This is a genomic window from Cytobacillus sp. QJM3NY_8 (genome assembly GCF_056173585.1).
Genome location: NZ_CM149681.1, coordinates 1,538,346 through 1,596,016 on the forward strand (window position 1 = coordinate 1,538,346; position 57,671 = coordinate 1,596,016).

Sequence of the window (57,671 nt, forward strand, 5' to 3'; positions counted from 1 at the left end):
ATTAGCTTAATAATCTCTTTGTTCATTCAAATTCATCCTTTGAAAATTCTCCCTATTTTTTATCAGGGCAAGATTTTTTTAGTCTTATAGCTATTAAATTAGCATTGTGCTATAGGTTTGTCAAAGTAATTTAATTACAATGGAAAAGCAGTTTAATAGATTAGCTGCATGTATAATTACTAAAATAAGGGGAGAAAAGGATTTAGAAGGGAGCTTTGCCTGTTGAATTTACTTTGGGATTTTGACGGCACTTTGTTTGATACATACCCAGCCTATACAGCGATTGTCAGGGAAGTAATGGGAGATGAAAAGATCTCGGGAGAAGAGATTTTTTGGCAGTTAAAGGTATCATTCAGTGATGCATTTGAACATTTCGGTTTAAATGATGAACAAATTAAAGCAATCAGGAACATGGCGAGACAGTTGCGGCCCAAAGATTTAACGCCTTTTCCTGAGGTTGAGCATGTATTAAAGCAGGCTGATAAGAATGTTATTATGACTCACAAGGAAAGAGATGATGTTCTATCTATATTGCAGTTCCATAATTTGGATGGATACTTTACCGATATGGTAGCAGGTGACGACGGCTATCCCCGCAAGCCTCACACCGCTTCATATGAATTTCTGCATGAGAAGCATAAAGTGGATATAGCAATTGGAGATAGGGAAATAGACATTTTGCCGGCAAAGGAGCTTGGCATAAAAACTTGCCTCTTTCAGAATAATACTCCAGGAGCAGATTACTATTTGAGTCACTATAGAGATTTTAATAAGATAATAAAATAAAGCATTCATAGAAAATACGCTCCTGGCTAAAATTATGGTAGATACAATACAAGACGCCTGGCACGTCATTAGATGCCAGGCGTCTTGGTTTATAAATCAAGTGTTTTTGGTGAATTTTCTTTTGTGTTCATCAGCGTTATTTTAACCGGTTTAATTTCAAGAACAATTAAATTGGAATCGTTCGGACCATCGAACCAGGGTTCCATATTTTCATTCCATAGTTTTTCTTTTAAATCATCCGAATCATTAATAGAGGCTGTTCCTTCAATTTCTACATAGGAATCACCAAACCCTTCACCTTCATATCCTGCTAAGATATGAACGTTTGAGTTGGCTTTAATTTCATCTGCTTTATCTGTCTGAATGCTGGTGGGTGTAAACAAGGTAAGATTATCGTTAAAAAATGTCATGTAGCGGGAATAGGGTTTGTTGTTCTTCACGGTAGAAAGGATGCCTATTTTGCTGTTTTCCAGTATATTTATGATTTTTTCCTTTAGGTTATTCTGACTCATAGTATCCAGCCTTTCTTATGTCCTTGTTCCATCGTCATATTTATCGCCAAACAGCTTTTTCTTTTTGATTGTTTCAAAGTCAGCTTTGTACTTTTCCTCTGTAGAAGAACTGCTCTTTATGTTTGAGCCGTTTTTTTCTTCTTCTTTTTCTTGTTTTAAGTCTTCCACTGGAATAGGATCTACATTCTTCTCACTTTCATACTTGTCAAATAAACTTTCTTTTTCGGTTTTATATTGCTCGGGGTTATCCATCTTTCCATCCTGAATGTTTTTGTCAGCCATTTTAGACATCCTCCTTAATTCGGCTTCTCTTCCTGAGGTTTTTCCGGCTCTCTTTGGGGCTCGATATCTTTGTTGTTTTCTTTCTTTTTTTCTTGTTCTATAGAATTATTTTTTTCTGAGTTGTATTTATCTGACATTGTAAAACCTCCTTTAACTGTTAGTATTCATTACCCGCTTCATGAAGAGTAAAACGCAACGGGCCAGATATCCAGAGTGCAGGACTAACAGAATAGAAAGACAGACAGCAACTAAATTTGAAAAAAGGGTATTGGTCTGAAGGATATCAGCAAATAAAAAAATGCACCTTCATTCTTGTGAATGAGGTGCATTTACAGTTAGGCTGCTGTTAAGCTGGTACTATTTTTGCCAAGCTGTCTATGTTTTATTATCTGGTAAACATACCATACTGCAATAGCAAGCGTAATGACTGAACCGATGATCATCGACAATTGATAATCCATCTGAAAGCCTTCAGGTGCATAGAAGATATACGTCGATACTACACCTGTCATAAACAAGGCAGGCACACCGCAAATCCAGTGGAATTTCTTATTTTTCAAGAGATACATCGTGGCGGTCCAAAGCATGACTGCAGCTGTAACCTGATTTGTCCATCCAACATATCTCCATAAGAAAGAGTAATCGATTGTTGCAAGGTATAAAGTTGGAAGAGCCACTGGTAAGGTGGTGATGACAACCTTCCATCTGCCATCCGTTTTCATAAAAGAGGACAGCGATTCAGCCAGCATCATTCTTGAAGAGCGGAGAGCTGTATCACCGGTTGTAATCGGGAGGATAATAACGCCTAAGATAGCAAGTATCCCTCCGAATGTACCTAGGAGGCTGCTCGAAATTTCATTAACGACTCCAGCTGGGCCTCCTGCTGCTAAAGCTTCCTGAAGACCTCCTGTTCCCCCGAAAAAGGTCATGCCCGCTGCAGCCCATATTAAAGCGATTATTCCTTCTCCAATCATTGCTCCATAGAAAACCTTTCTACCGTCGCTTTCCTTTTTCAGCGTGCGTGAGACAATCGGACTTTGTGTTGAATGAAATCCAGAAATGGCACCGCAGGAAATGGTGACCATCAGTAAAGGCCAGATAGGAAGCTCTCCGGGATGAAAGTTAGAAAGCGTTACATTCGGTATGGGTTTTTCGCTGAATAGCAATGCGACTGCAATGGATACAGCCATAAAAATTAAAATAGCTCCGAGAAAAGGATAAATTTTTCCGATAATCCGGTTTACAGGCAACACAGCTGCCAGGATGAAGTAAGCAAAAATAATGAACAATGAAGCCATAAAACTTAATGGTGTTATGCTGGAAATAAGCTGTGCCGGTCCAGCAGTAAATGCAGCGGCAACCAGTACCATTAAGAGAATAGAAAATATATTAATGGCTGTTTTGGCCGGTTTTCCTAAATATCTGCCAACAATAGAGGGAAATTGCTCGCCTTTATGCCTCAAAGAGAGCATCCCTGAAAAATAATCGTGAACGGCGCCGGCAAAAATGGAACCGGCCACTATCCAGATAAAAGCAACTGGTCCATATAAAGCCCCCATGATAGCACCGAAAATCGGACCCAGTCCTGCAATATTCAATAATTGGATCAGGCTGCCTTTCCACCAGCTCATTGGAACATAGTCCATTCCGTCATTTTCTGTGTAAGCCGGTGTAGGAATGTTATCATTTATACCAAAGATTTTCTCTACTACTTTCGAATGAGTGGCGTATCCTGCCACCAGCAAAACAATCGATCCTAAAAAAGTCACCATGAAACAAGCCTCCTGTTGAAAATGAATTATCGTTAAAGTCTGAAACTTATGAATATGTGGAATATTGTACAAGTAAAATGGAAGGAAAAGCAAGTCTATTTCAGAAAAAAGATATTTTCCGATAATAAATAACGCTTCCATTTTCGGAAGAGTAGAAAAAGAGAAGAAAAATATTGAAGGAACCCTCCTGCAAAAGAAACCATAAGCTACTATAAGTCCATTTGAAGGGGGGAAGACAATGATTATCCTTTCGAATAATCAAAATAAACCGGGGGTTTCCAGCTTTTTTGGTGTTCAGCGTGAAATTTATCTTGCCCTGGAGAGCAGTCCGGAGACTCATCAATATGATTCAATGCATGAACTGCTGTTTGATATCCTTCTAAGGGAGAACATCATCAAAGCAGCCAGGCAGCTTTATGCCAGCCGAGTTGAATTTGCACCCTTTAACACATCGCGTTTCAATCCGCGCATATGGAGAGGGACAAAATATGGATACCTGCTCGATCCATCCGTTTTACCGTCAGATGCGATTATGGATGTGTTTACGAACAGCTGGGAATATGCTTTTGAATGTACAACAGCCATTGTGCTGATTTTTTATAAAGCTGTCTTGGACTCTATCTCTGTCAGCCGCTTCAATACACTATTTCAGGGGCTTCTTGTTTGGGACTGGAATTATGACCATGATCTATCGATTGTTACAAAAAGAGGCAGGAATTTCATACCTGGTGATGTGGTTTATTTTTATAATCCTGATTATGGTCATCCAGTTTGGACAGGTGAGAATTCCGTATATTTGGGCGGAGGGATGTTCTTTGGGCATGGGGTTGGCATGGAAAGTGAAGCAGGGATGATAAGAGCCCTTAATACGTTAAGGAAACCAGGTGCTACAAGGGATGCTTATCTTATTTCACAGCACAGCCGGTTGAATGTGAAGTATTTATCCCAGTTTGCAAAGCGGCCATTGTCTATAGTCTAAAACGCAAGTAAGCTGGTATTTCAATAGGGTGAATCGCTTATTTTCCAGAAGCCATTCACCCAAATTTATCCTCAATTCTAGTATATTAAGACGATTTTCCGATCCCCCCGTTATTTGTGTCCTTTAGAGGCATATTTCCTGTAAATATGGGAAAACAAAAGATAATGAATATAGACTTATACACCAAATTACTTGATGTTTAAACATTAAAGGAGACAGAAATATGAAATTATCCCAGGTTATTAAGTGCCTAAAGGATAGTGGGGAGATGGATGTTTTTACAAACGATCCTGAAATTAGAGGGATTGAAATGGATTCACGCAAAGTGAGGAAAGGAAGCCTTTTTGTTGCGATTAAAGGCTTTCAGACAGATGGACATCATTTTATTGGACAAGCTGTTGAAAATGGGGCGGCTGCCGTGGTGGGTGAAGAAGCCCTTGAATTGAATGTGCCCTATATAAAAGTAACGGATAGCAGAACCAGTTTGGGGAAGCTGGCAAGCTGTTTTTATGATCGTCCATCAAGGAAACATAAAATAATTGGCATAACAGGAACAAATGGGAAAACGACCACTGCCTATATTTTAAAGCATATCTTGGAGACTGCAGGCAGGACATGTTCCCTCTTGGGAACTGTATCCAATATTATTAATAACAGGGAATATAAGACCAGCAATACTACACCAGATGCTTTACAGATCCAAAAAATGCTGAGTAAAAGCCTTGATGAGTTTGTCGTTATGGAGATTTCTTCACATGCGCTGGAACAATCGAGAACAGAAGGTCTGGAATTAGATTACGGACTATTTACTAATCTGGCTCATGACCATCTTGATTATCATGAAAATATGGATCAGTATTTTCTTGATAAAAAGAAAATCTTCACCTTACTAAAAGACGGCGGTAAAGGAGTTATAAATCTCTATAATTCATGGGGAGAAAAAATGGCAGAGGACCTGCAAAAAGAAAAGATTCCTTTGATTTTGCTTGGTGATGATCAGTGCTGTTCAATAAAAGACGTTGCTATTAATGGGAGAACAGTATTTATTTTGGAGATGAAAGGTCAGTCTTTTGAAATTGAATTTCCTCTTCCGGGACACCATAATGTCTATAATGCAGCAATGGCTTTTTTGACAGGCGTTGATCTGGGGATAGACACTGCAGATATTATTAAGGCCCTGGATGGATTCCCGGGCATCCCGGGCCGTTTTGAAACTATAATCCACCCTTCAGGAGCTAAGTTCGTTGTGGATTATGCCCATACTGTGGATGCGTTTGAATATTGCCTGGAAGCAGCGAGGCAACAGGGAGCGGAAAGAATCTTTCAAATCTATGGATTCCGCGGAGGAAGAGATCAATCTAAGCGCATGGACATGATTAAGGCATCTGCAAAATACTGCCATAAATTTTACTTAACGGCTGATGATTTAAACGATGAATCTGAGGATGAGATGATAAGCCAATTGCATCGGCTGAATAAAGAATTTGGATGCGGTAAGGGGGAAGTGATTCCCGACCGTACTTTGGCTATTCAGAAGGCATGGCGGGAAGCTGGGGAGAGTGACTGGATTTTTATTACCGGAAAGGGGCCGGAAGCTTATCAAAAGCCATTTGCTCTTCCGGCTGAAAGTGATTTGGAAACCCTGAAGCTGCTCCTGGAATCTGGGAGAAAACAGGCGGTGCTATAAGAAAAGCGGAAGCGCCTTGCCCGCGAAGGAACGCAGACTAAGAACGCCATGTCCTCGCATGTCCTGGGGCCTCACCCCGAGGGGGGAGGCTGTTTGTACAGACAGTTGTCGGCCTTCGGAATTTTATACTTCCTTATCTTTCAAAATAAAGGATGCAGACCATTATTGGTCTGCATCTTTTGTTATTCAATAAGATCTAGATAATCGGCAACAATCCCATCCAGTGGATAATGCTTCAACTTTTCTGCCTCTTTCCTGGAACGCACAGTCCAGGCGATTGCTTTCATGCGATTTGAGTGAATCAGATCGATCACGCGTTTATTAACCACAGTCCATTTTGGGTTCAGGTAACTGGCATATTCAGCAATATTTTTAATCTCAACAGTGTCAGGCGGATAGTTAATTAAGATGGCGACAGGGATTTCCGGCACCAATTCATGGAATCTTTTCATTGATTCGGTTTCGAATGACTGAACAATAATATGGTCGTCCCCTTTTGTGTGAAAATTTCTTTTCTTTAGTTCCTCTGCAATCATTTTTTCAATGCCAGGGTATAGGGACGGTTTTTTTAATTCAATTAAAAGCCCGACGCGATCTGCATATTTGTCTAAAACCTCTTCGAAAGAAGGGATGCAGGCACCGCGGAATTTTTGGGAAAACCAGCTTCCGGCATCCATCTTTCTGAGCTCGTCAAAGGTAAAATCGGACACCTTGCCTTTATGGTCAGTTGTGCGGTCGACAAGTGAATCGTGAATCACAACAATCTTTCCATCCTTGCTTAATTGGACATCAATTTCCAGATAATCTGCACCCATTTCGATCGCACGGTCATATGAAGGGAATGTATTTTCAGGACAGTAGCCGGCTGCTCCCCGATGTCCGATTTTTTTCATTTTGTGAGTGGTGCTTGTCATTTTTTTTATGCCGAAAAATGAAATAACTGTAGCCAAAGCTGTAAAAAAAACATTTTTCATTACCTTCAAAGTCATTTCTCCTCGCCATTTTTTGCTCATCTTAAAGGATTTAAAAACATTTTGTCAACTGCTAGTGGATTTCTTCAAAATAAAATGACTCTGCCCCGGGATAAGGAGCAGAGTATCTTATCTCTGTTTATTCCCATTCTTCATAAACAATAGTACCGCCAGTCAGATCCAGAGTATTTCTTTCGCCCTTATAAAAAAGCTTTCCTTCTTCTTTAACAACCAGGTTCTCATATGTAAATACACTCTTTCCGGAAGGAAGCTGGATAATAATTTTCTCACCTAGTTCTTTTTTAGGGGCTTCTATATTAATGAGGCTTTGAGAATAAAAATATAATGCTGTAAAGACAGCAGCAAAAAAGCCCAATAGGACAATTGACATCAGCATAAATTTGCTCTTTGGCTTCCCCATATGCAATTCAGATCTTGTCATGTTCCCTATCCCTCCGCTAACTAGATATATTCGTCTATTCCACCAATTTTCGGCATTTAATCCCCAGTGGCGAATTTTAGTCCCAAAATAAGGTATGCAGAAATAGAGATGAAAATGACAAAAACGGGCTGAAAGTTAGACAAGCTGAACAGATAGAAGTATGAATATGGAAAAAAACTGAGAAAAATGAAACAATTACAGGTTTTTGTCCGTATATAAATTAATCCGTTAAGGGAAAAGGGAAAGGAGGCATGGGATAGAATAGATGGACAATAAAATATGGATAGGGTGATGTAATGGAACTATTTGGTTTTCCTATTCAGACAATATATCTCTTCACACTTATTTTTTCGGGCATCTTAATTATTTTGTATGTGTTTTTTGGAGATATTGCTGACGGAATTGGGGAGGGAAGTTTTCTAAATCCTGTACTGATTCTTGCATTTATCACTTTTCTTTCCGCTGCAGGCTATATCTTTGAAACGGCAACCTCTCTTAATAGCGTGGTCATTCTCTTGATAGGAGCTGGAATTGCAGGACTGCTGGATGTACTGCTGAATATCTTTGTTCTTATTCCATTATCATCTGCTGAAGAATCTCTCGTTTACACAGATGAATCCTTAAGGGGAAGATTAGGTACGGTATTAATACCTATACCGGAGAATGGTTTCGGTGAGGTTTTGATTGAAAATATAAGCGGGAGAATTTCCAAGCCTGCCCTAAGCTATGAAAATACGTTTATAGCAGAAGGCAGCAATGTGCTGATCGTTGAAGTGGAAAATGGAGTTATTAAAGTTATCGATTATAAAGAATTATAGACAGGGGGACATATAATGCTAATGATTTGGGTTGTAATTGGAATTGCAGCATTTTTGCTAATTGCGCTTCTTGGTGTGTTCATTACAAAATATCGGACTGCAGGGCCAGATGAAGCGTTAATCGTAACAGGAAGTTATTTGGGCAGCAAAAATGTCCATGTGGACGAATCCGGAAATAAGATAAAAATAATTAGAGGCGGAGGAACATTTGTATTGCCGGTCTTTCAGCAGGCAGAGCCATTGAGTCTCCTTTCAAGCAAACTGGAGGTTACCACTCCGGAAGTATATACCGAACAGGGAGTCCCTGTCATGGCAGATGGTACTGCAATCATAAAAATCGGCGGGAGTATTGGAGAAATTGCTACTGCTGCAGAACAATTCCTTGGTAAATCAAAGGAAGATCGTGAAAATGAAGCGAAAGAAGTTCTAGAGGGTTGTATATTGCCTGTTGGGTTTTAAAGCAAGAATTAATAAAAGTTATTAATCTATATAGCTTTAAAAATCCCAGACGTAATATTATAGGGTTAAATTATTTAATTTGGGGATAACAAATATTTAAGTTATTTTATTAATATAATATTCTGTTGGGGGACCTATAAAAAAATAGGTTTTTTATTTTGCTCTTTTTTTTTACCGTAATTATGAGCTAAATCCCTTTTTATAAATATTTATTTAAAAAAATTAAAGAAAAAAATAAAAATATATAAAAATATAAAAAGGCGGAATTTTTTGACAAATATTATTTTTTAGTATAATATTTTTGTTATTAAAAGAAAAGAATAGGTGGATTTGTTTGTGACTTATAAATTTATTGTTAAAGAATACCCGCTTGTTAATGTTTTAGAGGGAGAACCATACATTGATAAATACATTGGCTTTGGCTTAATGAATTCTGAGGATGGGATAATTTATCCTTTACCTATTACAAAATTCTTAAAACAATTTAGGCTAGAGAGTCAAGGGATTAGTAGCCAGAGAAATGCAGCAGAAGCAATAAAACGTTTTCTGAATTTTTGTTTGAATTCCATTGGAAAAAGCAAAAAGGATTTAGATTTTATTGACTTTGCGAATCTTGCATATGAAGGTATACAGGGTCTAAAGTTGATCCACGGTTCACTTTATATTACTCATTTAGCATATAAATGTAGATATAAGGGATTAGATAGTGATTATGCCAGAAAGGAGATTAGATATTTAATTAAATTTTATTATTATTTACAAAATGAGGGACTAATAAAAGAACAATTTGAACCTTTTTACAAATCTATTAAAACCCGGAATAAATTTGGAAAGATGGAAAAAAAGACACTATTGGTAGAAATTGATATGTTTAAAAGTACTAGTTTAGGTACTCTCTATCCTCCAAAGTCATCTAAAAAACAAAGAAATAGATTAAAGGATTTTGGGCCTAATCGCTATTTATTAATTAAGGAATTTATTCAAACTGCTGAGAATGTTGAACCCGAAATAGTTATAGGTATATATCTGCAATTTTTCGGGGGGCTTAGGAGAGGTGAGGTGGTAAATATGATCAGAAAAGGATTGATGGAAACGGGTGATGGATTTGTTTTAGATGTTGATGACTATAGACATATTCTCTTTCCAGAGCTGACAAATACAATGAATGAGCAAGTTAAAGTTCCGAGATACCAGGGAGTCTTATCTCACCGTTCCTTTCACTATGCTTTAGAAAAACATATAAATCGGCTAAAACACTTAGAAAAAGAAGGAATAATAAGGAATCGACAGGCTCTTTTAATAGATGAGAAGACAGGTAAGCCTTTGACCGGAGCGAAATATGCAACTAAGTTTAATAATGTAAAAGATAATTTTTTAAAAACATTATTAGAAAAAGGTAGGATAAATGATTATAATTTCTTAACTTCTAAGGAGTGGTCTTCTCACATTGGCAGAGGTTGCTTTACTAACTTTTGTTTAGACATAGGAATGAAAATTGGGGAAGTTGCAGTTGCACGTGGAGACAGTAACATTAATTCTGTTTTAGATTACGTAGAAGAAAAGGTGGCAATTCACAATCTAAAAAAGGCAATGGAACATATCGATAAAGCATTTGAAAACTGCGAAATGATAGAAGATAAAATAAAGGTTCATTCAACCCTGGAAAAGCAGCATCTCATAAGTTGGGGGGGGATTTATGCAGATTAATAATGAAATCATTAAGCCCCATAAGGCAGCTGAATTAATCGGATTTAAACCTAATACAGCAAGGTATAAGAAATATGGAGAGTTAATGATCAAATTTTTTGCTAGCAGTGAAAGTGGATTAATTTATTTAGGGACAATAAATGAATTTTTAGAGAACCATATAAGATTGAGTGAGGTACGAGATGAAGTCATTTCGATTACTGGTTCGAGAGAAATATCATTTACTACAAAATATAAGATGACATTCTCAATGTTAGGTATTACCCCAATATATTTCTCGAATAAGCTTAATCGTATATTTATTACTAGTAAAGAATATGAAAAGGTAATTGAATACTATAAAAGAATCACTAACCATCCAGAAAGTAATCTAGTGTATAAGAAAGATATGTTATCTTATTTAGGAATATCCTTAAAAGCTAACGTCGATAAATTAATTGATGAGTATAATCTTCAGCCATTTATACAATCTAATAGGGCATATTTTTTTCATAAGGATCAATTAGATAGGCTTAGAGAGGTTCAAAAGGTTGAGAACGATAATTTCAATCGTAAGTTCATTGCGGTTCCTGAGTTGGCGAAGGAAGTTAATGTTTCTAAATCGTCTCTATATAAGTGGGTAAATGTAAATAAAGTACGATTAATGTCACCTCCTTACCTTATGCAACTAACTAATGAAAATGTGACCGGCAGGATTGGCTATATCTCTAGTGAATTGGGAGAAAAATATAAGTCTGAGGTGACTTTTAATCGGAAAGTTGACCAGTTTTGGAGAAATTACACTATTGGAGAAGATCCATATCATCTATTTAGTGAATTACTTAGGTTATATAACTTTAAATTTTCCTCTACAGGCCACTTAACAGAACAATATTGGTTTCAATTTATTAAGTCAAAACTTCAATCTACTGAGGTGCAGGAGATTGGAAAATACGTACAAAGATTAGTTTTAATTACTGGATATTTGATTAAAGTAGTCAATTCTTATTCAAAAGAGCTTTTTAGCTTCTCCACTTTTGAAATAAATAGTTCCTTGCTAAACGATAACATTCAATATACTTATAAAGAAAAATATTATTCTTTTATAAATGATGTTCACCAAGAATCGGTAAAAACGGGTACTATAAAGATTTTTGACATTCAAAATATTAGAAGCCCAAAACAAGAAAGAAAAAATAACCACAAACCAAAGGAAAAATCAATTTACAAACCAACAGTTTTTGTTGAACTAATTAAATATTGTTCTAAAGAAATTGAAACACATAAAATGAAGGCTATTAACGATGCTTTATTGTATGGGCAAAAAGGTTATAGCTGTTATGCGAGTATGTGGCTATATGTAATTTTACATTTGAATAATACTTGGCGTCACGCAGATATTGTGGATTTTCCTAGACTTAATGGCCTTTATGTAGGAAAAGATCTTCAATGGTTACTGCAACACGATTTAACGTTAGAAGAGGCTGATGTCATTGTAGCGTTTTTTGAAAAACACTCATACCTTCATTCTAAAAATAAAATGCCTAGATATTTTATCATCTCTAGTGAATTGAAAAAGCCATTTGCTACTGCTGTTTTGGTTTGCGAGTTTATACAAAGAGAATTTGGAAGTGAAGTAGTACAATTTCTAGAAGAAAATAGAGTGTTAGAGAATCGATTAATAGATTTTATGAATTCCGCTAATAAACCTTCAACTTCTACTCAAAAAGTATTTTTTGAAAGATTTATGTATGAAATTCATTTTGAGAATAGAAAAATGAATCGGACTGTTATTACCCTTGCTACTGATGTAATAAGGAGATTAACCAATCGGAATCCAGTTGAGATTTCAAAATTTCTTAGAAATCATTCAGATGAGGAAATTACAAATATTTACGTTTTGTTGCCTGAGGAGTACATCAATTTTATTGCAGATCAGTTATTTACCCTTGGAAGTTTCGGTTATATTTATGATGCAATGTCACAGGTACTATTCGAGACATCAGACTCGATACAAGATTATTCTGGAGCTCTTGCTGTAAAGAATGCATTTAAAAGTCCATTAGTAGTTGAAGGCATATCCAAATCTATAAAAGCTATGAACACTGAAAAAGATTTTGTCATAAATGCAATTAGAGATACCCCTAAAGATGAACTAGCTAATAGAAGGCTCTTTCTGAATGCGGGATTAATGACGTCTAAAGAGATGGAATACCAATGTTTAGTTGGGGTTTCCCGTTGTCCATATGATAGTCGATTATGCGAGAACTGTAGCTTGTCAATCCCCAATAGGCTTGCAATAGTAAAGGTTGGAATTGAAATAGTAGAAACAATCCAAGAAATAATTAATAATTTCGAAAAAACATTGTTTGAGGCTGAAAAAAGTAGATTAGCAATAAAATTTTATAGACAACACGAATATTTATCTTCAGCAATATCAAAATATGGTAGAAATATTGTTGATCAATTAGTTCCAAATGGATTAGAAAACATTAATAATCATATGAAATTAATGCCTGAAACAAAAAAATTAGTTCCTGAAATTTTTAAGGATTTTTTAATAGAAGAGGTGAATGAATGTGGGGTTAGAAATAAACATTGAGGATTTTGAAGATTTTTCTGAATATTCAAATTCTAATTTCGGCCTAGATAGTAACTTGCAAAATTCTGAGGAATTTATCCTTGATTTAATTCAAAATAACGAAAGAAATAATGGTGACTTTCATTCAGACAAGTGGATCATAGAGAATGAATCCGATGGTGTAATGAGTTTTTTTGAATTTGATAAATTAAATAATGTTATCAGGTTTTTAAAGCATATTAACAATAAGAATTTTACTACGGTAGTTAAATGTTGGTTAGCTACTAATTTAAGCAGTAACACTCCAAAAAGAGTTAGAAATTCTTATACATTGCTACTAGACTTTATTGAAGTCTCAAGGGGCTTTGATAAATCTGAAAGCAGCATTCAAGAAGTTGAAAGATATGCTAATACTCTTGACAGTCGCAAGAAATATTATTTCTGTTTATATACGTTGAATTTTATTAGTTTTTACGAGGATATCGATATAGATGGAGAATTTTCGAATTTGCTCTTTACAATTAAAGAATCAATTAGCAATAAAGAAATTTCGAATGTGCGTCTCCTTCCAAAAACGAAAGATATATTACTATTCAATTTTGTCTTAAATGATTTTTTTTCTATCCTCAATAAAAATACACCTGAGTATTACTTTTATTTCCCTCTTTATCTATGGTGGAATTTAACGACTATAATCCCATTGAGACCATTTGAATTTTGTGCATTAAGAAAGGATGGTGTTTTTGAACAAGAGGGAAGATATTATATCAAATTACCAAGAAGCTATTCGAAGGGGAATAAGAAAACAAATAAACATAACATTCAAGTTCCAGATACCTTACCAATTTCAAAGGATTTATATATATTATTTACTGACTATATAACGGAGACATCAAAATTTGGTGATTCTGAGGCTTTATTATCCTATAGGTCAGTTCAATGGGCTTGGGAGACAGATAATTCAAGGGAGTCGGGAGGTAAATTATTATTAAATAAATTCCCTTATGCAGTTTTGAGAAGGCTTCTACTTAAATTCTATAAAAATGTTGTAGAAGAGATCTATTTAATATCCATTAGACCGTGGAAGGATCAAATTAATGAAAGCAATATATCTAAGAAAAATAAACATAAGAAAAATAGAGAATTACTTGAGCTTGTAAAAGGGGATCATCATTATCAAATTGGTAGACAACTTAGATTAGGCGATACCAGACATATTGCTTTAATGAATATGCAAAGGTTAGGGTATCATCCAGTAGAAATGGCTAGGTTTGCAGGACATACCAACTTAAGAACTCAAAGTCACTACCATAACCATCAAATCAAATGGATCGATACAGAAGTTCTTAAGTTAATGACAGATCTTAAATTGGAAAAGTTAAGATATATTCACGATTCTTCATCTCAAACTGGATTTATAGCTAGGGATAAGAAAACGGATTTTGATACCGATACTGAATGGAAGGATAAATTTATCTTCCGTAGCTTGCCTTTTGAGAGATTAGGAGAAGGCAAAAAACTTGAATTAGGCATTTGTTATGATGAATATCAGTTGTGTCCAATTAATGATTGTACAAAGGGTTGCGAATATTGGAGAATAGATTTCCAAGAATATGAAGATAAGAAGGATCTTTTTTATGAAAAGGTTAATAATCAAGAAAAAAAGTTACAGGATACAATAGCAGCTCTAGTTAACCTTCACAAATTTGCGATTGATAATCAGAATGATCCTGAGGTTGATATTGAGAACTTGCAGTTTAAAAAAGAATTACTCAGAAAATCAAAAGAAATCGAAGAATATTCATCTCAATTGGCTGAATTAAAAACGATTGAAGAAAGGAAGGTACTATATGGGAAGGAATAAACTTCTATTTCCTCCGGAAATAATTAAAAATATTATACTAATGTGTGCTGAACAAGAGTCTATTAATGGGGAAATTACCTGGCAAGTTGTCTTTAAATTTGCTGATAGATTATATTTGGAAGGTAAATTGCCAAAGGAAATAAATACATCGTTAAAGGAAGATTACTGGAGGAAGGATTGGAGACAAGGGTATAAAATTCTTAAAGAAGTAAATAATCTGCGGAAAGACACTGTCACAAAAGGTAATACACAAAGCTTAGTAAATACGGAATTGGAGATTGAAAAGTATTTCCAAGGGTCGGAAAAAGAAAAAAATCTTTTAATTCAAAAACTAAGGATAAATGAAACAATGGCCAGAAGAAGTCAAGAGGAAATTAAAAGACTAAAAATAAAAATGGGAAAATTAGAAAAGGATTATGACGTACTCATAGGTAAACGAAATGACTTGCAGGAGACCATTGATAAGATACAAATTCTTTTATTTCAACTTATGGAGTATAGTGAAAAACAAGGGTTTCCAATAGAAAATATATTTAATACAGGAAAAACAAGGTCGGCTTCTGTTGATTTGATTCTTAAATCGTTGTTTAGTGAGCATCCAACTCTTGGTTTTGAGTTTAGTCAATATAGTAAAAAGAAAAAGACAAGTAGCAAAGTTTCCAATATAAAAAAGAAAAACAGAGAATCTTCAAACTCAGCACTTGAAGAATACGGTGCTTTTTAAAGTATGACTAAAGCATTAGTGAAAATGGAATAGCAGAAAAATATTGCTCCTTATTCATTAAATGTGACCAAAACTCTAGAAGTTCGATGGACAGAAGTGCATCACTTTTAAATCACATTAGTGTTTTTAAATGGACATTTTATATTAACTATGGATTATAGGAATTGCCTTTTCACATATTCTAGGCTATATATCTTAGCAAAACACCAACTTTTAAAAATAAAAGATGCTAAGAAAACCATTTTTTGTTCATTTTTAAACTTTATAAGAGGAAAATTTCTAAACCCCTACTACTAGCTCTAGTAGAGGTTTTTTTTGTTCTAAAGCTTAATTTAGGGATGAACCTACTAAATTGGCGTTAATGTTCATATTATTTGAACTTGCAACTAATATAAAACCTAGAGATACTAGAAGCTTTTTAGGAAACGAACTTCCAGGAATGAATTTTTATGATACAGAGATTGTAGTTGCAGGAGAAGGGACTGACCTATCGACACTCCCCTATGAATCTCCACCTCCATTAGAAGTCCTTCTAAAAGAAAAAGAAGTAATTGAAGAGTGGCTTCAAAACAATTTTAACAACGGAGATACAAAGCCTTTATCAAATAAGGAACCTGAAGTGTTGTCCAGTAGTCCTCAGAATTCTCCGTATACCCTTGCTTATAGCAAAGAAACCCGGTTCTGAGTTTTATCTCTGAATGGGCAATGTAGGATCTCCGTAAAGTGGTGCTAATAATGCTTGTCCTATTCCTACATAGCATTTTCTTTTAATGAAGTTGAATCAAGGCTTGGAGTAAAAATGTCAAATGAAATTAATGTTGAAAGGACGTCCAGTGCTAGAGTGTCCACAATTAATATTAGTGGAAAGAAACTTACCGGAGCCGAATTTAGGAATGCTTTAGGTTTAAGATCGACGGATTTTAGCTTAAAGCTTAACGGGAATGATGTCCAAGTAACTACTAAGGGTTATGGACACGGGGTTGGAATGAGTCAATATGGGGCTAATAGTATGGCAGCAGAAGGAAAGAAATATAAGGAAATACTAGAATATTATTATAAGGGAATTAAAATTGAGGATATAAAATCCAACCAAGATTACAATAAGCTGGTCGTTAGAAATGAAAACTAATATATCAAACTAAGCTGTCGTTGTGGCAGCTTTTTTATTGAACAAACGAGGTTAGTGAAAGAAGGAGTTTCGACAATAGTTAGCGAGCAAGCAACAAAAATTTGAAACCTTCTATCAAAAGCGAACGTAGTATAAATATACTTACAATAATAGAAAGGGGATGAAAATGTGGGCAATAGTGAAAATGTGTTTTCATTAGATGATAAAAAGGAGAAAAAAGAGGGATTTAGGAAAAAGGCTTTAGATACAGCAAAAGATATTACTGACAAATCCACAGAAGCATTTAAGGAATCTGTAAAATCCGTAGGAAAAGACTTATCAAAAACCATTAGATATGGAATGAAACAAAGAACAGAAACAGTAATTCATATGTATGATACAGCAGAAGATAAAGCCGAAAGAGAAGATATTAGAAAAGGTGAGCTTAAAAAAAGTTACTGCCAGTATAGTTTGATGGGTTTAGGGATTGGTTGTGGAACAGCAATAGCAATAACCTGGATAAAGAGCAACTCAAAAATTTCTTAGATTCTTTTTCGATACGATTAATTTCAAAAGCATTTAAGTATGTGAACAAATGTACTTCAACTAACGGCTGCGTTAATCCAAGAAGGATTAATGCTTTTTTTATTGAATTTATTGAACTATCGGGGCAGGCTAGTGAAAGAAGGATAATTCTTAAAAAAGAAGAACGAATAAGTAATATTACACGATAAATCAAAAGAGATCGTCATAGGAGACGGTCTTTTTAAATGATTGTAAAATTCTTGTAACCTTTTCCATATCTCAAACGATTAATTAGCGAATACAAAATTGGGGGGATAATTTTGACTGATAACGATAACTTAGAAAACAGTATTGTTGAAATCTATCGGCATTATTATTTAGATGTCTATCGGTTTCTAATTTGTTTTACAGGAAATCAAAACGATGCTGAGGATTTGACCCAAGAAGTGTTTATTCGTGTTTTAAATAATTTAACAAAATTCCATTCTGGAAGCTGCAGCTTAAAGACTTGGATTTTTTCGATAGCTAAGCATATTGCTATTGATCACTATCGAAAGAAAAGATTTAGTGCAATCTTTAGGGATGGGTTTTTTAAGCAGTTAGCGTCAACCGAAAAGGAGCCAAACGATTTAGTTGAACAATATGAGATGAAAAAACTGGTTCACACAGCTATATCAAGATTAAAACCTGGTTTTAAGGCTGTGGTAATCCTGAGGGCTATAAACGAATTTTCAATAAAAGAAACAGCTGAGGTTCTTAATTGCAGCGAATCTAAGGTAAAAGTAGATTATCATAGGGCATTAAAGATTCTTAAATGTAAGCTAGATATAGATGCAGAGGAGGTAATCGAAAATGCAAACTGATAAGGATTTAATTAACCGAATTAAGGAAACCTATTCAATGGAACCGAGAACAGATTTTGTTTTAAATACAGAACTACAGCTTAGAAAAGCTGCAAGGAAAATGAAAAGAAAAAGAACTTTTAAATTGATATCAATAACATCAAGTGGGTTCATCCTGAGCATCATTGCTATTTTATGGGTTGTTTCATTTAATGGAAAAGAAACCATAGGAAATACAATTTCTTCATTTATTGAAAACAATTCATTATCGGCAGTTAAGAACCCCGAACCTTTAGTTTATATTTATCATTCACATAATCAAGAGTCATTCACTTCAGAAACGAAGACGAAGGATCCCAACAACGGACCTTACCATATATCAAGAAATATTTCATTAGTGGGGGATAGATTTAGTCAGGCCTTAGAGGAAAGAAACATCAGCTCAGTACACGATACTAGTGATACTATGGGAATTCTTCAGGACAGAGGGCTTTCCTATGATCAATCATATTCTGTTTCAAGAGAACCTTTAGAAGAAAGCCTGAAAAATAACCCTAGCATTGAAATGGTATTTGATATACACCGGGACTCAATAGAAAAAAATGAGACTACGGCCAAAATAAATGGGGAAGATTTTGCAAGAATTAAATTTGTCGTTATTCGGTCAAATGTTAAAGACGAGGACAGTTTAAAATTTGCGAAACACCTTCATAAAATAGTAGAAGAAAAATATCCCGGTTTATCGAGAGGGGTATTTGTTAAGACAAACCCGAACACCCAAAACACATACAACCAAGACCTAAAAAGTCAATCAGTTTTAATGGAAATTGGTGGAATTGAAAATACATTGGAAGAAGAATATAGAACTGTGGATGCTCTTGCGGAGGTTGTCGAGGTAATTCTAAAGAAGTAGAATTAATCTCTTAGTAACGTGGTATTTCTATTGTTTGAATGGTGGGATTGCTTCTGCAATCCTATTTTTATTCTCTAAAAAGGGAGCTTTTTTTCTTAACTAACGGGGCAGTTTAATTGAAGAAGGAAATTAGAGAAAAGGAAAGAAGTATTAATTCAACTAGAGAATAGTATGTTTAATGAAATTAGGACTAAAACGAGATGAAGTAAGGTTAGAGCCACATACCGATGAATGGCAAAAAGAGTTTCTCAAAGTGAAGAAAGTTATTTTAAGTTTGAACTTAATTCAAGAAAAACGAATTGAACATATAGAAGTACAGCAATTAAGAGTATAATTTCCAAACCTCCTGTGATAAGAGACTTACCACTTTGGTAAGTTTATTTAAATTATTTTGTCTGAAAATAAACCTTTAAAGGGGCAGCGTCGTCTATTTTGTTGTAAAGGGGGGGTGTTGGTGGAAGCGAAGCGAGAGAGTGAACCTTTCAATAAAGAATCATTGATCGAGGAGCTGATCATAGAATACGGTACAGAGTTAAAACGATTAGCTTACTTGTATGTTGGAGATTATACTTTGGCAGAAGATATTCTCCAAGAAGTATTTATATCTTGTTATAAAAATCTTGATCATTTTCGCAACGACAGTAGTTATAAGACTTGGCTTATTAAAATTACAGTAAACAAGTGCAAAGATACGTTCAAAAGGTGGGATTTTCGTCATTTAGTATTAAAAGCTAAATTGGAGTTTGGTTTGTCACCTGACCATAATTCTCCAGAGAAAATCTTTTTCTCTAAAGTCGAGGATGAGCAAATAATTAATAAAGTTTTGAAATTACCTTTTAAGTTAAGAGAAGTTATTATCCTTTATTATTATGAGGAACTTACAATTGAAGAGATAAGCAATATGCTAAAAGTTAACATAAATACCGTAAAGTCAAGGTTACGCAGGGCTAGAAAGAAGTTAGAAGAACAATTGGGAGGAAGTGAAGCTAAATGGAAAATGAACTGAAACGATTAAGGAAAGCTATGAATGATTCAATTCTAAGAAACATTAGCGTCACACCAAAAGAGAGAGAAAAGCTTTTAATTAATGTAAGGAATTTGGCATCCCCCAATAAAGTCTGGCATTTCAATAAATATGTTCATTATTATACTTCTTTATCTGCGGCAGCTATATTAATATTCATTCTTTTTTATTCTTTGGGTTTTGATAAAAGCTTAAACAAAGTGTTTGAGCAAAGTATACAGGATAAAAGCTTTCAATCAAATTTTCAAGGCGGTTCTCCAAAACCAAATAATACAAAGGAACCTCCTTCCGTCAATAAGGATGAACCTCAAAAGTCGGATGAGCCTGTAGATTATAAAAATATGCCCCATATTGCCTATAATGGTTTTTACTATATTAAAGGGGAACAAGTTGATCAAAAGGAAATAGATTCAGTAATAGGAGAAGTTAAACGGATAGGCACCTGGGAGATTGTCAAAGATGGCGATTCCAATGAAGTTCCACCGGGTTCAATTTTTTCAGTAATTGGCAAGGATCCTAAAGATGTAATTGCCGCCAAACAATGGGATGATAGAGAGGTATATGTCTTGTTTGAAAGAGGAGCACCTGTTGTGGAAACCGACCTTCGTGACATAATGAATTCCAAAGGAGATCCAGAAGAAGTCCAAATTGCCTTTAATAACATTAAAAATAAAATAGGTTCTCTATATGGATTTATTGAGTTGAGTAATAGAGTAAGTTTATCCTCCATATCTTATACGGAAGGTCCTTTCGTTCGGCAAATTTACGGGATTCCTGAAATTGATCAAAATGGCATACCAGGTATTTTATATATCAACCAACACAGTAAAGAAATAAAACCTGAAAGTTCACGGTTCGTAAGGCCTAAAAATTATGAAATCCGAAGTGATAAAAAGGCTTATATGACTCAACAGAAAAGAATTGAGAACTGGAAACAACCTACTTTGACTAAATCATTCGATATTAATAATCTTCGGTGGGGTGTTTATCAGGACGAATACCATAATGATTTCGTATTAAGAGCAGAGACAAATAGTTATTTTATTGAAATCACCTATCAAGGAAATTTCTCTATTGAAAAAATAGAGGAAATATTGCTCTATTTAAAAGAGGCATAGTGTCTAATTATCAATTCGCTTACCTCGTTGGATAGGATAGAAAGATAAAAAGGGGTTGCTATTGCAACTCCTATCTTGTTTAAATAAAGGGTGCATTACTTTAAGATCCAGCTGCCATCTGATGGCGGCTTTATTATTGTACTATAGGGGCAGGTTTGTTGAATAATAAATGTTAAAAGAAGTGCAATTTGCACTTCTTTACTTTAGTACTATATTTTAGGAAGTAAATTGGATAGTTGTTTAAATTAGCTTTTTTGAAAAGCAAAAGTAATTGCTGTTATCTTTAATAGACAGGCTTACCTTGTCGTGTAATTTGATATTCTAATTCCTTTGTTAAAACCAATATTTCTTCCCATTCATTGAATATATATCTCAGTGTATTCAACATTTCTTGGGTAGAAATATTCACTTCCAAAAGTGCATCTAATTTGGAACCAGTTTCTAAATCAAGCTCCTCTTTATTAATATTAGTCACAGATAACTGGGTAAATGCTAAACCTCCAGAACCAAAGGAAATTAAACCTTATGCAGAAGATTGGTATGTTACACCAGAAGATATTATTCGGGATATTATATTTCCAGCCATTGATAAAAGAGTAATACAAGAGTATGAAGGAAAAGAACCTTCTGGTATTGGTTGGCAGCAGCAGAGGATTGTTGATATTGTTTATAACAACAATCACTCTTATGAAATTCCTTAAGAATTCAAGTTCCTGATAGTACCCATAATCCATTTGAATACGCAGATGACTTGGTTAAAGTAAGAGTATCACCATCTTGTGATAGTCCTAAAATTGGGTGTAGCCACGACCTTAAGGTAACTAACGGGGTTTATGCTCAAGATCAGCTACCATTCGGCACATACGGACTATGTTTGTGATAGAAGGAAAAATCTTACTGGGTGTAGAAGAGGAAATATAAGTTACTTCGAAGGATGGACTTTACAAGGGGACGATGGATTTGACGTATTAACATTACCTTGAGGAGTAGTCCGTTATTAAGCCACCGGGTGCTAGTGCCAGTCCTCTATATTTAGACAGAAGTAGAAACTTCCTAGTTGGAGAAATTCCTCACTGTTCATTGATATTATATTTTTTCATCAGTTCTCTAGCTTTTTCAATTCCTTTGTCTGTTAGGTAAACTGATTTTGACCGCTTACTGTCACTAATTAATTCATTCTCTGACAATTCATTAAGTGACTCGAAAGGATAACCTTTCCAACTCCTCTTAGCTACACCTAAACCATAATCATCATTAAAAGAAGTCAAATACAACAATAATAACGTTAGTTCATCAATTTGATCATTCATAAGTGAAGTTCCTTCCCTTTTTAAAATAATATTTATATAAATTTACATATCCACATATCCATATTAAATTTTAAATAAAATTTGCAATTTAAACAATTTATTTAACTAAAGGGGCATTTAGTGGAAGAAATATATCAGTTAATATCGACTTCGGCGAATTATAATTATAGTGTTTTTAAGTGTTTGAAAGGAGATATTTATGCCTGTTATTGTACATCAACAATTTATTAGAGCACCTATAGAAATATGTTTTGATCTTGCAAGAAACGTAGATATTCATACTCAAACGACCTCTAATACAAAGGAAAGAGCAATTGATGGAGTGACAGGAGGGTTATTAGAACAAGGCGATACCGTTACCTGGGAAGCCATTCACTTTGGTATTAAACAAAGGTTAACAGCCCAAGTGACATTAATGGAAAAACCTTATAAGTTTGTAGATGTTATGGTGAAAGGAACTTTCCATTCATTTGTTCACACCCATCAATTTAGCGAAGAATCTGGCGGAACTATAATGATAGATAAATTCCAGTATAAATCACCATTAGGTCTAATTGGCGTTTTAGTGGACAAGTTATTTTTGGAGAAATATATGAGGGCATTTATTGTTTCGCGTGCAAAGGCACTGAAAAAAATTGCTGAAAATATAGATTAACCTTGGTTAACAAAAAGTTGCTTAAGTTCAAGAACAGCTGATAATCGTTAAACTGATTATTGAACGTATTAATAGTGGTGGCAAAAATATTTCGAAATTAAAAAGGTCGAGCTATCCGAAGAGTATAAGGAATTTGTTACCTACAGTGAACAACCAAGGGTAAATTTTTTGGGGATTCAAATTGGGTGGTGGTATTAGTTTCATACAGAAATGTAAGTAGATAAGAATAAAAATAATTGTTTTAAAAAATGCACACAATTAGAACGTGCATAAATTTGTATTAGAAATATTAAACATCATAAAACCAGATATAGGAGCGGAACTTACGTTATAAAAAAAGGACCACTATTTAGTGATCCTTTTCTGTAACGAATGACAATCTGGCTAGGATTGCGTTCACTACTCTAGTCGTAAATTTATTATATCCATTTATATGTAAAATCAATCGGTGTATTTTACTTTCGGCTAGTAATAGAAGGAATGCTTCAATACAGATTGGACGTCTCTTTAAAGCATATTTATAAACTTAACCAGCTGCTTGGTACTAATGCATTCCCATTTCGCCACGGTTCTTCAACTAGAGCATTCTGAAATTTGTTATCCTTTATGTTCGCGTGGTCAAAAACTATAATTTGTAAATCTGGGTATAAATCATTACATACATCAAATAACAGGTCATACATCCGCTTAACAGCAATACTATCTTCATCAGTTATCTCGTTAATATCTCCTTCGAGCTTTTTATATATTTCTGGAGGGAAATAAACTTGAGTTGGTTGATCTAGTACTAAGAAACCCGGGACTGGACGTGACTTTCTAATAAAAAATTTATGAAGTGCGAGAAGTGCTATTAAATGGCACCCAAGCCAGTTCTCACCACTACCCATTCTATTCATTGGGATAGGTCTTTCAACGCTATCAGCTACTACAGTTAGATTTTTTAAATCTAATCTGTAGGGGAAATTTGAATGTTCTAAATTTAGATACTCCGCCCATTTGGTCATTTGTATCCCAATTATATTTAAAATTGAATCTATTAGTTCTTCAACATTTTCTTGACTTAGCTTTTTAGAAATTTCAGTTATTAAAGCTTCTAGCTCTTTAATGTCTTTTTTCTCAATAGCCATTTCATCTTCTGGTTTCATATTTTCTAAAAAAAGACTTATTCTTCCAACGACCAATGCCTTTCTATTATTAGTATCTTTTATATTTTCCATTGATTCTTGGTGTTTACTTAGCATATTTATTTCTAAATTCTTCTCTGCTAACTCTTCTTTAATACTAGTTGATTTTTCGGTTAATTTGGTTAAATGACTATCAAGATTTGCTTTTTCTGTACTTACAGTTGATAGGTTATTAGATAATTCGGAAATTGAATCCGTCATTTCCTTTATAGTGGGTTGTATATTTATTAGATTTGATGAGCACAATGGACAAATATGATCATTCTCCGCCTCATTATACAAACCAATAGATTCAAGATGAGAAACTTGGTTACGAACTTCTTCAGAATAAAAATTTATCATTTTTTCGTAGGAATTAATTTGCTTAATTTGATCGGTAATATTTTTTAATTTCTTTAATAGCTTCTTCCGTTCTTCAATCAATTCATTTAATCTATCATTTTCGGGTTCTATTAAAGGAGTAGGTTTCCATAATAAAACTTGTTTTAAAATGTCTATCATTTCATTATTAGTAGCAGGTGAGATTTTAATACCAACTAAATTAACGGCTTTAGCTTCTTCAAATAAGCCACTAGATTGGGTTATACCTTTTCCACTAAGTTTTTCTGATTCAGATATCTTTTTTTGCAAAGCTTTTAGTTTTCGTTTATTAATACGCAATTCGTTTTTTAATTTTAACGTATCATCTCTAACTGCACCTAAAAAGTAGGGGAGAGTATCTTTTATTGCTTGGGGCATAAATGCGTCACTTTGACGGTGAAATAATACCTGTTCATTTGCAACAAGACTTTGCTTTTGAAATAAAAAGAACTTCGTATGCTTAAAATTAGCCTCTAAGGAATCTCTTGTATGTCCTTCTGGTGGATCGTTTAAATTTGGACTTATTCCAACATTTCTTGAGAGATACTCATTAATTGCATCATCATTGCTATTTAAAAATAAGTTTTCAATACTAGGTGTATTTATTTTTGTAGCTATTTGTATAAATGCACCACTTTGACTAGCAGCATTCCCTTTGGGAGTGGGTTTGGCTATAAAAACTTCCGAATTGTTATTAGAAAGTTTAATGGCGAACCACGCTACAGAATTTCTAATAACTCCATCCGGAATAATGAATTCAGATCGTCCCAGGCAATAATCAATAATTGGTATAATTGCCGATTTACCTGTTCCAGACTTACCAGTAATTATATTAACCTTACCAATCTCAAAAGGAATTGTTCTAATATCTCCCTTATTACTATATAGAGTGATTTCTTTAATTTGCATAGTCATACTCGAATCCCCCATAGTGCATAAATGGTTGTTGAATCTCCTGCATTAGCAAACCATTTCCCAACAAATTTTGCTTTATTTATACTGCTAATAATCTCTTGTGTATCTGGTGTGTTTTTTCTCTTGAATCTAATTGACCCTTCAACCAATTTTCCACTTTCATTTATTGATAAAATGCCTCTATTAAGTAGAAATATTAAAGATTCTTTCACGAAGGGAATTAGTTCTCTAACAATAGAGGCGAAACCAATTTTATAATCACTATTATCTTTAATCCAATTATGTAATTGAGTCCTAGTAGTGTTAGGTAATCCTTCTCTAAAAGATTTTATAACGATTAATGGTAATGCAACAAACGTCAATTCATAAGGTACACCACCAGACTGTTGAGATTGATAAGAAGAGACAAAAACCTTTAAAAGTCTTCCTAAGTATGCTGGATTATAAAAATATGCGACCTCAGCTGGTCTAGTATTCCAAGGAATCATACGCTTTTCTCCTTATAACTTTCTAACAAATCAGAAAGCCGTTCTTTAAATTTAGGGTGCCATCCTAAGCAAAGATTATTTTTATTCGCTAACATATGGTAGCTTCCCCTCATTACATAAGGTTCTGTACAGTTTCTTCTAATATGAAATTGCGAATCATTCATCCAATCAAAAATTTCCAAGCCTCTCTCAATAAGGCCATCTTCTTGTATAGGTTTACTTGAGCGGTTTATTCTATTAAATTGTCTCTCCCATTCATCAATTAATTTACTTTCGTATCTTTGTAGCTCGCCAACAAAAAGAAGTTCATCTTTTACCCATCTAGATCTTTGAATAAAGGCTCTATAATAATCTTTCATTGAAAATTCTATACTTTTGGTATCGAGATTAAGTAAGCGAAGTTGCTCTATAAATAACATATTCTCATTGATAGTACTGGTATCTAATCTAGTGGGCGTTTCATCAAAATAATCAATCGGTAAAGAATCCGGTCTTAATTGTTCTGCGAAATCGTTGATGATATCTTGTATCTCATACCCAGACACAAAAAATATTGATTTATCGACTAGATGATGAATGACTTTATTGAACCACCATCCCTCTAACCTTTGATAAAGTGGTTCTAAATACATACGTCTTGTAGTAAGTTTTAAGCGATTCTTAATCAAATCTGAAACCTCTAAAATATCTGGACTACTATCCATTATATATATAGCCTTTAGAAGTTCTAGTTGATCATCTTCTGTCAATTTAAGAAAGGTATCATAGTTAACTTTATTTGTTTTACTTTTAGAGTTTGTTATGAATGATAATAAAATTTCCTTAGCCTTTTCAGGGTTTCTATTCAAATCTGCTTTCAAATAATATGGAGCAGATTCCTCTGGTGTTGTCCCGGTAGTTATTAATGATAGAATTACCCCAGGCAATTCAATTTCTTTATTTAATATTTCCTCACTCCATACTCTTATAGTTTTCCATAAATCGCTGCAACCATTGGTTAAAGTAGCTGACTTATTTATATGGTGCTTTAACTGAATTAGTTCAGCCGGTGTACCACCTTCTTCAAAAGCAACATCATCCAATCTTTCTATTGAGACTTCCTTTTCAAGATTTTCGTCCTTCAATATAAGATACAGTGCATATCTAACTTGATATATGTAACCAACTGCTGAGCTACCCGCCGAGAACTGATTTGACACTCATAATCCTCCCTTCTAGAATGTTTTCCCCTTTATAGACTCAAATTTGGATCTATACCACAAAGCCAACAAGAAAAGCTATGATTATGAAACTATCCCATTTGTACTATAAATAATCTTAGCATAAATAGAAGATATTGGATTATCTGATATATATTATTTTATTTTTTCCAAAAAAGTTTTGTAAATTTATATATAGATTGCATACAGGAAATACATTAAGACTTTAGACAGAAAAAGCATTGGGAAAATTAAAGAAGGAACAAAATCCCCATTTTTAAAAGGATTTTCAGTTACTATATCGAATTTTTATGGAAAAAATTAACAGGAGTATCAGGTTCTTGAGATTTACAGAATGGACTTTAAAATATGTTGAAATGGGGCTGTCGTTGCGTCATCTTTTTCTTATTAGACTAACGGAGCAGGTATGTGGAAGAAGGCATTCTTGCTAAGGAAACGGAATATTTATTTACAAAAAAAAGGTATAACACGATAGGAGGTGTTTTATTGAAAAAGGATAATAAGAATGAAGAAAAAAGCAAAATAGAGACCAATGACGGTTGGAATAGGGCCTTTTATGACAGTCCTACAATCGGTGGATTAATTGTAATTGGATTAATTATTGTTTTTATTATTTATAACATCTTCTCCAAGTAACTTTTATGATTCTTCATTACGGAAGAACCGTTTCTCTTTAACAAAAGGGCGTTTAGTTTAACAACCGCCTTGACCTTTCTTGTAATAATATAGGAATATACGTTCTGTTTAGGAGGATTTATGATAATTCAAAACAAAAAAAATGTAATTGAACTAATTAAACAAGATGAATGGATGATGGAAATATTAAAAGCAGCGAAACTATTAAATCTTCCAGATTGGTGGATATGTGCCGGTTTTGTACGATCAAAAATATGGGATACACTTCATAGTTTTAGCGATAGGACAAATACACCAGATGTGGATGTAATCTACTTTGATGATACAAATATTGATGAATTAGAAGAAAAGAAATTAGAAGATAAGTTAAGAAAAATAATTCCTAATGTTCCGTGGTCTGTGAAGAATGAAGCAAGAATGCATACAGCTAATGATATTCCACCATATTCTTCTTCGGTTGACGCAATATCAAAATTTCCAGAGACAGCAACAGCATTAGGTGTAAAAATAGATGAACAAGAAAATGTCATTTTAACTGCTCCTTGTGGAATAAGTGATGTACTAAATATAGAATTAAAGCCCACACCTTATTTTATGGAAAATGAAGACTTAGCTATTATATATAAAGAACGGATAATTAAAAAGAATTGGAAAGCTACTTGGAACAAGATTAGAATGAATCAAGATGGTTTGTTAGTTGGGGTTAACTGGAATGCGAAGTTAATTGGATTAGAAGTAGAACCTTATGAATTATTTAAAGAATTGGAGGAAACATTGGAAAAATAATATAGTCATCTTCAACGGGTGCTTTAGTTTAGGAGTGTGGTTGCTGCGGCAGCCATTTTTTATTGTACTAACAGGCAGGATTGTTTAAGAAGGATATTGAAATTTTATTATTTATAAGGAGGGATTATGTTGAAAGAAACTACTGATAATAATGAGTTTGAGAATACGATAGATGCTGTTAATCAACTTACAGAAGCTGATGCTAAATCATTGTTAAGATTAATCTATGGATTTGTAAATACTGCTATGACGGTAAATGGCGGAGATGCAGTGAAATTAGAGGTTGTAGATAAAGTATCGGATATTTATAAACATATTCCAGATCTAAATAAGTTAAGAATTAGATAAAAGGATAAAAAATTTGATTATTGTTCAGGTATTGTGAATAAATGTACTTAAAGTAAAGGGTGCTTTAGTTGAGGAATAAAGAATTATTTGAGAGTATTTGAATTAGCCGTTATTGTACGAAATACGGCTTTAAAATAGAAAATAATAGCCTATTTTTAAACTGAGGATGGTATTATGAATAAATTCACACACGTAAAATGTCTAAAAGATGTAATAGAAGAGGGTGTTATGATTTTTAAAGAAGGAGAAATTTATAAAATTGTAGGGTTTGATTATAATTCACTTGTGTATTATATTGAGCCAGAATTTTACGAAGACAATCTGTTACCAGATGAATTTGTCATTTCACCGTTAAATTATAATTTTAAATTTTTGGTTATAAAATGAACAATACTAGTTTGAGAGGAATTAAAGATTTGCATAAACCGAAGCAATTCTTTAATTACGAAAGACCGCTTTTCTTATTCAAGTAACGAAGCAGAAGAGTTGAATAAGAGGTATGCTATTATTGGGGTGATTATATGAAATACACTTGTCCTTGTTGTGGGTATAAAACATTAGGTGAAGAACCACCAGGAACATATGCTATTTGTAGTATTTGCTTTTGGGAGGATGACGATGTTCAATACAAAGACCCAGATTATGAAGGCGGTGCAAATGATGTTTCCTTAAGACAGGCACAGCAAAATTTTATAAAATATGGGGCTTGTGATGAAGGCAGCATTAAATTTGTTAGAAAACCAAATAAAGAAGACATTAAAGACCCAAATTGGAAACCGTTAATATAAAGAGAGTTATTAATCTAATGGATGCGATTCTTCAATTATGAGGGATCGCTTTTTCCTTATTTAAGTAACGGGGCAGGTTAGTTAAATAAGGATTTACACCACTTCAAAAAAATCCCATAAAATAGTATAGTTTAATGAGAATACCTTTTAAGGAGTTTGTATATGGAGTTAGTTACAAGTAAAGTAGTTGCCATTGCCTTTTTCTTATTAATCATAACGATGATTGAGACTTTAGCTTATTCGACGAGGATTTCCGGAACCAGGGTGAGATTGATTGCTACTGCCATATCATTGTTTAGTACTTTAGTGATTGTTTCAAGACTCTCAACTATGTTTCAACAACCTTTAACAGCTAATCTTATTGCTGAGGCACCTGATTTAAACAAATTAAGCTTTATAGAAGGTCAATATAGGGTGTTAATTGGGGTAACATCTCTTGGTGTATTAATAGGAATACTTTTATTCCCCACCTTTATAAACATTTTTTCAAGAGCTATTATTCAATTATCTACTGAACGAGGCTCGGTAGTTTCTACATTATTTAAGCAATTAAATCGAAATGGAATTAAAAAGGTACTAAGATGTTTCCAAGTACCAAGATTTACATACTTACAAGGAATTACATTTAAAACAATTCCAAAACGGCTATTTGTAATTAATATTATTGTCTCTGCTGTATTTACAATTGGAGTTTTATCTTCTTTATATGCTACGATGCTTGTTCCAGAAGATTATGCACCGACAGCGTTAATGTCTTATGGAATTATTAATGGTGTAGCAACTATCTTATTAACCTTATTTATTGACCCAAAAGCATCCGTATTGGCCGATAGAGTAATGAATAATCAATGCGATTATGTCTATTTAAAAAGTTATTCCTTAACTATGATTAGCTCTAAATTTGTGGGAACGATCGTGGCTCAATTACTTTTTATTCCTGCTGCATATTACGTTGCTTGGTTTGCTGAGTGGATATAGTTGGTAAATTCAAATCCTTTGGGAACGTCCTGCTGTAAGTGGTGGAATTTTCGATTGGGTTGACTGGGTAAGTATCACATTAACCAATAGTTTAATAAAGTTATTCCATTATATAAGGGGCAATATTATTTGAAGCCTAAAAAACTGGAGTTTAAGAATGAAAAGAAGAAATCTTATAAAAAAATATTAAAGGTAATTATTATAATCGGTGTATTATTTTTTTCATTGATCGGGTATGGAGTTTATTGGGCTTTCTATGATATGAATAGATTGCCAAAAGGAGAATATCTAACAGAAAAGACATCTCCTGATGGAAAATACACTCTAAAAGCATATATCACCAACGGAGGTGCTACTACATCATATGCTATCCGAGGCGAGTTGGTTTTTAATGAAAAAAATAATAAAACCAAAAATATTTACTGGAATTATGGAGAAGATATTGCAAATATAACTTGGACAGACCTTGATACAGTTGTGATTAATGATCATTCATTAGATGTACCAAACGATAAATATGATTATAGAAATCAATAATTTATCTCATCTATAGGGCAAATGCAGAAAATCCAATAATGATTGCTAAACTATCTCTTCTTTGTTCAAAGGGGAAGGTTATTGGAAAAAAAGTTAAAGCTACAACGGATTCTGTTCCTTAAGGTGCGTTTCTAAAATAAGTGGAGACACATTTTCTAATTCCACAACCGGGGCAGGATTGTGGAATTAGGAGATAAGATAATATTTAGGGTCAATTAATCCCCATATTTCTTAAAATTCTTTTTTGGTTCAGATCGATTGCTGTACAGGTATTCAGCATTTTTTATAGAATAGTGTTCACTTACTTGGACCGTCAGCCAGGTAAATGCACCGCCTATAATAATTCCTGCTTTCCAGTATCCTAAAAGAAATGAAAATATGGTTATCACTAATAATGTGACAAGAATAATTACTAATACTTTTTTCAAAAAATTCCACCTTCTTCTTAGTATTTAAGGACATTTACGTTCTTAACTCAAGTAAGGTTTCACTTCCTAGAGAACAAATAGTATTTTTTGGATATATTTTCGAATAGAGTTCTCACTGCAGTACCTTGTTGTTTGCTAAAGGAACAGGTTTGTGGCATAAGAAAAAAACCTCTAATCAAAAATTTCTTAAAAAGAATCAAGAAGTGTGGGTTTTTATGTAAAATTTTTATAAATAGTTCCATTTAACAAAGGGAGATAGTATGAAAAAAAATATTATTATCATTGTTTTAGTTTTAGTTTCCTTGTATTTTGTAGATACATATATAAAACTCTCAGATGAAAGTAAAATGGAAGAGGAGTATGTGAATAATGAAAATGAAAAAGATAAGAAAGAATTAGGGGTTAAAGAATACAAAGACATTTTTAAAGAATCTATAAAAATTGCCGATTCAATGGATATAAAAAATGAAGAATTAAATTTAATAGTTGTAAAACTTATCGCCTTAAGAAAAATTGAGAATGACAATAAGCAAATAAATAAAACTGAATTATTAGAGGAGGCACGAAGGGATTCCAAAAAAATAAATGCTTTTCTTTCTGTTGCACGAGATGAATATGACATTAACGTAACAGATATTGAAATAGAAAACCACATTGAAAGTGAGAAGAAAAATTCCTATAATGATCCTATTTTAAATGGTTATGCTCAAGCATTGGGTATAACAACTAAAGATTTAATATATAAAAAAGAACGGAATATAATTGAACGAGAAATTTCAATTAAAAAGCTTCTACCTATATTAAAAGAGAAATACAAACTTACAGAGGATTCTGTTGTATTAGATAAGTACATTGAGGAAGTAAATAGTTACATAGCTAAGAATACTTAAATAAATTGAAATTTGGAGCAGTCATTTTAGACGGCTTTTCTTAATGTACTAAAGGGAAGTATTCCTGGAATAGATGAGTTAAGTTCAAATATGTGAAAAAATGCACTTAAACTAAAGGGTGCGTTAATTTAAGAAGGATTAATGTCTTTTTTTGTTGAAGTTAATATACGAACGAAGCAGGTTTGTTATATAAAGAGATATACTTTGTAGCAAAAGCAAAGGGAGAGTTTTATGTTCTGGATATTTTTGAGTATTGTTGTAATATTATTTATCTTATATGTTATATACAGCCTTTCAACTATCAAATATCAGTTAAAACAGATTTCTAAACACCTTAACGTTAATGATGATGAAATAGAAAGGGTAAGTAATGAAGAAATTGAAAAAGAATTAGAAGATAATTTAAAAAAGTAACCATTATTTCCATAAAAGGGAACTTGTTCTTCTTAAACTATAGGGTGCTTATACTTAAGATCAGCTGCCAAATCAGGTGGCTTTTTCTTTTTATACGGGGCAGGAATAGTTGAATAATGCATAAATTGAATGGGATTGAGAATAGGTGAATATATATGTGAAAAACCCCTTTGTGGGGAGGTAAGTATATTGCTATTATCAATACTTAAAAAACCAGAGGAACCTTTAATCTGTGTCAAAATAGTAGGTTGTGCTAATGTAGAAAATTTGATTGTTACTTTTATAGCAATATTGATTATATATTTTGGGTATCGGTTCATTTATAAAAAGAAATGACTTGGTTTATTCAATTAACGGGGTGCGATGATCTAAGAAGGATTAAAGCTTCTTTTGTCGAATTGTCTTATTGAGCAATCGGGGCAGGTTAACTCAAGAAGAAATTAATACTGTGAAATGCTATAATTTTGTATTTTGTTATGGAGTTGAGAAAGTGGAAGTATTAATTTACACGTTAATTTTATTTGTTATCCCGTTTATTTACCAAAACAAAATTATAATATTATTTTATATGAAAAGTAATTCTTTATTGGCGGCAGTATTTCTCACTAGTTTAGTTAACTTAATTCTTTACTTTGGCGGCATTATAGGATGGTCGTATTATAGTTTTAACGCCGATATAGGATGGGATATAGAAACTTTAATTTTGAGTGGGGTAGTATTTACAATCCTCGTTTTTATAACGAATTTATTTGTAATGATTATTTATTTAAATGTTAGAAAAAAGCACTTAATTAAACAAAGCTGTGGTGAATAGGTATTAAACTCGGTCGAATAGGTGATAGAGAGAGTTTATATTTATCAATCTGGTCAAGATTTTTCTGCTTGTTCAAATAAAGGGAAACATTCCTGAAATACAAAAAACTTTGTGAAGAAAAACACTTAAACTATATGGAGATTTTGTTTTTGATCTGCTGCTAATCAGGCAGCTTTTTTCTTTTTTTTATCAAAAGGGGCTGGTTAGTTTAAGAAGCAGTTTCCAAAGTACAGGCATTCCTTTGATTATTGCAGAATATTAATTATAAAACCACAATTATACCGGAGGAATAGGTATATTAATATAAACAGTTAATGTCAAACCGATCTGTTCGGATAGTTAGCATTTTGGCTATCTATATAATGAGAAGGAATAAACTAGAGAGGTACAAGGAGAGTTTAAAAAATGGATATTTCAAAAGGTGTAAGAACATCGGGTGCCTATGTTTTTTATAAAGGGTTATTTATATTTCAGGTAGGTCCAACAAAAGATGGAGATAAACTTGGGGTGGTAAGATTAGGGGGACACAGAGAAGGTAATGAAACAGCATTAGTCACGGCAAAGCGGGAAGCTTTCGAAGAGGCTAATGTAAACATCATTCCGTTTAATTCCAAGAATACATTTTATCTTAGAGAATGGACTGACGAGCCTGTTAGAGTAAAAGTAAATGAACCAATTTCTCCAATTCTAATTAAAGGGAGTAAAGAAGTCTCTTATACCGTGATGTTTCTTTCTTATACATTAACAAAACCTACTCCTTCTTCCGAAACAAAGGGGTTATTGTTGCTATCTCCAGCAAATATAGATCTTATTTGTGATGATAAAATTACATTAAACGACTATCTTAAACTAGGTGGAATTTCTATCCTACAAACAGACATAGATCATAATTTAATGTTAGAGCCTTTTCCTCAATTAGTCTTCCTATCAAAGTTATTAAAAAAAGAAACAGAACTAATGAATTCCTATATTAAAAATTCTTATTAAATAAATGGTTGTTGCCGGTTAACCAAGAGTTCTAAGGCTGCTCAATTTTCTTATTCGACTAAGGGGGCGATAAAATTGGATATAGAAGTTGGATATTTACCGAAGAGATACTATGACTCAAATCCTGATGCTGGAGGTTTTTTTCCGTTTGCACTAGAAGGCACTACACCATTTGTTTTCTCTATGGATGGCTTTTATCTGCCAGAATGTGATGAAAATTTCCTGCCATTGTGGATGAGAAATATTAAAGCATTTCCACTTTATTTTTGTGCTGAAGTTCCTTCCTATTGGAAAGATGAGTTTGAAAATAATTGCAAGGAATTCAATATCAGTTATAGATACTTAACTAACAAATACGAACGTTCAGTTTTAGTTACTGAAATTCAGAATGAAAAGCAGTTTCAGGAGATTTTCCCTTTCTATATTACTCTTGGTAGTGGGAATGATTTAGTTTTATGGTCCACAAATAAAGATGTATTTAGTGTAGAACAAAGAGAATGGAAAGGAAATTGGGAAGGGAAAGTTGCGGAAACAGTAGTGGTTAAATTGGAAGTTGATACAAGTATTTTTTGGATTGGCTATGATGGAGATAACATTGCGGTTATCTCAAATCAATCGAATTTCTCAACATATGAAAAAATAATCAAGACTTTTCCCGATTTTGTAGTTCCAAAGTTATGTGAGTACGAATAATTTTAAAAAGTATAATGATTATGAGACCCCTGCTAAGAGAAGGTCTCATTTGTTTGACTAAAAAACAACAATAATTATTTAACATAGACTTCTTTAGAGAAAGGATTGAACTTTGTTAAAATATATTGCTTATTTGTCAAGATTGTTAATGATAGCACCTGTTTTAATAATAGGATTTAAATTAGACATTGTTACTGTATCAATTTTTTACTTGTAACGGGAGTGTTATTACCAATTATCTATAGCAAAATGAAAAAGGACAAATCTCAACACAAACCCAGTTGAAAATTAAAAATATCCTACATTTAATTGAGGTAGTATATTCAGGATTTCCTGCCGAATTAGGCAGCTTTTTCTTATTCCATAAAAGGGGCAGGAGTAATCGGGTGTATTCGCTTCTTATATTGAGGGAGTTTTGTTTATGAAGGAAAAAATTAAATTTTGCAGGGTTGGTGTAATGATGATACCTTTTATCGTCTTAATCGTCTAATTAATCGAAGTGGTAAAATATTGTAAATCAGCGTATAAGTAGCTTTTTAACTTATTTATTAGCACAGGTAAGACTCCTATAAAGTGGAATAATTTAGACGCTAGGAGGGGATAGGTATGTCATACTTTAAATGGCATTATATTGGTTGGTTAATTTTGGGGTTAACACTTGTTGTTTCTTATTTTATTGTTCCGCATAAATACGGTTTTACTGCTATTATTGTCTTAACTGCGTTGTTTGCTATGTATGACTTATTTATAATGTTTATGGCAAAAAGATGGGAAAATAAAAATAAGAATCAGAAAACCACGAAGAATTCCATCAGATCTTAGGGTTGAAAGGAATATATTAAGTCTTCATTATAGAACTGAGGGGAATGTGTTCAGACTAGCTGCCAAACTAGGCAGCTTTTTATTGTTTAATTAAAAGGGAGGTTAATGTAAGAAAGGCATTCTTGCTAAGGAAACGGAATATTTATTTACAAAAGAAAAAGGCATAACACGATAGGAGGTGTTTTATTGAAAAAGGATAATAAGAATGAAGAAAAAGCAAAATAAAGACCAATGATGGCTGGAATAGGGCTTTCTATGGCAGTCCTACAATCGGTGGATTAATTGTAATTGGATTAATTATTGTTTTTATTATTTATAATATCTTCTCCAAGTAACTTGTATGATTCTTCATTACGGAAGAATCATTTTTCTTTAACAAAAGGCCAGGTTAGTTGTAAAAAAATAATTGCCAACCAGTCAACTAAAGTGTAAAATTACACAAAAATAATTTATTTTGAGGGAGTGGTTATTGTGAGTGGTGAGACTTTACCTGGTTGGTTTTGGTTTGTTTTTTATCTGTTTTTAATACTTACACTAATAACAACATCTTTTAGTCTTATACGGAAAAGAAACGTCCTCATTTCCATAATTAATTTGTTTTTAGTTATAACTGTTCCGATAGTTGGTTTATTGAAAAATGAACTGGAATATCTAATTATTTCAATTAGTCAATGGTCTCTTTGGGCAATATTTGTTTTACTAGGATTTTTGTATATGCTATTTTGGTGGATTCATTTTTTTTGGAGAAACAAAAAAACATCGTTATTAAGCTAACGGGGGCAAGATTTGAAGATCAGTATGGATCGGCAGCTCTTTTTCTTATTTGACCTACAGGGCAGGATAGTTTAAAAGCATTTAGTATAAATTGAAAATTAAAAATATATTGAGATTGACTTCAGGAAAATATTTGAATAAACTATTCTTAATTATGAGTAAAGGCTAAGAAGAGAAAAAGTAAAATGATTTTGTTTTTCCACAGAGAGCTTCGGTAGCTGAAAAGAAGCAAAAACATTCATTTGAAAAATGATCTCTGAGCTTCGTACTGAACATACTTTAATGTATTAGTAGGCTACGACGAGTTTTGGCACTCGTTATCAATGTCACAGTATAAGAGTAGCGTTTTTTACTCCGTACTTGATGAGGCAGATGGTGTGAACCATTTGCGAAATAAGGTGGTATCACGTGGAAATTCAAACCTCGTCCTTAACTATTAAGTTAAGGCGAGGTTTTTTTGTTTTTAACAATTAATATTAATTTTAGGAGGTTTATTTATGAGTATTTTTATTGGTGGTGCTTGGGCTTATGCTAATGGCTCATTACATCTTGGTCATATTTCGAGTTTATTGCCTGGGGACATTTTGGCAAGATACTACCGTTTAAAAGGAGAAAAGGTTTTATATGTATCAGGAAGTGATTGTAATGGAACACCTATTACAATCAGAGCAAAGCAAGAAGGTGTTTCACCAAAAGAGATTGCTGATCGATATCACCAAGAATTTGCAGAATGCTTTTCAAAATTAGGTTTCACATACGATGCCTATACCAGAACCGATACAACACACCACCATAAAATCGTTCAAGAGATATTTTTAGAGTTACTGGATAAAGTCTACATCTATAAAAAGGAAATTGAACAAACCTATTGCGAATATGATCAGCAATTTTTACCTGATCGTTATGTTGAGGGTATTTGTCCTCATTGTGGTGCAAATGCTCGCGGCGATCAATGTGATGCTTGTTCAAGTGTTTTAGAACCTCTTGAATTGCTGGAAAGAAAGTGTAATATATGCGGGAATCTTCCTACCACTAGGTTCACAGAGCATTTTTACTTTTCATTAAGCACATTTCAAAATGTTTTGGAAAACTATACTCAAGAAGCAGAAGACAAGAACCTTTGGAGAGAAAACGCCATTTCACTTACTAAACGATACTTAAAAGAAGGTTTGCAAGATAGAGCTGTTTCAAGGGATTTACCTATTGGCGTAAGTGTTCCAGTGGCAGGATATGAAGGTAAGAAGATCTACGTTTGGATTGAGGCTGTGTCAGGATATTATACCGCCAGTAAACTATGGGCGAAGGAGACAAATCAAGATGACTCGTCGTTTTGGAATTCATACGCCAAATCTTACTATGTTCACGGTAAAGATAATATACCATTCCATTCGATTATATGGCCTGGGATTCTTGCTGGTCTTGGAAAAGAACCATTACCAACGCATATTGTTTCAAATGAGTATTTAACTTTAGAAAAGAAAAAATTATCAACAAGTAAAAATTGGGCTGTATGGGTTCCAGATATTTTAGAAAGGTACGATCCAGATTCGATAAGATATTTCTTAACAATAAATGCACCAGAAAACCGAGACGCTGATTTTTCTTGGAAAGAATTCATTTATAGCCATAATAGTGAATTGTTAGGGGCTTACGGTAACTTCGTTAATCGCACATTAAAATTTATAGAAAAGTCATTTGATGCTGTTATCCCAAACAAGGACATATCTTCAATCATTCAGGATAAAGTTAATCATTTATACTACGAAGTGGGTAATTGCATTGAAAATACAGCTTTCAAAGAAGGATTGGAAAAAGCGTTTGAACTAGTTAGATTTTCTAACAAATACTTTGATGAACAGCAACCTTGGAAACAAATTAATGGTAATACCGAGTCTTGCAAACAAACTATGGCAGATTGTGTTTATCTTATTGCAAATTTAGCTCATATTCTTAATCCATTTCTTCCTATTTCAAGTAGAAAAGTCAAGGAAATGATACACATAAAAGAAACCGAATGGAGAGATTTTACTGTTAAATCGCAGCACTTGTCTAAAGTAGAACCATTGTTTGAAAGAATCGACCTAGTAAGAATTGAAGAAGAGCTTGAACGGTTAAACAACCAAAATTTTTAAATTTAAGGATTAAAATTTGTTTTTATATTAAAAAAATACCTTATTTAAATGGTGAAAGATTACACTTTCTATAAAGGGTGCGTTGCTTTAAGGTCCAGCTGCCATCTTAGGCGGCTTTTCTTATGCACTAAAAGGGAAAGGTTAGTGGAATAAGGAATGAAATAACTCATAAAAAATGGACAACCAGAAATATCTTGTTGTCCTTATAATACGAACGAGTGCTATAGTAAAAAATATCAGTTGCATATGTACTTGTTTTTGTAAAAGTCACGGAAATAATAATCTTTTGTTTCATTTGAAAATCCTCTGTACAAAAAAAGCAGGGTCCTGGTGAACTACGCATAACCTCTGCTTCATTTTAACATTCCTTTATTTACATTACTTACAAGTAAAAGTAAAAGTCTGTTTATATTCCCTTCCCTTAATCATCTTACCGTCCACACTAGTACTAGGGTCATCTTGCCAAGTAATAACTACTTCAAGTTCAGTTGCTTTTAATGAAATGGGTAAATTGCCAAAACTAAAGTCCAAACCTTTTTTAAATACGTCCTGTCGTTCATTTGGCGTATGCAGTCCATATTTAGTCATTGAATTTGAGTCGCCTCTATAAAAATCAATTTTAACATTCTTTAGTTCTTTTCCTATGTTGGTTACCTTTAAGCTGTACATTTCATTGACACCCTTTTGAGGTCTTGCCATTTCATTATCATATTTTACTTCTCCTAACTCAACCTTCCATTGGTCAGATTGCTTTGTAATCGGGACTTTAAATAGTTGATTAGAATCAGCACTTACGATTGTTCCAATGCTTATAAGAAATAAGACAACTAATGAGCCTATAAGTTTTCTTAACACTATATTACCTCCAATTTTATTGGCAATTCTTTCGAAAGTATTATTCCAAGCACTCATTTTTTTATTCGACTAAAGGGGCAGGTTAGTGAAATAAGAAGGAAATATTGTAAACTGTAATTAAAGGCTAAATTATGCAGGTTGAGGTAGGGGTGGAATCAATTGGATAAGACAGTCACTTTTTCATTCAGTAGCACAAAATATGAAGCTACAGAGGCGACAGAAACATTTAATTTTAAAGAATTAGGTATTGATGAGGATTTGGATAATGAAGCACTAAAAATAGAAATTGATAGAATTTTTCAAGCTTGGGTTTGGGATAAACTCAACATTTCTTTTAGTATTGTTATAAACAAGGACAACCGTTAGTACAGATATCAAACGAGAAACATATTATTATTTAAAGGGCTTATATTTAAGGTCAGCTGCCGAACCAGGCAGCTTTTTCTTATTTAACAAAAAGGACAGGTTAGTCAATAAAGGTTACTAACCATTTGTAAAAATGTGGTAAAATAAAAGTGATTGAGGAAGTATTCGGAAGGAGGTAATTCTTTGTTTTTATATCATATGGTCATTTACAATAATAACGGGGAAAATATAAATCCCCAAAGGGTTTTAAAGGAAGGGTTAAATCATAAAACAGCAACAAGATGGTATTCAAGAGGTGCTAATTTCTTTCCACAACTAACAGAGCGTTTCAGACCCGTAAATCTTCCCAAATGGATTGATTTTAAAGTTGCTTTTGGTGCAGATTTGGAACCATATGAAATACCTTACTTTCGTTTTCCTGTTTCTAGTGATAAAATTCTAGTTTTTAACTTCGATATTTCAAGTGATTTATTTGCTCATATTGAAGCTATCCCTGACGGAGGGAAAGGGTATCTTGTTGAAGGATTACCTTCAAAGGAGGTTTTAATGAAAGAGTATTGGGAGAGTATGACTACTCTGGCAGATTACCTGAAGTACAAGCCTTTTAATAATCCTGAAGTTTATATTTTTGAACCTGTCCCACCAAATTTGATCGTGTATATTCGTTAAATTCTTTTAAGAAACGGAAAATAGGAAGTACCTTCCGGAGAAAATTTTTACTTTGATGTTCACTTAATCCCTTTAATTTTGCCGCTATTTATTAGGCGGTTTTTTTTTGAGTTTATGGAGTAAGAAGTAAACTTTGTGAAAGAATGTACTTAAACTATAGGGTGCATTACTTTAAGATTCAGCTGCCATCTTAGGTGGCTTTTTTTTGCACTAAAAGGGGCAAGTTTGTTGAATAAGTAAAATAAATTATTATGGAGTATTAGACACGTTCGTTAATCCAATTAGGAATAGGACAAAGATTATGAATCTTTGTCCCAAAGATGTGTACCATATATAAAACCACCATTAGTATTTTTTATATTTTAAGTAATTAGAGTTTGAGGTGGGAACCTGTTTTATTATGTTACCTTCCTCTTCCTTATATATTTCATACTCTCTGTAAGTTTCAACGATATATCCGTCAACTTCTTTATCTTTATCTTTCTCATATAAGTATTCTAACTCAGGTATGATGGAATCTAAATTCTCTTCGTTTGTTTCTAAATCATTTTGAACACTAGCATCTGTCTCTAAATATTCTATGCTAGGACTTCTCTGAGAAGTTGGATTATTGGTATATACCCAAAAAATACAGACTATCATTACACCTACTAAACCAAATATTTGGTTCAAGATTATCTCCTCCTCTATGGAAATTACAATTAAAAATATGTTTGTCCACCGATTAATATAACTACAATAAATAAGCAAATCCCTTTGTTATGTCGATAATCAGCTGATGAACAGTAAGATAAAAATTTCGTTAAGAAGAAGGTGGTTTTTCAATTATTAGTGAATAGGTTATAAATCAGTTGCCACACCAGGCAGCTTTTTTTTATTACGCTAATGGGATATTTAGGTCAAAGTTGGGGAAGATACCCTAAAAATGCTTAGGGTGATGTCGATGTATAAATTAGTTAGCTTTTTCTTGTTATTTGTTATTTGCATAACATTTTCAGTAAATAACGTATTTGCAAATTCAAATGATAAACCTCAACCTTTTGAACAAATCTATCCTGATATTGGATACAAGACTGTCGAAGAAGCTGTAAGTGAAGTTGAAAAGCATTTCAAACAAAATTTGAAACTGCCACTTAGAGTTCCTCCAATCGAATTCACACACTTTTTTGGAAGATTTAGTGATTTAGATGGTGAAATAAACGACTCATTTGAAGTGAAATTTATTAGTGATAATTCACCTAAAAATCATTACAAAATTGATGTACGACCTATTAAGCATAAAATTCCAATAAGAGATAAGTATGTTTTGGATGTTTATGAGCTGAAAAATGGCATTCAAGCCACATATATGAATATAGCTGGTTTTAATTCATTAGTTTTCGATAGGGGTAATTGGCAATATATGCTGAGTGTTGATAAAAGGGTTTCTGACACGGTGACTCCTGAAGTACTAGTTGAGATAGCCAATTCAATTGATTATCCTGGTTAACAGAAAAACAGATTATGATTGTAGGCATAGGGAACTTTTTTTAAAAGTTCCCTTATTTACTGTTTAACACAGCCAATTGTTTATGTTTAATTTCAGCTGCTAAATTAGGCAGCTTATTCTTATTGTGCTAAAAGGGCAGGTTTATTGAAGAAGGAATACGTCTTCCTTTTATAGAATACAAAGGGTTAAATAATTAAAAGTATGAAGGGGTTCAAAAAATGATGGTTTTCCTTCCAATAGATCAAAGACTATTTATTATAAGTGAAACGATTAGAAAAATTGAGCGATACTTTGTTCATTGGGAAGACAGTGTTATTAGTCCGGAAGAGCTTTCATCACTTACTTCTTATTACTTTCAGAAGGCGGCAGAGTTAGAAACAGAATATGATTTTACCTTATTAATGTGGGAATTAATTGGTTGTCTTCGAAATGGACATACCTGGTACGTAGACAAAACAATGGTACCCAAGTATGGACTTCCAAACTTTATCCTTGAACCAATATCGAATGAATGGATAGTAAAAAACTCTTTTGATGAAGACTTAAAAATTGGAGACTTGATTGTTTCAGTAGAAGGAAAGAACCTAACTGAATGGTATAAAGAACTTGGAAAATACATTGGTGTTAATAAGGAGACATCCCGTAAAATAAAAATGGGACACATACTATCTTACTTTTTTAATAATAAAAAGATAGAGGTAGAGTATTTTGATCATAAGGGTACTTTAAGGAGCAAAAATTTCCATTGTTTAGATGCAGATAATTTTACCAGGTTATATAAAAATGCTTTTATCACCACTCAGGGATATTGGATTAAAGAAAATAAAGTAGCTTACATTAAGATTCCAAGTTTTAGCAGTAGAAACTTCGAGAAAGAAGCAATAAAACTTATAAAAGAATTTAAAAATTCACCTTCATTAATAATTGATTTGCGTGGAAATGGTGGAGGAAGTACACCTTTGGACTTGATTAACCTTCTTATGAATATACCTTATAATTCTTGGCTTGAAAGATCTAAGCACCCTGAGTGGATGTACAAACGTTACCCAAATGAAGAATTTGAATTTCAAGAAGACTTTAGATATACATTATGCGGACCAATTAAATACCATCCTAAAGACATTGAAAATTGTTATCAGGGAGAAATAATTATTTTAGTTGATAAATATACTGCTTCAGCTGCTGAGGACTTTACAATGCCCTTTAAGTATCATAAACGTGGAATTATACTCGGAGAGTCTACCTATGGATCAACTGGTCAACCAGCATCTTCAAACTTAACTGAGAATGTAAATTTGGGAATTGGTTCTATTCGAGTATATTATCCAAATGGTGATGAATTTGAAGGGATTGGTATTGAACCTGACATTCAAGTTTATGTATATAGAGAAGCCATTTATAGTAAGACTGATTCTTATATTGAAAAGGCTTTGGATTTATTAAATTTATAAGAGTTTACAAATGGGCACGTTATGAAAAAAAGAACTTAAACAAACGGGTGCAAGAGTTGAAGATCCCCTGAGGTCGGAAGCTCTTTTTTATTCGACTAAAGGAGCAGGTTAATTCAAGAAGGATTAATTCTTTTCTCATTGAATTTATTATATTAGTGGAGGTGGAAGTTATGAAAGAGATGGTAAAAGGAACGTTTAATCAACTTGCTAAGGTCTATGAAAACAGTGTGGATACAATCAGTTTTTATAATAGTGAATATGAAAGACCATCAATGTTAAGACAGTTCCCATCAAATTTAAAAGGTAAAAATGTATTAGATGCTGGGTGTGCTGCTGGCTGGTATACTCTCCAATTAGTCAGTAAAGGGGCTAATGTTATTGCAACTGATATTAGTCCTGAGATGGTTAACTCTACTAAGAGGCGTATTGGGGAAAAGGCACAGGTCATTTGTTTAGATTTAGAGGACGAATTACCTTTTGGTGATAATTCTTTTGATTTTATTTTAAGTTCACTTACTCTGCATTATTTAAAAGAATGGGATTATACATTTAGTGAGTTTCAAAGGATATTGAAACCAAATGGTAACCTTCTGTTTTCAGTACATCACCCTTTTACAGACATAAGATTACTCCAAGATGCTAAATATTTCTCAACTGAATTAATAATTGATAAATGGAATAAAGAAGGGAAAACATATGAAGTGCCTTTCTATCGAAGACCTCTAGGTGATGTTTTAAACACAACACTAAAATATTTTTCTATTAAAGAAGTTATTGAGCCTCAGCCTACAATGACTTTTAAAGATAAAGCACCTGAAAGCTATGACCGACTAATGAAAAGTCCACAATTTCTAATTATCAACGCAATTTCAAATTAATATTATAACTATATTGTAGTAATAGGAGCATTAATCCAAAAAGGATTTATGCTTATTTCGGCTGAAATTTATTGTACTAAAGGGGCAGTTTAGTTGAAGAATATTCCTGAAGAAAAAGCCCCCTTCTTACTAAGGATGTCTGCATTCAGTTACTTCGTTTGGCTTTAACCTTCTGCTTTTAACATCAATAGCTCGCCACTCCATACTATATTTATAGTAACTAAATCATATGGGATATCGTGAGCACCTTCAAATGTTGTTACCTGCACGGTGGCATTAAAGTAGCTGTAGGTTTCGTATGGTTCCACTTTTTTTATTTGGAGAATCCGATCGCAATAAAACTGCTTCGGTTTACCGAAATGTTTTTCGAGTGCTTTGTCGATGGATGGCCAAAGCAAATTGAGGATTACATCATCACGCAACTGTACATCATTTTTAGTTACGGTTTCAGCTTGAACGGGAGAACAAGAGAAAAGAGTTAATCAGGCAAGCAATATTAAAAGGCTTTTTTCATAAGAATCCTCCATTTAATGTTGTTCTTATTATCAACATATAAAGAAATTCTTATTAAAGTAACAAGTGATTATGTTCTAGATCTGCTGCCAAAATCAGGCGGCTTTTTTATTCCATAAAAGGGGCAGGTTTGTTGAAGAAGGAATTTGAAGTTTCTACCAGAATATATTGTATTAAATATATCAAGGAGGGGGACAAATGAGCTTCTATTGGGTTGGCTTCATTCTTTGGTTTATAATTATTGCTTCATTCTTATTATTAATAGTGGGTCTATGGAAAAGACTTTGGAAAGTTTTAATATGTAGTGGAATTTTAATTGCTTTACCGTCACTATATTTTGGTGGTACAGAGAGTTGGTTTAGAGTGTTGGTTCTATTTCCCCTAATTCCTTTTCTACTCGCTTATTATACAAAAAAGAAAGTTTAGTCCTTTTATGAATTGCTGTTAGTACCCTTACATTGTTTTTGTGGTTAGGGTTTCCTCTTTATTTCTTTGTTGATAATCTCTCTTTAGCTACACCTATTATATTTCCGCCTTGTATTTTTCGTTAGAATTGCTTTTTTTCTTATTTTTGTAGGCTATAATATGTTAATTATTTATCTAAACAAAAAACTAATTTATTTAAATAACAGGGGCGAGTAAGTGATTATGATTTCTGAGATATGCTTGATAAGACACGGTGAAACAGATTGGAATTATTTAGGTAAACTTCAAGGAAGAACCGATATACCCTTAAATAGAAATGGAATAAATCAAGCGAGGCAATGTGGGAAATTCTTAGCTTCAGGTAATTGGGATTTAATAGTTACAAGCCCCTTGCAGAGAGCGAAACAAACAGCAGAAATAATCAGGAGCTTAATTGATATACCAATTTTTGAAATGGCTGATTTTTTAGAAAGAGACTATGGAGATGCGGAAGGAATGACAGTAAAAGAACGAACTGCTGCATTTCCAGATAAAAACTACCCAAACCAAGAGAACAAAAATTCCCTCAATAAACGGGTTGTGATGGGATTAGAGAAAATCACTCAAAGTTACAAATCTAAAAAAGTTATACTTGTAGCTCACGGAGCTGTGATCAATACTATATTGGCTGAGTTATCGAACGGGGAAGTTGGATCCGGTAAAACAAGGTTAATAAACGCGTGTATAAGTAATATTTCCTTTTCCCAAGACACCTGGTATATTAGGAATTTTAATCAAGTTACTCACCTCTCGCAAAACAATTAAAGATTCGTGGTACAAACACAAATAAATTCAGGCGTGTCGATAAGGATATCTGCTAAGTCCAGAAAGCTTTTTTGTTCTCCTAAAAGGCAGGTTAGCATTACAATTATTTTTTATGAAATAATATTTGATTATTCAAAAAATAATGACATAAAGGAAAGCTTAATGTATTACAATTATCTATGAATGGCTATTTCAAAAAAGTTACCTGGAAAGAAAGGAATTAACTTTTCAAAAATTACCCTAAAATAAAAATATATGTCTCCTTAAACATATTTTATTTGTCCGATTACTTTCTTGTTTTTTAAAATCAGGAAAAGGAGGTATCGTCCATTGTAAAACTCCCTTTCTATCGTAAATAAATAATAAGATATTAAGGGGTATTTTTATGAAAAGTAAATCATTCCGCTTCCTCTGGGTAGGACAATTATTTGCTAATCTAGGTGATGTTTTTTATATAGTTGGTTTGATCTCTATCTTATATTCGGTTACAGAGTCTTCAATGTATTTAGTGCTGTTACCTTTTCTTAATATGTTAGGAAGATTTATAAGTGGAGCAATTTCACCTTTGCTGTTCAAGAAATTTAGATTGAAATCCCTACTTGTTAGTTCACAGCTGAGTAAAACAGCGGTACTGCTAACACTATCATCTTGGGTTAGTTTAAACTCGATTTCGGGCATTTGGTTTATTCTTATTTGTATTTTGTTGATTGCCTTTTTCGATGGATGGGCACTTCCTGCAACAGATGCTTTCCTGCCTAGATTAGTCGAACAAGATGAATTAATGAAAGCAAATAGTTTTGTTTCTGTTTTAGCTGAGTCAATTCAATTAGGTGGATGGGCATTGGGAGGAGTCCTAGTTGCAATGATAGGTGGGCAATATGTAATTTGGCTAACCTTCTCATTGTATGTAATTTCAACTATATTGATGCAATTAGTTGAAGACAAAACCTCAATTCACGCTAAAGGTGAAAACCTTAAAACAATGGATACTTTACTAGAAGGTTGGATTAATATCTGGAAAAATCCGATACTTCGCAGCATCCATATTATGATTTCTATAGAAGCTCTGGCCAATGTTGTTTGGATTGCTGCCATCCTTTACGTATTTGTTATTGAAATATTAAATGTTACTGAAGAATGGTGGGGATATATAAACACTGCCTTTTTTATAGGCTTAATACTGGGCGGTTTGGTTTGTTCTAAGTTTTCAATTGTATTGGAAAAATCAATCAAAATTACCTTGCTAACCACTTCTTTTGGTGTTTCTATTGTGACATTAATATTTGGGTTAAATTCAATGAAGTGGATAGCATTAATACTAGTCTTCTTTAGTGGTTTCATCCATCAAATAAAAGGAATTACTATACACACTTATTTACAAAGAATAGTAGCAATTGAAGATTTGCCAAAGATATATAGTGCTCAACATACATTGGTATCGTTGGTATTTGGTTTTTCCACATTAATGTTTGGAGGAATTACGGAGTACGTTAGTGTTCAATTATCATTTATTATTGCTGGTTTATTATTAGTAGGTTCCGGATTTTATCTATTAGGAGTTAGACAGCGATTCACAGGAATGTATTGAAAGGAGAAGAAGATTAATACAAAGGCTGCATTTATTATAAGTGCAGCCTTTGTAACTGTGACAAACAGTTTTTGATGATATAAAAAACAACTAGATTGTGAAGAGTTCCACTTAAAGAAAAGGGAGCAAGAGTTGAAAAATTTGTTTGAAATGAAACGTGTTGGTATCTAACAAAGGTCTGCAGCGAGTGCTTTTCTCTATTGCAACTAACGGGGGTAAGTACTGATGAAAAAAGTAATTTTATATTGGAGATTATTCTTTTTAATTGCATTGGTCTGTTTATTTATGGCAAATATAATTACGAAATCTACATTCATTGGAGTTATTATCGCCATAACTATCCTTAACGGTATACCTTGGCTTTATGAAAAAATGAAAAAGCAATAAGTTGTCCTATTGTACATTCTGATCAGGTGTTTCAAGAAGGTTTAAGCTTTTTTATTGATCTCTTCAACAAAAGGGGCAGGTTAATTGAAAAAAGATTCTTGAAATTAATATTGCATTATGATACATTTAATGGAAATTAGGACTGAGTAAATATGCGTTCAATAAAGAAGATAACTATCTCGTTCTCACAACTACATCATCATATCTTGTAGCCTTGCTATTCGATTTATTAAAATCGTAAATAGGAAGGCTATTTATCATTAAACCGTATTTGATTAAGTTAAACACTTAAATCAAGTGCGGTTTTTTATTTTTATAAAAAACTTTGGAGGTAATGGAAATGAAGAAAATGGATTATCAAAATGTAAAGGGTACACAAGATTACTTACCGAATGCTGAAGTTATTAGAAGAGACATTAGAAGAAAATTAGAAGACGTATTCATCCAATACGGATGTAAACCATTGGAAACCCCTATATTAAATTACACGGAACTACTTGCTTCTAAATACGGTGGTGGGGCTGAAATATTAGAAGAAATGTATACATTAACTGATAGAGGTGAAAGAGACTTAGCTTTACGATATGATCTCACTATACCGTTTGCAAAAGTTGTTGCGATGAACCCGACGCTTAAGATGCCTTTTAAGCGATATGAAATTGGTAAAGTATTTAGAGATGGACCAATTAAAACAGGAAGGTTTCGAGAATTTACACAATGTGATGTTGATATTGTAGGTGTAGATTCACAAATAGCCGAAGCTGAATTAATGGTTATGGCATTGGACGCATTTAGAAAGCTTAATTTAAAGGTATCGATCCAATACAACAATCGAAAATTACTCACTGGAATGCTTGATGTATTTGGTACAGAATCTCAAAAAATTAATAAAGTAGTATTAATTCTAGATAAGCTTGAAAAAGTTGGATTAGGAGCCGTTATATCCGAACTTAATGATCAAGGATTATCAAATTCACGATAATGTTAATTAAACAGTTTTTAACTGATGAAAGGAATTCAACTCTCAGCTATTTTGAATCTTTTTCCGAACAAAATGAAGAGGTAAGTCAAGGTTTAAATGAATTAAAAGAGCTGGAATCCTATCTAGAATTTCTAAGTATTAATAAACAGTGCATTTTTAATCCATTCTTAGCAAGAGGTTTAGAGATCTACACAGGTACTATTTATGAGATATTCTTATCTGACCAATCTATAAAATTAAGTATTGGAAGTGGAGGAAGATACGATAATGCAATAGCTGGGCTGATAGGTACAAATGAAAACTTCTCAACAGTAGGAATATCATTCGGCTTAGATGTAATTTATACGGCTATGAGTATATCTGAGAAGGAATTAAGAGAGAATCCGAATATAGATTATTATATAGTTCCACTGGGTACTCAAAAAGAATCCTTATTGGTAGCAAATTATCTAAGAAATAAAGGCTATAAAGTCGAATATGAAATGAGTAACAAAAAGTTAGGCAAGGCTCTTGATAAAGCAAATAAAGAGAAGATTCCTTACGTGATAATTATTGGAGAGAATGAGGTGAAAAATAATCAATTCAAAATAAAAGATATGTTATCAGGTGACGAAAGGTTTGAATCATATTTGTTTAATTGATATAAAAATTCTTATTCAAGTAGCCTGTACGTATTTTCAGAATCAGCTGCCAAACCAGTTGGCTTTTTCTTATTTAACAAACGGGGAAGTTTAGTTGAACAAGAATGACTTTTCATATTTATGTTGAATAACAAAATACAACATTTTACGGGAAGTGATAAAAAATTTGAATTGTTTGGGATGTAGCTTAGCTAATAAATTTGCACCAGTAAATGTAGTTTACGAGAACAGTTTTGTTTGTTGTATTTTAGACCACGACCCGTTTAATGAAGGGCACGTTATGATACTGCCCAAAAAACATTTTGAAGATGTTGATCAACTTGATGCAGATACAGCTAATTACATAATTCAGGCATCAAGATTAATTACAAAAGCTATAAAGGCACTTTACAAACCTGACGGGATAACAATTTGCCAAAATGGAGGCATATTTAGCGATTTATCTCATTTTCATATGCAAGTTGTACCAAGGTATAAGCACCAGTCGTTTGCTGATTTCTATCTAGAAGTGCCTTTAAGCAATGAAAGTGCGAAAAAAAAATTGTTAGAAACAAGGGATGAAATAGTAGAAGTTATCAAAAAAATAAACCACTCTTAAGAAGTAACGGGTGCAAAAGTTGTAGATGGGACTGTTCCAGCAGTCCCTTTTCTTCTTGTGCTAAAAGGGCAGTTTTGTTGAAGAAGGATTTTTAATATATTTACGAGAAAGGTCTTAATCAAATAAAGCTTTTTTCGGAGGAAGATATGGAAGATTTTAAAGTGAAGCAATTAAAAAGTCTGTTTTATATTGAATTAACCCATTTAGTTAAGGAAAGCAAAGAAGAGGGTTTTCGGTTTCTTGATAGATTAGTTAATGATTATGAAAATGGCACTAATAAATTTAATAAGCCTGGGGAATCTTTATATGGTTTATTCAATAAAGAGGGTGTATTAATTGGTATTGGAGGGCTTAATATAGATCCATTTTTAAATGAAGAAAAAGTTGGACGATTGAGAAGGTTCTATGTTTCTAAGGATTATAGAAGGAATGGTCTTGGAAGACTCTTGTTAAATCAGATAATTTACGATGCAAAAAACTTTTATAATGTTTTAGTGCTACATACAGACACAGAAGAAGGAGATAAATTTTATACTTCCCTTGGATTTTCAAAGGAAAATATTTATCCGAATTCCACACATTATTTATGCCTATTTAATATGTGAAGAGTTATTAAGAAGACTAGTGTGTTATTCTATGGTCCTGCTGCCAAACAAGGCGGATTTTTTTTGAACAAACGGGGTAGTTTGGTTACTGAAGGAGTCTGGAATAGCGAAAGAGAAGAACAAACGAACCTTTATCAAGGAGGTGTTCAGAAATGATTAAAGCTGTTATATTCGATTTAGACGGAACTTTGTTAAATAGAGATGAATCAGTAAAAATGTTTATTCAAAAGCAATACGACAGACTAAATAAATTGCTGGGTCATATACCAAAAGAGAAATACGTGAGAAGATTTATGGAATTAGATAATCGTGGATATGTTTGGAAAGATAAAGTGTATCAACATCTAGTCAGTGAATTTGAGATTACTGATATAACTTGCGAGGAATTACTTCAGGATTACATAAGTCAATTTAAGAATAATTGCATCTCTTACCCAAATCTCATTAGTATGTTAGAAGAATTACGGACTAACAACCTTGCCTTAGGGTTGATCACCAATGGTAAAGGGCAATTTCAGATGGATAACATAAAAGCATTGGGAATAAGAGATTATTTTGAAACTATTTTGGTATCTGAATGGGAAGGTATAAAGAAACCTGATCCTCAAATATTTAAGCGAGCCTTGGACCAACTTAATGTTTCACCTAATGAAAGTATATTTGTTGGCGACCATCCAGACAATGATATAAAAGCTGCCCAAAATGTAGGAATGAAAGGAATTTGGAAAAAGGATTTTCAATGGAACAATGTTGAAGCAGACATTATTGTAGATGATTTGGGAGAAGTACCTTTAATCATAAAAAATCTAAGACAACAAATTACTAAGTCTTGTTAAACAAACTGGTGCTTTACTTTAAGATCCAGCTACCATCCTAGGCGGCTTTACTTATTGTACTAAAGGAGCAAGTTTAAAGAGGAAGGAAAATATTGGTGTAAGGTAGAAATAATAATTATATAAATAAAAGGAGTTTTTTAATGATCAATTATAATGTAAGAACTTATGAGGAAGCAATAAACGTAATTAATGAGCTTGGTATACTGCCCCTTGCACCAATGATTCCTGATTTTCCTTCTCTAAATACAATTACTCTAGAAAAGTATTGGCATTCAGAAACAGAGTTCGACCCTTGGATCTGGAGGACAAAATTTTCTGCTGATGGGGTTGCAGGATATGGTAAATTCATTAAGAAAAAAATCAGTATTGATTTCCCTTGAGTTTCTTCCATATATTAAAAGGATTCTAGGTCACTCTGAGACCGTTGAGGAAAGGTACTATAACGGCAACATAACCAAAGAAGCATTTGACATATACAAAATAATTAGCCAAGAGGAAGGAATAGACACAAGGGCATTAAAGAAAAAAGCAGGGCTGAACGATAGCGACAAAAAAAGGCTTTTTGATAATGCAATGTTAGAACTGCAAGGGTCAATGGATATTGTGAATTCAGGCATACAGGATAAAGTAAATGAAGATGGTGAAAAAAATGGATGGAGTAGTACTGCTTTTGAGACATATGACTCCTGGGCAATGAGAAATAGTGTTGAAAACATAATTAAAGATAGAGAAGAAGCAAAGAAATTCCTTATATCTCATTTTAAAAATTTATGTAGTAGGGAATCTTTAAAAAAACTTGAAAAAATATTTGCGTAAGTTAATAAGAAATGGAGTGATTATTTAATTATGGAGCTTACACATACAAGAATTTTAGTTGACAATTACAGGGAATGTTTCTTATTTTATAGAGATGTTTTAGGATTTGAAGTATCGTGGGGAGATGAAGAATCCTTGTATGCAGATTTTAAGTTCAGTGGTTCTACATTAGGACTATTTGAACGGAAACAAATGCTTGAAGCTATTGGCACAGATAAAGATCCTTTTATACATAAGTATGATAGAGCAGCATTGGTTTTTCAAGTAGATAATGTTGAAGAAAAATATGAAAACTTAAAAGAAAAAGTTGAATTCATAACTAAACCTACGGCACAAGAAGGATGGGGGATTAAAGTAGCCCACTTTAGAGATCCTGATGGAACACTTATTGAAATATATGAGAGTTTGAAATAAATAAGTACGATGCTTAAAAAGCATCGGCTTTTTTCTTTATCTTCAAGGGTTTTATGAAACTATTCACTTAAACAATAGGTTGCATTACTTTTAGATTCAGCAGCCAATGGGCGGCTTTTTTTAATTGAATTAACGGGGCAGGTTAGTGAAACAAGACTTTGCAGGAAAATATGGGATTTTAATTGAATAGTATTAAAACCTGGAGGTGCTGTGGTGCAGAGTTTTGTATATCATATGGTTCCAAAAGAGATAAAGGGAGACAAACTAATTCCTCTGAATTCATTAAAGGAAGCTTATCCTATTTTGTATAACAAGTATTCGAAAAAGTATTTCGACCATCCAGAGAGAAAAAAATTACTGACAAGACAGATTCCTAAACTTAATTGTTTATGGAATGATGTTCTTCATTTTTTACCCCTACATCCATATTACGTCTATGAAGCATTAACCAATATAGGTGTAAAAACAAAAGAGGATCAACTCTTTTTCAAAATTCCCATTGAAAAACTCAAAAATAATAAGAATGCTTATTACCTTTACACAAAAGAAAAATACAGAGGTCCTGCTGAAGATATAGAGGAGGACGAAATTAAGCCATTGGATATTGAGGATTATAAAGAACTCAAAGGAATACCAATAGATACATTTGAATATTACAAAATTCAAAATGAAAAAGGAAACAGGTTTGGTTTGTTCCCTTTCATTCCACATTTATTTAGTAATGGTGATGTTGAGATAAGAAATGTAGAAACAATAACTTGGAACAGACTGGAATAAGTTTAGAGTTGCCATTAAAGGCAGCTATTCTTATTGTGCTAAAGGGGCTGTGTTCTTCAACAAGGGTTGTGTTTTTATGGTTTAGCAACAAAAAGTTTTATCGCGTTGTTGATAACACCTTTATTCTTCATAGGAATGCCTTGGTACAGTTATTTTAGTAAAGAACAAAGGTAAATTTATTATAGGTTATGGTTTTGGATTTATAGATAACCAATAGCTTGCCTTTAATAAGGGTTGCTGCGGCATCTCTTTTCCTTTTTATGCGGTTTAGTGAAGCAAGATTAAAAAAGCAAGTGAAGAAGATATAATTAATTGCTGACGTTTTTTTGGAATCTTTCAAACTAACTAATATATTAACCCTCATTTAAATATAAAGAGATTTTCCTTATCAATGTTGAATAATGTATAATTATGGAATTTAATAAAGTGTTTTATGGAGGAAAAAATGAAGTTAAATAACGTAGAAATAAAAAACTACAAATCAATTAGACATATTTCTTTAAAAATGGATTATCTTACAGCAATTGTTGGTAAAAACAATTATGGTAAATCTGCAATTTTAGACGGAATACAATGTTTCTATGGAGATAAATCAATTAATGCTGACAACTTCCATTTAGGAACAAACGATGATATTGAGATTACTCTTACTTTTACAGAGTTAAGCGACAAAGATATAGAGAGATATTTTGATTATAAAGCAATGATAAGAAAAACATTACTTAAAATAAAGGAGAGTAATGAAGATCAATCCAAAGAGGAAAGGCTACTGCAAAAACTCAAAGAAACACGAGATAAAAAGTTTGCTGAAACGATTGAAAAACTGAATCTTTCATATCCAGAAGTACAAGAATTTACAATTTCTTTAATTAAACCGAAGATTGGTAACGGTTTATATAAAATAAACAATGCTTCTACATTCGCTAGAGGTGATGTTTTAAAGTTCATTCCACCAATTAAGGTTATATCTGCAATTCGAACACCCGATAAGGAGACAACAGCAGGAACTAAAACGAATATGAAGGAACTAATCTCCTTATTGCAAGACGGAGACAATTCAGAAGATTATATTGAGGTTCCTCAAATCGATAAAAAGCTTTCATATGATGAACTTAAGGAGCTTATCTCACAAAAAGAGGAAAAAAAATGTTTATATTTATCGGAGGATTTAACTCAAAATTTCCAAAATGCAATAAACACTGCTTCTTTATCTGTAAAAGTTAAGATTGATAACACATTTAAATTTGACTTTAAATATAAAACAGTATTAATTGACAAGGAATTACCAGATAGAGAAATTGATATTCTTTCGTGTGGTACAGGTCTTCAAAGTATGATGATACTCTCAATCTTACAAACTTATATTAAGATGAATAATAACAGTGATTTTATCCTGTTGATTGAAGAGCCAGAAGTATATTTGCATCCATCATTACAAAGAAAAATGATTAATACGTTAACTACAGTTAGTGAGAATAATCAAGTACTATTGACTACTCACTCCCCTATTATGGTGAGTAAAATTGATAAATCAAATGTACATTGTGTAAATAAAGAACGTGGTGTTACTAGACTTGTAGATACCACAGCTGAAACCATTATTGATGAATTGGGTATTCAAACATCTGATATTCTTAATAAAAACGCAGTCGTATTTGTTGAAGGGAAAGATGATAGTATTCTTTTTAAGGTATTAATTGATAAGATTGCTGAAAACAAAGGGTTTGGTCAACACTTTGTAGACAGAGAGATTGATATTATTCAAACTGATGGTTTTGATAAAATTAGTTTCTACGCCAATGCTAAGATTCTTCATAAAGACACTGTAAGAACACCATTCTGGGTAATAACAGATTCCGATGGTGTAAATGTTGAAGATAGAAAACGTTTTTTAATAGACAAGGGTTTGTCTAATGGTGTCAAATTATTATCAGACCAATTAAAGGTATTAACAGAATACGCAATAGAATCGTATTTCTTGGATCATACTCTTCTGAATACTGTTTTTTGTATTGATTTAGAAGCTGCACAAAAAATGTGTGATAGATATTTTCTTAAATATGAAGAGGAAAGATTAAAAGTGCAAAGAAATCAAGGGAGTAAAAAGAATTTCCAACAAAACTTTAAACCTAAAATTATGTTCTCAAATTTAGGAAAACAACAAGCTACAATTGAACATATTTTATCTGCTTATTATGGTGCTGATGAAGAATTTAAAATTACCAGAACTGCTTTAATCCAAGAATGGGAACAAAAAGTAGAACCTATCTCCTATATTCTAGACAAAGTTACATTAGAACAACTAAAAGCGACTAAATTGATAGAATTAGTCTCTATACTTGAAGATATAGTTGATATGGTTCAAGAAAATCGACGTTAAATAAAAAACATACCTCTTTCACTTCAAACTTTTTAAGTCGTTAAATAAAGAAGGCATCACAACAGTTTAAGACGCTCCCTACAGAGATTCTCGTATAGGAAAATATATAATTATGGCTGTTCCGACAGTCTTTTTGTCCTTTTTAAACTAACTGAGTGCTTAATTGAATAAGAAATTTTAAAGACTACTGAAGAGTGGTCTTTCTCTTTTATTTACATAAAGAACATTTGCTCATTGCGTCAGCCTTATATGGATTGGCAAATGTTACGAATCGCACGCTCAGACTATCTGGTTTCAAATTATAATATGGTCAACTGCTTAGGTATTCAAATAAGAAAGGTGGTTATTTAATGAAGAACTGGGTTCCGTTTTCTGACCAAGAGTACGACCAAATTTGGGACAGGATATATAGAGATTTTAAATTCGAACCAAGTATTTCTAATTTCCCGTCATTTCAGGTGCGGCATCCTTATATAACATATAATATTTCCGATTATTTCGGGGATTCGGCAGATTTAGATGCTTATGATGACCTTGAAGAAAAAGCGTTAGATACATTTAAAGAGACCACATTAGTTGACGAATATATCCTGGCACTCGATTGGCAACACGAATGTTATTGGGTAAATCCACGCTTAGAATTCGAAAAGGATGAATTGGGAGAATGGACTATACCAATCTTTCCGAATGGTGATTACTATTTCTTTATCCAGAAGGATTTTAAATGGGGCTATTTAGGACACCCTTGGGAAAGAAGTATAACTATATTTGGAAAAGAATTAATAAATGCTTTTGATAAGCACAAGCCAAGAATGTTTCGTAAGGTTTTAAGACAAGGCTAATTTATTATCTTTATTAAGGACCCAAATTGGGTCCCTTATCTTTTGAGAAAATCAACACTATTATTTAACAGAGCCATTCTATAAAAAAATCGATGGAACTAA

Annotated in this window: 64 protein-coding genes, 2 pseudogenes and 1 other annotated feature (1 of these 67 only partly in view); of the genes and pseudogenes, 51 read left to right on the top strand and 15 right to left on the bottom strand. The window is 33.0% G+C overall.

Annotation, left to right across the window (positions count from 1 at the left end; genetic code table 11):
* On the bottom strand, window positions 1-26 hold the 5' portion of the coding sequence (locus AC0VZ9_RS08100; RefSeq protein WP_009331127.1) for a helix-turn-helix domain-containing protein. It extends 211 nt beyond the left edge of the window; only the first 26 of its 237 coding nucleotides appear in the window; its start codon is at window positions 24-26; its stop codon lies off the left edge, out of view.
* Window positions 27-222: 196 nt separating this feature from the next.
* Between AC0VZ9_RS08100 and AC0VZ9_RS08105 the strand changes: the two genes are divergently transcribed.
* Complete coding sequence (locus AC0VZ9_RS08105) at window positions 223-786, top strand: HAD hydrolase-like protein (RefSeq protein WP_009331126.1); 564 nt, start codon at window positions 223-225, stop codon at window positions 784-786.
* Window positions 787-875: 89 nt separating this feature from the next.
* On the opposite strand, the gene AC0VZ9_RS08110 is transcribed toward AC0VZ9_RS08105, so the two are convergent.
* From AC0VZ9_RS08110 to AC0VZ9_RS08125, 4 genes are all read right to left on the bottom strand, one after another.
* On the bottom strand, window positions 876-1,298 hold the full coding sequence (locus tag AC0VZ9_RS08110; RefSeq protein WP_009331125.1) for a pyridoxamine 5'-phosphate oxidase family protein: 423 nt from the start codon (window positions 1,296-1,298) through the stop codon (window positions 876-878).
* 15 nt (window positions 1,299-1,313) lie between these two features.
* On the bottom strand, window positions 1,314-1,580 hold the full coding sequence (locus AC0VZ9_RS08115) for a hypothetical protein (protein WP_009331124.1): 267 nt from the start codon (window positions 1,578-1,580) through the stop codon (window positions 1,314-1,316).
* Window positions 1,581-1,594: 14 nt separating this feature from the next.
* The gene (locus AC0VZ9_RS08120; RefSeq protein ID WP_019381577.1) at window positions 1,595-1,717 is read right to left on the bottom strand and encodes a hypothetical protein; all 123 of its coding nucleotides are present in this window, start codon (window positions 1,715-1,717) and stop codon (window positions 1,595-1,597) included.
* Between the two features lie 198 nt (window positions 1,718-1,915).
* On the bottom strand, window positions 1,916-3,352 hold the full coding sequence (locus tag AC0VZ9_RS08125) for a carbon starvation CstA family protein (protein WP_475397200.1): 1,437 nt from the start codon (window positions 3,350-3,352) through the stop codon (window positions 1,916-1,918).
* Between the two features lie 238 nt (window positions 3,353-3,590).
* Here AC0VZ9_RS08125 and AC0VZ9_RS08130 point away from each other — a divergent pair, with 238 nt between their 5' ends.
* A complete protein-coding gene (locus AC0VZ9_RS08130; protein ID WP_009331122.1) occupies window positions 3,591-4,331 on the top strand; it encodes a hypothetical protein in 741 nt (246 codons plus the stop codon).
* 223 nt (window positions 4,332-4,554) lie between these two features.
* Entirely contained in the window at window positions 4,555-6,018 is a 1,464-nt protein-coding gene (locus AC0VZ9_RS08135; RefSeq protein WP_019381579.1) for a UDP-N-acetylmuramoyl-L-alanyl-D-glutamate--2,6-diaminopimelate ligase, read from the top strand.
* A 182-nt stretch (window positions 6,019-6,200) separates the two neighbouring features.
* Here AC0VZ9_RS08135 and AC0VZ9_RS08140 read toward each other — a convergent pair whose 3' ends face one another.
* Together AC0VZ9_RS08140 and AC0VZ9_RS08145 are read right to left on the bottom strand one after the other, a co-directional pair.
* The gene (locus AC0VZ9_RS08140) at window positions 6,201-7,007 is read right to left on the bottom strand and encodes a glycerophosphodiester phosphodiesterase (RefSeq protein WP_372675452.1); all 807 of its coding nucleotides are present in this window, start codon (window positions 7,005-7,007) and stop codon (window positions 6,201-6,203) included.
* A gap of 121 nt (window positions 7,008-7,128) precedes the next feature.
* Entirely contained in the window at window positions 7,129-7,431 is a 303-nt protein-coding gene (locus tag AC0VZ9_RS08145) for a hypothetical protein (RefSeq protein WP_019381581.1), read from the bottom strand.
* Window positions 7,432-7,727: 296 nt separating this feature from the next.
* Between AC0VZ9_RS08145 and AC0VZ9_RS08150 the strand changes: the two genes are divergently transcribed.
* The 15 genes and pseudogenes from AC0VZ9_RS08150 (at window position 7,728) to AC0VZ9_RS08220 (ending at window position 21,794) form a co-directional block, all read left to right on the top strand.
* Window positions 7,728-8,249, top strand: a complete 522-nt coding sequence (locus AC0VZ9_RS08150; protein WP_019381582.1) for an NfeD family membrane protein — start codon at window positions 7,728-7,730, stop codon at window positions 8,247-8,249.
* A 15-nt stretch (window positions 8,250-8,264) separates the two neighbouring features.
* Window positions 8,265-8,684, top strand: a pseudogene (locus AC0VZ9_RS08155) (SPFH domain-containing protein); the annotation flags it as partial.
* A 360-nt stretch (window positions 8,685-9,044) separates the two neighbouring features.
* Window positions 9,045-10,415, top strand: a complete 1,371-nt coding sequence (locus AC0VZ9_RS08160) for a hypothetical protein (protein ID WP_475397201.1) — start codon at window positions 9,045-9,047, stop codon at window positions 10,413-10,415.
* Entirely contained in the window at window positions 10,405-12,996 is a 2,592-nt protein-coding gene (locus tag AC0VZ9_RS08165; RefSeq protein ID WP_475397202.1) for a hypothetical protein, read from the top strand. The genes AC0VZ9_RS08160 and AC0VZ9_RS08165 overlap by 11 nt, the downstream gene beginning before the upstream one ends.
* Complete coding sequence (locus AC0VZ9_RS08170; protein ID WP_475397203.1) at window positions 12,974-14,839, top strand: hypothetical protein; 1,866 nt, start codon at window positions 12,974-12,976, stop codon at window positions 14,837-14,839. Before AC0VZ9_RS08165 ends, AC0VZ9_RS08170 begins: the two co-directional genes overlap by 23 nt.
* On the top strand, window positions 14,826-15,563 hold the full coding sequence (locus AC0VZ9_RS08175; protein ID WP_475397204.1) for a hypothetical protein: 738 nt from the start codon (window positions 14,826-14,828) through the stop codon (window positions 15,561-15,563). Before AC0VZ9_RS08170 ends, AC0VZ9_RS08175 begins: the two co-directional genes overlap by 14 nt.
* Window positions 15,564-15,915: 352 nt before the next feature.
* Window positions 15,916-16,248 carry a hypothetical protein gene (locus AC0VZ9_RS08180; protein ID WP_475397205.1) on the top strand — a complete coding sequence of 111 codons (333 nt, stop codon included), beginning with the start codon at window positions 15,916-15,918 and terminating at the stop codon, window positions 16,246-16,248.
* 114 nt (window positions 16,249-16,362) lie between these two features.
* A complete protein-coding gene (locus tag AC0VZ9_RS08185) occupies window positions 16,363-16,692 on the top strand; it encodes a SpoIID/LytB domain-containing protein (protein WP_475397206.1) in 330 nt (109 codons plus the stop codon).
* Window positions 16,693-16,860: 168 nt separating this feature from the next.
* Complete coding sequence (locus AC0VZ9_RS08190) at window positions 16,861-17,217, top strand: hypothetical protein (RefSeq protein WP_475397207.1); 357 nt, start codon at window positions 16,861-16,863, stop codon at window positions 17,215-17,217.
* A gap of 299 nt (window positions 17,218-17,516) precedes the next feature.
* A complete protein-coding gene (locus AC0VZ9_RS08195; protein WP_475397208.1) occupies window positions 17,517-18,059 on the top strand; it encodes an RNA polymerase sigma factor in 543 nt (180 codons plus the stop codon).
* Window positions 18,049-18,951 carry a stage II sporulation protein P gene (spoIIP, locus tag AC0VZ9_RS08200; protein ID WP_475397209.1) on the top strand — a complete coding sequence of 301 codons (903 nt, stop codon included), beginning with the start codon at window positions 18,049-18,051 and terminating at the stop codon, window positions 18,949-18,951. The genes AC0VZ9_RS08195 and spoIIP overlap by 11 nt, the downstream gene beginning before the upstream one ends.
* 178 nt (window positions 18,952-19,129) lie before the next feature.
* On the top strand, window positions 19,130-19,285 hold the full coding sequence (locus tag AC0VZ9_RS08205) for a hypothetical protein (RefSeq protein WP_475397210.1): 156 nt from the start codon (window positions 19,130-19,132) through the stop codon (window positions 19,283-19,285).
* A gap of 120 nt (window positions 19,286-19,405) precedes the next feature.
* Window positions 19,406-19,957: a sigma-70 family RNA polymerase sigma factor gene (locus AC0VZ9_RS08210; protein ID WP_475397211.1), complete on the top strand. Its 552-nt coding sequence runs from the start codon at window positions 19,406-19,408 to the stop codon at window positions 19,955-19,957.
* Window positions 19,942-21,093 (top strand): hypothetical protein, encoded by a 1,152-nt coding sequence (locus tag AC0VZ9_RS08215; RefSeq protein WP_475397212.1) that lies wholly within the window; start codon window positions 19,942-19,944, stop codon window positions 21,091-21,093. Before AC0VZ9_RS08210 ends, AC0VZ9_RS08215 begins: the two co-directional genes overlap by 16 nt.
* Before the next feature lie 428 nt (window positions 21,094-21,521).
* Window positions 21,522-21,794 carry a hypothetical protein gene (locus AC0VZ9_RS08220; RefSeq protein WP_475397213.1) on the top strand — a complete coding sequence of 91 codons (273 nt, stop codon included), beginning with the start codon at window positions 21,522-21,524 and terminating at the stop codon, window positions 21,792-21,794.
* 369 nt (window positions 21,795-22,163) lie between these two features.
* Here AC0VZ9_RS08220 and AC0VZ9_RS08225 read toward each other — a convergent pair whose 3' ends face one another.
* Window positions 22,164-22,403, bottom strand: a complete 240-nt coding sequence (locus AC0VZ9_RS08225; RefSeq protein ID WP_475397214.1) for a DUF6429 family protein — start codon at window positions 22,401-22,403, stop codon at window positions 22,164-22,166.
* A gap of 199 nt (window positions 22,404-22,602) precedes the next feature.
* Between AC0VZ9_RS08225 and AC0VZ9_RS08230 the strand changes: the two genes are divergently transcribed.
* On the top strand, window positions 22,603-23,058 hold the full coding sequence (locus tag AC0VZ9_RS08230; protein WP_475397215.1) for an SRPBCC family protein: 456 nt from the start codon (window positions 22,603-22,605) through the stop codon (window positions 23,056-23,058).
* 518 nt (window positions 23,059-23,576) lie between these two features.
* Here the strand turns inward: AC0VZ9_RS08230 and AC0VZ9_RS08235 are convergent.
* The 3 genes from AC0VZ9_RS08235 to AC0VZ9_RS08245 are packed head-to-tail and all read right to left on the bottom strand — an operon-like array spanning window position 23,577 to window position 27,204.
* Window positions 23,577-25,517: a DUF3732 domain-containing protein gene (locus AC0VZ9_RS08235; protein WP_475397216.1), complete on the bottom strand. Its 1,941-nt coding sequence runs from the start codon at window positions 25,515-25,517 to the stop codon at window positions 23,577-23,579.
* Complete coding sequence (locus AC0VZ9_RS08240; RefSeq protein ID WP_475397217.1) at window positions 25,514-26,005, bottom strand: three component ABC system middle component; 492 nt, start codon at window positions 26,003-26,005, stop codon at window positions 25,514-25,516. The genes AC0VZ9_RS08235 and AC0VZ9_RS08240 overlap by 4 nt, the downstream gene beginning before the upstream one ends.
* Window positions 26,002-27,204, bottom strand: a complete 1,203-nt coding sequence (locus AC0VZ9_RS08245) for an ABC-three component system protein (RefSeq protein WP_475397218.1) — start codon at window positions 27,202-27,204, stop codon at window positions 26,002-26,004. The genes AC0VZ9_RS08240 and AC0VZ9_RS08245 overlap by 4 nt, the downstream gene beginning before the upstream one ends.
* 429 nt (window positions 27,205-27,633) lie before the next feature.
* Between AC0VZ9_RS08245 and AC0VZ9_RS08250 the strand changes: the two genes are divergently transcribed.
* From AC0VZ9_RS08250 to AC0VZ9_RS08280, 7 genes are all read left to right on the top strand, one after another.
* Entirely contained in the window at window positions 27,634-27,861 is a 228-nt protein-coding gene (locus AC0VZ9_RS08250; protein WP_475397219.1) for a hypothetical protein, read from the top strand.
* Between the two features lie 120 nt (window positions 27,862-27,981).
* Complete coding sequence (locus AC0VZ9_RS08255; RefSeq protein WP_475397220.1) at window positions 27,982-28,647, top strand: nucleotidyltransferase family protein; 666 nt, start codon at window positions 27,982-27,984, stop codon at window positions 28,645-28,647.
* Window positions 28,648-28,773: 126 nt separating this feature from the next.
* Window positions 28,774-28,995 carry a hypothetical protein gene (locus AC0VZ9_RS08260; protein WP_475397221.1) on the top strand — a complete coding sequence of 74 codons (222 nt, stop codon included), beginning with the start codon at window positions 28,774-28,776 and terminating at the stop codon, window positions 28,993-28,995.
* A gap of 174 nt (window positions 28,996-29,169) precedes the next feature.
* The gene (locus AC0VZ9_RS08265; protein ID WP_475397222.1) at window positions 29,170-29,382 is read left to right on the top strand and encodes a hypothetical protein; all 213 of its coding nucleotides are present in this window, start codon (window positions 29,170-29,172) and stop codon (window positions 29,380-29,382) included.
* Between the two features lie 134 nt (window positions 29,383-29,516).
* Window positions 29,517-29,783, top strand: a complete 267-nt coding sequence (locus tag AC0VZ9_RS08270; protein WP_475397223.1) for a CPCC family cysteine-rich protein — start codon at window positions 29,517-29,519, stop codon at window positions 29,781-29,783.
* A 162-nt stretch (window positions 29,784-29,945) separates the two neighbouring features.
* A complete protein-coding gene (locus tag AC0VZ9_RS08275; protein WP_475397224.1) occupies window positions 29,946-30,761 on the top strand; it encodes a lipid II flippase Amj family protein in 816 nt (271 codons plus the stop codon).
* A gap of 129 nt (window positions 30,762-30,890) precedes the next feature.
* Window positions 30,891-31,298 carry a DUF5412 domain-containing protein gene (locus AC0VZ9_RS08280; protein ID WP_475397225.1) on the top strand — a complete coding sequence of 136 codons (408 nt, stop codon included), beginning with the start codon at window positions 30,891-30,893 and terminating at the stop codon, window positions 31,296-31,298.
* Window positions 31,299-31,513: 215 nt separating this feature from the next.
* Here AC0VZ9_RS08280 and AC0VZ9_RS08285 read toward each other — a convergent pair whose 3' ends face one another.
* Complete coding sequence (locus tag AC0VZ9_RS08285) at window positions 31,514-31,726, bottom strand: hypothetical protein (protein ID WP_475397226.1); 213 nt, start codon at window positions 31,724-31,726, stop codon at window positions 31,514-31,516.
* A 260-nt stretch (window positions 31,727-31,986) separates the two neighbouring features.
* Here AC0VZ9_RS08285 and AC0VZ9_RS08290 point away from each other — a divergent pair, with 260 nt between their 5' ends.
* From AC0VZ9_RS08290 to metG, 7 genes are all read left to right on the top strand, one after another.
* Window positions 31,987-32,616 carry a hypothetical protein gene (locus tag AC0VZ9_RS08290; protein ID WP_475397227.1) on the top strand — a complete coding sequence of 210 codons (630 nt, stop codon included), beginning with the start codon at window positions 31,987-31,989 and terminating at the stop codon, window positions 32,614-32,616.
* Window positions 32,617-32,847: 231 nt separating this feature from the next.
* Complete coding sequence (locus AC0VZ9_RS08295; protein WP_475397228.1) at window positions 32,848-33,030, top strand: hypothetical protein; 183 nt, start codon at window positions 32,848-32,850, stop codon at window positions 33,028-33,030.
* 490 nt (window positions 33,031-33,520) lie between these two features.
* Window positions 33,521-33,844: a hypothetical protein gene (locus AC0VZ9_RS08300; RefSeq protein ID WP_475397229.1), complete on the top strand. Its 324-nt coding sequence runs from the start codon at window positions 33,521-33,523 to the stop codon at window positions 33,842-33,844.
* Between the two features lie 405 nt (window positions 33,845-34,249).
* Complete coding sequence (locus AC0VZ9_RS08305; protein WP_475397230.1) at window positions 34,250-34,831, top strand: NUDIX hydrolase; 582 nt, start codon at window positions 34,250-34,252, stop codon at window positions 34,829-34,831.
* Between the two features lie 75 nt (window positions 34,832-34,906).
* On the top strand, window positions 34,907-35,524 hold the full coding sequence (locus tag AC0VZ9_RS08310) for a hypothetical protein (RefSeq protein WP_475397231.1): 618 nt from the start codon (window positions 34,907-34,909) through the stop codon (window positions 35,522-35,524).
* 606 nt (window positions 35,525-36,130) lie between these two features.
* Window positions 36,131-36,346, top strand: a complete 216-nt coding sequence (locus AC0VZ9_RS08315; RefSeq protein WP_475397232.1) for a hypothetical protein — start codon at window positions 36,131-36,133, stop codon at window positions 36,344-36,346.
* A 932-nt stretch (window positions 36,347-37,278) separates the two neighbouring features.
* Window positions 37,279-37,554 (top strand) — a binding site (T-box leader).
* A 63-nt stretch (window positions 37,555-37,617) separates the two neighbouring features.
* The gene (metG, locus tag AC0VZ9_RS08320; protein WP_475397233.1) at window positions 37,618-39,252 is read left to right on the top strand and encodes a methionine--tRNA ligase; all 1,635 of its coding nucleotides are present in this window, start codon (window positions 37,618-37,620) and stop codon (window positions 39,250-39,252) included.
* 378 nt (window positions 39,253-39,630) lie between these two features.
* On the opposite strand, the gene AC0VZ9_RS08325 is transcribed toward metG, so the two are convergent.
* Window positions 39,631-40,107 carry a hypothetical protein gene (locus tag AC0VZ9_RS08325; protein ID WP_475397234.1) on the bottom strand — a complete coding sequence of 159 codons (477 nt, stop codon included), beginning with the start codon at window positions 40,105-40,107 and terminating at the stop codon, window positions 39,631-39,633.
* Between the two features lie 159 nt (window positions 40,108-40,266).
* Here AC0VZ9_RS08325 and AC0VZ9_RS08330 point away from each other — a divergent pair, with 159 nt between their 5' ends.
* Window positions 40,267-40,473: a hypothetical protein gene (locus AC0VZ9_RS08330; protein WP_475397235.1), complete on the top strand. Its 207-nt coding sequence runs from the start codon at window positions 40,267-40,269 to the stop codon at window positions 40,471-40,473.
* A 183-nt stretch (window positions 40,474-40,656) separates the two neighbouring features.
* Window positions 40,657-41,142: a hypothetical protein gene (locus AC0VZ9_RS08335; protein ID WP_475397236.1), complete on the top strand. Its 486-nt coding sequence runs from the start codon at window positions 40,657-40,659 to the stop codon at window positions 41,140-41,142.
* Between the two features lie 345 nt (window positions 41,143-41,487).
* Here AC0VZ9_RS08335 and AC0VZ9_RS08340 read toward each other — a convergent pair whose 3' ends face one another.
* Window positions 41,488-41,814 carry a hypothetical protein gene (locus tag AC0VZ9_RS08340; protein WP_475397237.1) on the bottom strand — a complete coding sequence of 109 codons (327 nt, stop codon included), beginning with the start codon at window positions 41,812-41,814 and terminating at the stop codon, window positions 41,488-41,490.
* A gap of 271 nt (window positions 41,815-42,085) precedes the next feature.
* On the opposite strand from AC0VZ9_RS08340, the gene AC0VZ9_RS08345 reads away from it, so the two are divergent.
* From AC0VZ9_RS08345 to AC0VZ9_RS08355, 3 genes are all read left to right on the top strand, one after another.
* Window positions 42,086-42,631, top strand: a complete 546-nt coding sequence (locus AC0VZ9_RS08345; protein WP_475397238.1) for a hypothetical protein — start codon at window positions 42,086-42,088, stop codon at window positions 42,629-42,631.
* Window positions 42,632-42,849: 218 nt separating this feature from the next.
* Window positions 42,850-44,082 (top strand): S41 family peptidase, encoded by a 1,233-nt coding sequence (locus tag AC0VZ9_RS08350; RefSeq protein ID WP_475397239.1) that lies wholly within the window; start codon window positions 42,850-42,852, stop codon window positions 44,080-44,082.
* A 170-nt stretch (window positions 44,083-44,252) separates the two neighbouring features.
* The gene (locus AC0VZ9_RS08355; RefSeq protein ID WP_475397240.1) at window positions 44,253-44,960 is read left to right on the top strand and encodes a class I SAM-dependent methyltransferase; all 708 of its coding nucleotides are present in this window, start codon (window positions 44,253-44,255) and stop codon (window positions 44,958-44,960) included.
* A gap of 164 nt (window positions 44,961-45,124) precedes the next feature.
* Here AC0VZ9_RS08355 and AC0VZ9_RS08360 read toward each other — a convergent pair whose 3' ends face one another.
* Complete coding sequence (locus tag AC0VZ9_RS08360; RefSeq protein ID WP_475397241.1) at window positions 45,125-45,382, bottom strand: DUF3888 domain-containing protein; 258 nt, start codon at window positions 45,380-45,382, stop codon at window positions 45,125-45,127.
* Window positions 45,383-46,124: 742 nt separating this feature from the next.
* Here AC0VZ9_RS08360 and AC0VZ9_RS08365 point away from each other — a divergent pair.
* The 13 genes and pseudogenes from AC0VZ9_RS08365 (at window position 46,125) to AC0VZ9_RS08425 (ending at window position 57,569) form a co-directional block, all read left to right on the top strand.
* Window positions 46,125-46,703, top strand: coding sequence for a histidine phosphatase family protein (locus tag AC0VZ9_RS08365; protein ID WP_475397499.1), 579 nt, complete (start codon window positions 46,125-46,127; stop codon window positions 46,701-46,703).
* A 385-nt stretch (window positions 46,704-47,088) separates the two neighbouring features.
* On the top strand, window positions 47,089-48,291 hold the full coding sequence (locus tag AC0VZ9_RS08370) for an MFS transporter (protein WP_475397242.1): 1,203 nt from the start codon (window positions 47,089-47,091) through the stop codon (window positions 48,289-48,291).
* A 225-nt stretch (window positions 48,292-48,516) separates the two neighbouring features.
* Window positions 48,517-48,678 (top strand): hypothetical protein, encoded by a 162-nt coding sequence (locus AC0VZ9_RS08375; protein WP_475397243.1) that lies wholly within the window; start codon window positions 48,517-48,519, stop codon window positions 48,676-48,678.
* A 340-nt stretch (window positions 48,679-49,018) separates the two neighbouring features.
* Window positions 49,019-50,301 (top strand): annotated as a pseudogene (locus AC0VZ9_RS08380) (histidine--tRNA ligase).
* Between the two features lie 154 nt (window positions 50,302-50,455).
* Window positions 50,456-50,899 carry an HIT family protein gene (locus tag AC0VZ9_RS08385; protein ID WP_475397244.1) on the top strand — a complete coding sequence of 148 codons (444 nt, stop codon included), beginning with the start codon at window positions 50,456-50,458 and terminating at the stop codon, window positions 50,897-50,899.
* 146 nt (window positions 50,900-51,045) lie between these two features.
* Entirely contained in the window at window positions 51,046-51,504 is a 459-nt protein-coding gene (locus tag AC0VZ9_RS08390) for a GNAT family N-acetyltransferase (protein ID WP_475397245.1), read from the top strand.
* A 152-nt stretch (window positions 51,505-51,656) separates the two neighbouring features.
* The gene (locus tag AC0VZ9_RS08395; protein ID WP_475397246.1) at window positions 51,657-52,340 is read left to right on the top strand and encodes an HAD family hydrolase; all 684 of its coding nucleotides are present in this window, start codon (window positions 51,657-51,659) and stop codon (window positions 52,338-52,340) included.
* Between the two features lie 140 nt (window positions 52,341-52,480).
* The gene (locus AC0VZ9_RS08400; protein ID WP_475397247.1) at window positions 52,481-52,720 is read left to right on the top strand and encodes an AlkZ-related protein; all 240 of its coding nucleotides are present in this window, start codon (window positions 52,481-52,483) and stop codon (window positions 52,718-52,720) included.
* Complete coding sequence (locus AC0VZ9_RS08405) at window positions 52,677-53,156, top strand: AlkZ-related protein (RefSeq protein WP_475397248.1); 480 nt, start codon at window positions 52,677-52,679, stop codon at window positions 53,154-53,156. The genes AC0VZ9_RS08400 and AC0VZ9_RS08405 overlap by 44 nt, the downstream gene beginning before the upstream one ends.
* A gap of 30 nt (window positions 53,157-53,186) precedes the next feature.
* Window positions 53,187-53,570, top strand: coding sequence for a VOC family protein (locus tag AC0VZ9_RS08410; protein WP_475397249.1), 384 nt, complete (start codon window positions 53,187-53,189; stop codon window positions 53,568-53,570).
* A gap of 234 nt (window positions 53,571-53,804) precedes the next feature.
* Entirely contained in the window at window positions 53,805-54,347 is a 543-nt protein-coding gene (locus AC0VZ9_RS08415) for a group-specific protein (protein WP_475397500.1), read from the top strand.
* Window positions 54,348-54,792: 445 nt separating this feature from the next.
* Window positions 54,793-56,727 carry an ATP-dependent nuclease gene (locus tag AC0VZ9_RS08420; protein ID WP_475397250.1) on the top strand — a complete coding sequence of 645 codons (1,935 nt, stop codon included), beginning with the start codon at window positions 54,793-54,795 and terminating at the stop codon, window positions 56,725-56,727.
* A 350-nt stretch (window positions 56,728-57,077) separates the two neighbouring features.
* A complete protein-coding gene (locus tag AC0VZ9_RS08425; RefSeq protein ID WP_475397251.1) occupies window positions 57,078-57,569 on the top strand; it encodes a DUF2716 domain-containing protein in 492 nt (163 codons plus the stop codon).
* Window positions 57,570-57,671: the final 102 nt, after the last annotated feature.

Coding starts and splice junctions, on each gene's coding strand:
- AC0VZ9_RS08185 (WP_475397206.1), top strand. CDS start 16,363: ATGTCAAATGAAATTAATGTTGAAAGGACGTCCAGTGCTAGAGTGTCC.
- AC0VZ9_RS08315 (WP_475397232.1), top strand. CDS start 36,131: ATGTCATACTTTAAATGGCATTATATTGGTTGGTTAATTTTGGGGTTA.
- AC0VZ9_RS08215 (WP_475397212.1), top strand. CDS start 19,942: ATGGAAAATGAACTGAAACGATTAAGGAAAGCTATGAATGATTCAATT.
- AC0VZ9_RS08270 (WP_475397223.1), top strand. CDS start 29,517: ATGAAATACACTTGTCCTTGTTGTGGGTATAAAACATTAGGTGAAGAA.
- AC0VZ9_RS08410 (WP_475397249.1), top strand. CDS start 53,187: ATGGAGCTTACACATACAAGAATTTTAGTTGACAATTACAGGGAATGT.
- AC0VZ9_RS08395 (WP_475397246.1), top strand. CDS start 51,657: ATGATTAAAGCTGTTATATTCGATTTAGACGGAACTTTGTTAAATAGA.
- AC0VZ9_RS08265 (WP_475397222.1), top strand. CDS start 29,170: ATGAATAAATTCACACACGTAAAATGTCTAAAAGATGTAATAGAAGAG.
- AC0VZ9_RS08235 (WP_475397216.1), bottom strand. CDS start 25,517: ATGACTATGCAAATTAAAGAAATCACTCTATATAGTAATAAGGGAGAT.
- AC0VZ9_RS08135 (WP_019381579.1), top strand. CDS start 4,555: ATGAAATTATCCCAGGTTATTAAGTGCCTAAAGGATAGTGGGGAGATG.
- AC0VZ9_RS08230 (WP_475397215.1), top strand. CDS start 22,603: ATGCCTGTTATTGTACATCAACAATTTATTAGAGCACCTATAGAAATA.
- AC0VZ9_RS08290 (WP_475397227.1), top strand. CDS start 31,987: ATGAAAAAAAATATTATTATCATTGTTTTAGTTTTAGTTTCCTTGTAT.
- AC0VZ9_RS08400 (WP_475397247.1), top strand. CDS start 52,481: ATGATCAATTATAATGTAAGAACTTATGAGGAAGCAATAAACGTAATT.
- AC0VZ9_RS08370 (WP_475397242.1), top strand. CDS start 47,089: ATGAAAAGTAAATCATTCCGCTTCCTCTGGGTAGGACAATTATTTGCT.
- AC0VZ9_RS08120 (WP_019381577.1), bottom strand. CDS start 1,717: ATGTCAGATAAATACAACTCAGAAAAAAATAATTCTATAGAACAAGAA.
- AC0VZ9_RS08420 (WP_475397250.1), top strand. CDS start 54,793: ATGAAGTTAAATAACGTAGAAATAAAAAACTACAAATCAATTAGACAT.
- AC0VZ9_RS08390 (WP_475397245.1), top strand. CDS start 51,046: ATGGAAGATTTTAAAGTGAAGCAATTAAAAAGTCTGTTTTATATTGAA.
- spoIIP (WP_475397209.1), top strand. CDS start 18,049: ATGCAAACTGATAAGGATTTAATTAACCGAATTAAGGAAACCTATTCA.
- AC0VZ9_RS08145 (WP_019381581.1), bottom strand. CDS start 7,431: ATGACAAGATCTGAATTGCATATGGGGAAGCCAAAGAGCAAATTTATG.
- AC0VZ9_RS08415 (WP_475397500.1), top strand. CDS start 53,805: ATGGTTCCAAAAGAGATAAAGGGAGACAAACTAATTCCTCTGAATTCA.
- AC0VZ9_RS08255 (WP_475397220.1), top strand. CDS start 27,982: ATGATAATTCAAAACAAAAAAAATGTAATTGAACTAATTAAACAAGAT.
- AC0VZ9_RS08140 (WP_372675452.1), bottom strand. CDS start 7,007: ATGACTTTGAAGGTAATGAAAAATGTTTTTTTTACAGCTTTGGCTACA.
- AC0VZ9_RS08405 (WP_475397248.1), top strand. CDS start 52,677: ATGGTAAATTCATTAAGAAAAAAATCAGTATTGATTTCCCTTGAGTTT.
- AC0VZ9_RS08130 (WP_009331122.1), top strand. CDS start 3,591: ATGATTATCCTTTCGAATAATCAAAATAAACCGGGGGTTTCCAGCTTT.
- AC0VZ9_RS08275 (WP_475397224.1), top strand. CDS start 29,946: ATGGAGTTAGTTACAAGTAAAGTAGTTGCCATTGCCTTTTTCTTATTA.
- AC0VZ9_RS08375 (WP_475397243.1), top strand. CDS start 48,517: ATGAAAAAAGTAATTTTATATTGGAGATTATTCTTTTTAATTGCATTG.
- AC0VZ9_RS08295 (WP_475397228.1), top strand. CDS start 32,848: ATGTTCTGGATATTTTTGAGTATTGTTGTAATATTATTTATCTTATAT.
- AC0VZ9_RS08125 (WP_475397200.1), bottom strand. CDS start 3,352: ATGGTGACTTTTTTAGGATCGATTGTTTTGCTGGTGGCAGGATACGCC.
- AC0VZ9_RS08240 (WP_475397217.1), bottom strand. CDS start 26,005: ATGATTCCTTGGAATACTAGACCAGCTGAGGTCGCATATTTTTATAAT.
- AC0VZ9_RS08260 (WP_475397221.1), top strand. CDS start 28,774: ATGTTGAAAGAAACTACTGATAATAATGAGTTTGAGAATACGATAGAT.
- AC0VZ9_RS08355 (WP_475397240.1), top strand. CDS start 44,253: ATGAAAGAGATGGTAAAAGGAACGTTTAATCAACTTGCTAAGGTCTAT.
- AC0VZ9_RS08115 (WP_009331124.1), bottom strand. CDS start 1,580: ATGGCTGACAAAAACATTCAGGATGGAAAGATGGATAACCCCGAGCAA.
- AC0VZ9_RS08165 (WP_475397202.1), top strand. CDS start 10,405: ATGCAGATTAATAATGAAATCATTAAGCCCCATAAGGCAGCTGAATTA.
- AC0VZ9_RS08175 (WP_475397204.1), top strand. CDS start 14,826: ATGGGAAGGAATAAACTTCTATTTCCTCCGGAAATAATTAAAAATATT.
- AC0VZ9_RS08425 (WP_475397251.1), top strand. CDS start 57,078: ATGAAGAACTGGGTTCCGTTTTCTGACCAAGAGTACGACCAAATTTGG.
- AC0VZ9_RS08150 (WP_019381582.1), top strand. CDS start 7,728: ATGGAACTATTTGGTTTTCCTATTCAGACAATATATCTCTTCACACTT.
- AC0VZ9_RS08350 (WP_475397239.1), top strand. CDS start 42,850: ATGATGGTTTTCCTTCCAATAGATCAAAGACTATTTATTATAAGTGAA.
- AC0VZ9_RS08225 (WP_475397214.1), bottom strand. CDS start 22,403: ATGAATGATCAAATTGATGAACTAACGTTATTATTGTTGTATTTGACT.
- AC0VZ9_RS08305 (WP_475397230.1), top strand. CDS start 34,250: ATGGATATTTCAAAAGGTGTAAGAACATCGGGTGCCTATGTTTTTTAT.
- AC0VZ9_RS08205 (WP_475397210.1), top strand. CDS start 19,130: ATGAAATTAGGACTAAAACGAGATGAAGTAAGGTTAGAGCCACATACC.
- AC0VZ9_RS08110 (WP_009331125.1), bottom strand. CDS start 1,298: ATGAGTCAGAATAACCTAAAGGAAAAAATCATAAATATACTGGAAAAC.
- metG (WP_475397233.1), top strand. CDS start 37,618: ATGAGTATTTTTATTGGTGGTGCTTGGGCTTATGCTAATGGCTCATTA.
- AC0VZ9_RS08345 (WP_475397238.1), top strand. CDS start 42,086: ATGTATAAATTAGTTAGCTTTTTCTTGTTATTTGTTATTTGCATAACA.